The organism is Streptomyces sp. NPDC001002, assembly GCF_053599215.1.
The window spans coordinates 1-43194 of the sequence record NZ_JBSFLV010000080.1 but is presented as its reverse complement, the minus strand read 5'-3'; the positions used below and the strand labels follow the sequence as shown (position 1 = coordinate 43194).

Below are 43194 nucleotides of genomic sequence, written 5' to 3'. Positions count from 1 at the left end.
CGTCGCCCGCCAGCTGCTGCAACCCCAGTTCGCCGGCTCGGCGGAGGCCGATCTCCGCGCGTCGATGGGCAGTTGGTACGACATCGTCGGCCCCGCCCTCGGACTGTGCGCGCCCACCTACGGCGCCCCGCCCGACCCCCAGGGCCTGAGCGACGGCCTCGACTGGGTGCTCACCCACCTCGCCGTGCAGCGCGCCCCGATGGTCCTCGCCCTCGACGACGCCCACTGGGCCGACCCCGAATCCCTGCGCTGGCTCGCCTCGTTCGCGCCCCGGGCCGAGCAACTTCCGCTGCTGATCGTCGTCGCCTACCGGCCCGACGAACTCCCGGACCACGCCGAGTCGTTCAGGGGACTGCCCGGACGCGCGGGCGGACGCCCGCTCGACCTGGAGCCGCTCAGCGCCGCCGCCGTCGCCCGCCTGGTCCGCGAGGCACTCGGCGCGGGCGCCGACGACGCCTTCTGCCGCGAGTGCTGGGCCGTCACCGCGGGCAACCCCTTCGAGACCGTCGAACTCCTCGCCAAGGTCCGCGACCGCGACCTCACCCCGACCGGCACCGGCGCCCATCTGCTGCGCGACCTCGCCGACGCCGTCAAGGGCAGCGGCCTGATCGCCCGCATCGAGCGCCTGGGCACCTCCACCGTCCGCTTCGCCTGGGCGTGCGCCGTCCTCGGCACCGAGATCCATCCCGCCCTCGCCGCGGCCGTCGCCGGGCTCGGGCACGAGGAGGCGGCCGACGCCGCCGAGGCCCTGCGCGGCGCCCGCGTCCTGGCCGGCTCCGACACCCTGGAGTTCGTCCACCCGCTGATCGCCACCGCCGTCTACCGGGCCATTCCCCAGGGCGTCCGCGTCGCCCTGCACGGCCAGGCCGCCTGGTGCGTGGTCAACGCCGGCCTCGGCCCTTCGGCCGCCGCCCGCCACCTCCTGGAGACCCACCCCGACGGCGACACCTGGGTCGTGCACCAACTGCGTGCCGCCGCCGAGGAGACCCTCCTGGCCGGCGCCCCCGACGCGGCCCGCCGCTACCTGGCCCGCGCCCTGCGCGAACCCCCGCCCTTCGAGGACCGGGCCGCCGTCCTGTACGAACTGGGCTCCGCCTCTCTGCTCACCGAACCGGCCACCACGGTCAACCATCTGCGCGCCGCCCTGGAGGAGCCGATCGGCGACCCCGATCTGCGCCACAACATCGTCTACCGGCTCTCCCAGGTCCTCGCCCACAGCGACCGCCTCGCCGAGTCCTCCGACACCCTCGCCCGCGAGATCCGCCTCACCGGGGACGCCCGCGTCCGGCTGCGCATGCTCGCCGAGCAGTTCATGTGGGACGCCTTCCGCGCCGACGAACCCGACCACCCCTCCCGCTCCCGCCGCCTCACCAAGCTCGCGGACCGCCTCAAGGGGTACGACCTCACCGAGCGGTACATCATCGGGCTGCGCACCTGGGACGCGATCCTGCGCGGCGAGCCCGCCCACGTCGCCCTCCACCACGCCGAACGCGCCCTGGTCGGCGGACTGCGCTGGGCGGAACCGGACCGTGGTTTCGAGGTGCCCGTCCTGGTCGCCCTCGCCTTCATGTACGCCGACCGCCCCGGCCGTACCGAGGAACTCTTCGCCGCCGGCATCGCCGAGTACGAACAGCAGGGCTGGCGCGGCGCCCATCTCTCCTTCGCCTACACGCTGCTCGCCTACCTCCGCTACCGCCGCGGACGGCTCGCCGAGGCCGAGGACTTCGTCCGCGCCGGGCTCAGGATCGCCGAGCGCGTCGGCCCCGGCACCCCCGCCCACTGGTACGCCGTCGGCATCCTCATCGAGGTCCTCCTCGCCCGCGGCCAGGTCGCCGAGGCCACCGACACCGCCGAGCACTACTCCTTCGGACCGCCCTTCCCGGCCGCCGTCGTCTTCCCCGACTCCCAGACCGTGTACGGCGAACTCCTGCTCGCCCGCGGCCTGCACAAGGACGCGGCAGCCGAACTCGCCGCCGCAGGACGCCGGTTGGACCCTCGCGGCATCCGCAATCCCTCCTGGTGCCCCTGGCAGCTCCACCTCGCCCGTGCCGAGAGCCCGGACGCCCCCGAACGCGCCGTCGCCACCGCCCTCGAAGCGGTCCTGCGCGCCCGCCAGTTCGGCGCCCCGTCCGCCATCGGCCAGGCTCTGCGCGCCGCCGCCGAGGTCTCCTCAGGCTCGGCCCGCGTGAAGCACCTCGAAGAAGCCGTCACCCACCTGGAACGCTCACCGGCCGCCTACGAACTCGCCTGCGCGCTCGTCGACCTAGGCACCGAACTGCGCCGCACCGGCCGCCCCACCGAGGCCGCCGAACACCTCTACCGAGGCCTCGACGCGGCCGTCCAGTGCGGCGCCGACGGCCTGGTCGACGCGGCCCGCGCCGAACTCGTCGCCGCCGGACTGCGCCCCCGCCGCCTGCACAGCACCGAGACCGACACCCTCACCGCCCGCGAACGCGCGGCGGCCAACCTGGCCGCCCAGGGCCGTACCGACGCCGACATCGCGAGGGAACTGCGCGTGGACGAACCGACGGCGGTCCGTCTGCTGTCCGCGGTCTACCGGAAGATGGGCACGGAAGGCACCGGTCTCGCGGCGGCGCTGAAGCCGACCTGAGCCGCACGACCCCCGCTCAGCCCCTTACCATGGGCGCATGTCGTTCCTCCGCCGCCGCAGCGCCACTCCCGCCGGGCCCGAATTCGACGTACTCGCCATGGACCCGGGCGACTGGCCCGGCAATCTGGGCGCCGGTCTGCTGCCCGCGCCCGACGGCAGCTGCCAGGGCGTCTTCCTGCGCTACGACCTCTTCGGCGGCCGCGGCCCCGCGATGATCATCGGCAACCTGCCCGAGGGATCTCCGGCCCGTGACATCGCCGAGGGCGAGGTCCCCTTCGAGGTGGCCCAGCTGCTGGTGGCGCTGGAGAACGAGGAGGAGGTCACCGTCACAGGGGCCGAGGACATGCCCGTGATGCAGGGCGACAACCTGCTGATCGTGCGCCGGCTCAAGCTCTCCGAGAGCCGGATCTCCTGTGTGCAGTTCGACCGCAGCGACAACGTCCTGGTGACCATCGCCGCCTGGGACCGCCCCATCACGGACGACCTGTACGCCCTGCTGAAACCGCTCCCGGCGGAGCTGTTCCAGCAGGGCTGACCGGCTACTTCCGGGACGGCACCACATTCACGTCGGCCGCCCGCACGAACTCCACGCGGTGGCCGTACTGGATCTCGTAGTACAGGTCCTTGCCGACCACGACCTTGTGCGAGTCGGTCGCGAAGGTGACCGCGTAGTAGTACTCGCCCGGTACCTTGCCGCCGACCACGTACTTCTGGCCCGCCGGGATCGTGTACGGCAGCGGTGAGACCGCCTGCGCGGGGACGCCCGTCGGGTAGGCGGCCGTCTCCGGGTAGGCGCGGCCGTAGACCGGGACGCTCGCGAGACCGGGCTTCGGGGTCACCACCAGACCGCGCGCACCGACCGCGACCGGGTCCTTCTTCGGGTTCTTGAACCAGGCCTTCTGACCCAGGTACCAGATTGCCGTCCAGTCCCCGGCGCGCTCGGCGACGGCGTACTGCTGGCCGGTGGAGACCCGGGACGACAGGTCGTTCACGTCGATGGTCGGTGTCGTGCCCAGGCCGATGTCCTTGATCAGCGGGTAGGTCTCGCCGGGACCCGAGTACAGGCGGACCTCACCCGAGCCGTGGGACGCGCAGGGCTGGCCCTTGGTGACGCACCCCGTGTACGCGGGCTGGTTCGTGGCGTAGTCGGGGCGGATGGTGACCAGACCGGCCTTCTTGCCCGCGGTGGCCTTGAACGGGTGGTCCAGCAGGTCGAAGTAGTGGCGCCAGTCCCAGTAGGGGCCGGGGTCGGTGTGCATGCCGGGGATGGTCGACGTGGTCGGACCCGGCACGTTGTCGTGGCCGAGGATGTGCTGCCGGTCCAGCGGGATGCGGTACTTCGCGGCGAGGTACTTCACCAGACGGGCCGAGGAGCGGTACATCGCCTCCGTGTACCAGGCGTCCGGCGCGGCCAGGAAGCCCTCGTGCTCCAGACCGATCGACTTGGCGTTGATGTACCAGTTGCCCGCGTGCCAGGCAACGTCCTTGGCCTTCACATGCTGGGCGATGAGGCCGTCGGTGGAGCGCAGTGTGTAGTTCCAGGAGACGTAGGTGGGGTCCTGGACCAGATTCAGTACGCCGTCCCAGGCGCCCTCGGTGTCGTGGATGACGATGTACTTGATGCTCTGCGACGCGGGGCGGTTGCCCAGGTCGTGGTTGCCGTAGTCGTTGTCCCCGAACTCCTCGTACGGCGCCGGGATCCACTCGCAGGACACCGACTTCGGGCACTCGGTGCCGGCCGCGGAGAGCGTGCGCAGACCCGTCTGCTTCAACTGCGCGGTGTCGGGGGCGAGTCCGGGCTGGGCGGCCAGCGCGATCTGCTGGCCCGCGTCGGTGGTGCGCTCCTCGCCGGTGCGCAGCACGTCGTAGACGTCGTTCGCGTACGCGGCTGCCGTGGCGGTGTCGTCCGCGCCGGAGAAGCGGGCTACCGCGCCGTACCAGTCCGCCGGGTCGGCGCTGAGAGGCTCGCCCAGCTTCTGCTGAGCTGCCGCGAGCAGCGCGGCGCCGCCGGCCACGTTGGCCGCGGGGTCCGTACGCAGCTCGGCCTGGCTGAGACCGGTCAGTTCGGCGGCCTTGGTCAAGGTCTTGAGGCGGGCCGGGAGTTCGGAGTTCGCCGGCACCTTTGTGTCGGGGTGCAGGGCGGCGCGGGCGCTGTCGCCGCGGGCGTCCTCCGCGCCCTCGCTGTGGTGCGAGGCCGTGGCGAGCGCCGTACGGGCGTCGGTGAGGTGCATCGGGCCGTAGCCGCCGGTGACGCTCGGCGCCCCGGCGTGCGCGTCCCAGCGGGACTGCAGATAGGAGACGCCGAGCAGCACGCTCTGCGGCACGTGGTACTCGGCGGCGGCCGAGGCGAACGCCAGCTGCAGCCGGTCCGCCGAGGACCCGGCGCCGGCCGCGGGGGCCGCGCCGATCAGGGGCAGCAGCAGGGCCGCCGAGGCGAGGGCGCCCGCGGTCCTGCGGGCGCGTCTGTTGCCGGGCGTGGACGTGGAGTCGGGGGCGGAACGCAATGCAGCCTCCTGGGACGAACGAGCGTGGCGGGGCGTGCAGGGCCGGGCGGTGGCTCAGTGGTACCGGCTTGCAGACGATCCGTCAATCATGCCCAGGGCAACCAGAATTCCCACGTCAACACGAGGGAAAAGGAGTTTCTCGGCGGCGGCTCGCGGGCCTGCGACGCGTCAGTGGCGTATACCAATGGGCGCGCGAGCCGAGGCCGGGGCCGGCCGGGGACATACGAAAATCCGCGGTGCGCCGCCGCTGTGGGCGCACCGCGGAGCTTCGTCCCCGTCAGCGAGTGCCGACCGCCGCGCGCACGGCCCGGCGGGCCAGCTGGCAGTCGTCGTGCAGCCGCCTCAGCAGCAGCCGCTGTTCCTCGCCGGACGGCGCAGCACCCGGGTGGGCCGCTCCCGGTGCCGCCGGGGTCGAGTCGTGCATCGAACGCTGCACGGCCGTCTCGTAGGTACGGATCTCACGGGTCAGGACGAGCATCAGGTTCACCAGGAACGCGTCCCGGGAGGCCGGGCCCGCGGACTGCGCGAGCTGGCTGATCTGTCGGCGGGCCACCGGTGCGTCGCCGAGGACCGACCAGAGCGTCGCCAGGTCGTATCCGGGCAGGTACCAGCCCGCGTGCTCCCAGTCCACCAGCACTGGACCGGCCGGGGACAGGAGAATGTTCGACAGCAAAGCGTCGCCGTGGCAGAACTGGCCCATGCCCTGCCGGCCCGCCGAGTGCGCGATGCCGTGCAGCAGCTTCTGCAGATCGCCCATGTCGCGGTCGGTGAGCAGACCCAGCTCGTGGTACCGGGAGATCCGGGCCGCGTAGTCCAGCGGGGCGTCGAACGTGCCGGCCGGCGGCCGCCATGCGTTCAGTCGGCAGATCGCGCCGAACGCCGCCCGGATGTCCGCGCGGGGCGGGGCCTCGGCGGGGTGGCGCTGGAGCGCCGCCACCCGTCCCGGCATCCGCTCGATCACCAGCGTGCAGTTGTCCGGGTCCGCCGCGATCAGCCGTGGGACGCGCACCGGGGGGCGGTGCCGGACGAACGAGCGGTAGGCGGCTATTTCATGACGGATCCGCTCCGCCCAGGCAGGGGAGTGGTCCAGTAAACACTTGGCGACGGCCGTGCTGCGCCCGGTCGTGCCGACCAGGAGCACGGAGCGTCCGCTGCGGCGCAGCACCTGCACCGGAGCGAACTCCGGGCAGATCCGGTGCACCGACGCGAGCGCCGTGCGCAGCTGGGCGCCCTGAGGGCCGGACAAGTCGAGTCTCCCGCTGAGCGGTTGGGTGCCGAGCCCCGGAACACGCCGCGTCCGGCCCGCGCCGAGCGCGGTGGCCGCGGGACGCGCGGCGGGGTCGAGGTAGGGGCCACTGCCCGCCGGACGGGGGTGCAGCGACCGGGGTGGGGCGGACACGGAGGACGATGCTGCGTACATGGGCGAAACAGATCCCTTCGTGTGCCTGCGACGACGGTGCGCTGCCCGGCCCGGCCCCTCGGATGCACCCTGGGGAATGTCCCTCGGTGACCGGGTCGGGGTGGCGCGTTCCTACCTGACACCAGATGTGCAGTGGCACACCATCTGGCGCACCCTGGCGAACCCTGGCGAATAGTCGCCCGGCAACGTGCACCGGGCTATGTTCAACTCAGCCGAGAACCTGGGGGCTTGACGTGAGCGGACAACCCAACTCCCGCTTGTCGGACCTGTTCGGCCTGGCCGGCTGGTCCAAGGGTGAGCTCGCGAGGCTGGTCAACCGGCAGGCGGCGGCCATGGGCCACCCCCAGCTGTCGACCGACACTTCGCGAGTGCGGCGGTGGATCGACACGGGCGAGGTCCCGCGCGATCCGGTGCCGAGGGTGTTGGCGGCTCTGTTCACCGAGCGTCTCGGCCGTGTCGTGACCATCGAGGACCTCGGTCTGGTCCGGCACGGGCGTGCGGGGAGACGGCAGGACGGCGGGAGCGCTGAACATCCCGACGGTGTGCCGTGGGCGCCCGAGCGAACCGCCGCGGTCCTCACCGAATTCACGGGAATGGACCTCATGCTCAACCGACGCGGCTTGGTGGGCGCGGGCGCTGCGCTCGCCGCGGGATCCGCACTCACCAGTGCCATGTACGACTGGCTGCACTCCGATCCGGCCCTCGCGGCCGACGCTCCCCGTTTCGACGATCCCCTGCACGCCGACCCCGCTGGGTTCGACCGCTATGAGGCCGCCCCCATCGGGTCGCAGGAGATCGAGGAACTGGAGCGCTCGGTAGAGGTGTTCCGGGCCTGGGACGCGGCCCGCGGGGGCGGGCTGCAACGCAAGGCGGTGGTGGGCCAGCTCAACGAGGTGGGCGGCATGCTCGCCTACCGCCACCCCGACCATCTCCAGCGGCGCCTGTGGGGCGTCGCCGCCAACCTCGCCGTCCTCGCGGGCTGGATGTCGCACGACGTCGGCCTGGAACCCACGGCCCAGAAGTACTTCGTCATCGCCGCCCATGCCGCACGAGAGGGGGGTGACCGGCCCCGCGCCGGCGAGGCGCTCTCCCGAGCGGCCCGCCAGATGGTGCACCTGGGCCGGCCCGACGACGCGCTGGACCTGATGAACCTCGCCAAGTCCGGCTCCGGGGAAGAGGTGTTGCCCCGCACCAGGGCGATGCTCTACACCATCGAGGCCTGGGCACAGGCCTCCATGGGCAAGGGCCAGGCGATGCGCCGCACCCTTGGCCAGGCGGAGGACCTCTTCGTCTCCGACGGGGCGGACGTGCCGCCGCCCAGCTGGATGCAGATGTTCAAGGAGGAGGACCTGTACGGCATGCAGGCGCTGGCCTACCGCACACTGGCCGAGCACGATCCGAGCGCCGCCGTGCATGCCCAGCACTACGCGGAGAAGGCCCTGGCCCTGCGGGTCGACGGGCGGCAGCGCTCGAAGATCTTCGACTTCCTGTCGATGGCCTCCGCCTGCTTCATCGCCGACGACCCGGAACAGGCCGACCGCTACGCACGCCTCGCCCTGATGTCGATGGGATCCAACTCCTCCCACCGCACCTGGGACCGGCTGCGCCAGATGTACCGGCTCACCGCCGAGTACTCCAGCTACCCGAAGATCAGCGAGCTGCGGGAGGAGATCAAACTGGCGCTGCCGAAGCGGGCGAACGGAGGCAACAGCGCACGGGCATAGGGGGTTTGTGCGCTGGAACTGATCAAGTGGCTATGTGAGCCGGACGGTCACCACGTCACTGCCTACGACGTCACCTTGGCGACGAGCAGGCACGCGTCGTCCTCGCGCCCGGATCCGCCGAACTCCTCCACGACCAGCCGCACGCAGTCCTGTGCGGTGGGTGCCGCGTCGAAGCGCGGGGCCAGGTCGAGGAGCTGTCGTGCGGTCTCCGTGCGGTTTAGCCCGGGTACCAGCCCGTCGGTGTGCAGCAGGAGCAGGTCACCGACGGCGAGGGTCTCTTCGGCCTGCGCGTAGTGGGCCCCGGAGGTCGCGCCGAGCAGGACGCCGTCCGGTGCGTGCAGTGTGCGCCCCGTCCCGTTGCGGAACAGCAGCGGGGCGGGGTGTCCTGCCTGCGCCCAGGTGAGGGTGCGGGTCTCCGGGCGGTAGCGGCAGCAGACCGCGCTGCCCAGGGCCGGCTGGACGGTGGCGTCGAGTAACTGGTTGAGCAGGGAGAGGAGTTGGCCCGGTTCCGTGCCGGCCATCGCCATACCCCGCACGGCGCCCAGCAGCATCGCCATGCCCGAGGCCACGGCGACGCCGTGGCCGGTGAGGTCGCCGACGCTCAACAGGGTCTGTCCGTCGGACAGTTGAAGCGCGTCGTACCAGTCGCCGCCGATCAATGCGCTCGTCGAGGACGGCAGTTGGTGTGCCGCCAGGTCGAGGGTCTGGGGGCCCTGGTGCGCCAGGCGCGGGGAGCCGTGCCACGGCGGGAGCACGGCCTCCTGCAGTTCGACCGCGAGCCGCTGCTCGGTCCGCGCACGCTGCTCCTGGTCCTGGAGCGAGTCACGGGTCTCGCTCACCGCCCGCTGGCTGCGCCGCAGTTCACTGACGTCCCGCAGGACGGCCCACATCGAGACGGTGCTGCCGTCGCCGTCGAGGACGGGCTCGCCCATCATGTGCACGGTCCGCACCTCGCCGTCCGGGCGGACGACACGGAACTCCCCGTCGATGGGTTTGGCGTCGACGAGACAGCTCGTGACCATCGCCGTCAGCCCGGTCCGGTCCTCGTCGAGCACCACGGAGGGCAGTTCGTCGAGGGTCAACGGCGGGGCCTCGGGGGCGCGTCCGAGGATCTGATAGAGCTCGCCGGACCAACTCGCCTCGTCCGTCAGCAGGTTCCACTCGGCGCTGCCCACCCTGCTGAGGAGTGAGCCGCGCCGGGGAGCGGGCGGCACGGCCCGAATCTGGGGCGCCGCCTCGGCGGCGTACGGTGTCTGTGGAAGGCCGTCCCGCAGTTGCGCCAAGTGGGCGTCGAGGTCGTTGAGTTGGTGCAGCGCCAGGTCGTAGACCGCGCGCTCCCAGCGCTCCCGGGGCTCCGCCGCGTCGCTGCGCGCGTCCCGTCGTACGGCGTCAACCTCGCCCTTGAGCCGTCGTGTCTGCGATATCAGCGCGTCGACCGAACCGCTTCCCGGCGGATGGGCGGCTGGGTGATCCGCAGAGAGAGGGGACGACATGACGCACTCCGATGCGGGGACGGTACGGCCGGGGCTGACGGAGGGACGGTTACGACTGTCGCACAGCCCGCGACGCGCTGTAAGGGATTTGGCAACACACGATGCGGTGGTGCTTCTGGCATATGCCAGCGTCTTCACGGATAGGTGGTGCCGTGCGGCTGCGGTACGCCGTTCGACGGTCAAGTCGTAGGCGGGGTACGCGACTTGACGGGCTGCCGTGGATGTCGGGTGGACATTCAGGCGTGCGTTCGATGGTCTCTTGTTCTGGAGGATCTGACCAGGGGATCCGGTACGTCTGAGTCCGTTCGGGTCGTGTGATGCAGGTCACAGAAATTAGTAAGCGCTTCGACGTAATGCAAACGGCACCTTCGGGGTCGTAACAGCATGGACATCACTCTTGAGCAGCCCGCCCGCGGTCGACTGATCACTGCTGAAGAACAGGAGCTGCCCGTTCCCGCCACCTTCCGCTACAGCTCCACGGATCCCCTCGCCGTGCATGTCGAGTTCCCGCCGGACGTCTCGCTGGACGGCACCGGGGTCACCTGGACCTTCGGGCGCTCCCTCCTGGAGGAGGGGCTGCGCGGTCCGGCAGGCGGCGGGGACGTGCACATCTGGCCGTGCGGGCGAGCTCGTACGGTCCTGGAGTTCCACTCGCCCTTCGGCCTCGCCCTGCTCCAGTTCGACACGGATGCGCTGCAGCGCTTCCTGCTGCGGACGTACGCCGTGGTCGCGGCTGGCGAGGAGGACCTCGACGCGGCCGTGGACCGCGGGATCAGCGCCCTGTTCGGCAACGTCTGACTCGACACCGCCTGACTCGGCAACGGCGCATTCGGCAACGTCTCGTTCGGCGCTGCCCGAGCGGCTTTGACTTTTGTTCATCTCCGGCTCATCGCCCGGGTATGGACCCTGACGATCACCCCGTGCACCCTGACGCGCGGCGTGCCGCAGGGGCATGCCGGTGACGAGGGCGGGGCGAATGACACCGATCAGCCGAAGAGGCTTCGTGGGGCTCGGCGCCACCGTGGCGGCGGGCATGGCAGTGGGCGCCACGACCCGGACGGCGGCCGCGGCCCAGAGCGCGGCGACCGGCACGATCTCGGACGTGAAGCACGTGGTGATCCTGATGCAGGAGAACCGCAGCTTCGACCACTACTTCGGACGCCTCAAGGGCGTCCGCGGCTTCGACGACCGCAGCGGCATCACGCTCGGCGGCGGGTACCCGGTCTTCAACCAGCCGAACGGCTCCGGCCGCCAGTACCCCTGGAAGCTCAGCGCCACCCCGGCCGCGGGCGGCACGGACGGCGCGACCCTCGCCCAGTGCAACGGCGATCTGCCGCACTCCTGGTCCTCCCAGCACTCCGCCTGGAACAAGGGCCGGCTCGACAACTGGGTCTCCGGAGTGGGGAACGTACGGTCCCTCGGCTACCTGGACCGCTCCGACATCCCCTTCCACTACGCGCTCGCCGACGCCTACACGATCTGTGACGCCTACTTCTGCTCCACGCTCAGCGCGACCGGCCCCAACCGCACCTATCTGTGGAGCGGCAAGGTCGACTCCACCAGCTACGACGGAGGCGACGAGTCCGGCCTCACCTGGCAGAACTACGCCGAGGCGCTGCAGAGCGCGGGGGTGAGCTGGAAGGTCTACCAGAACGCGCAGGACAACTACGGCGACAACGCCTGCGCCTACTTCAAGAAGTTCGCCTCCGCCAAGGCGGGTGACCCCCTCTACGACCGCGGCATGTCCTCCGTCCCCAAGGTGACGGGCTCGACCCCCGACGACATCGCCGCCGCCATCAAGGCGGACGTCGTCGCCGGCACCCTCCCGCAGGTCTCCTGGGTGGTCCCCAACCAGGCCTTCTCCGAGCACCCGTACGCCCCGCCCGGCGACGGCGCCCACTTCGTGAACCTCGTCTACCAGGCCCTCGCCGCCGACCAGGACGTCCTCGACTCGACCGTCCTGTTCCTCAACTACGACGAGAACGACGGCTGTTTCGACCACGTCCCGCCCCCGGCCCCGCCCGCCGGCACCGCGGGGGAGTTCCTCAACGGTGTCCCGTACGGCTTCGGCTTCCGCGTCCCGATGATCGTCGTCTCGCCCTGGACGCGCGGCGGTTGGGTCTCCTCCGAGGTCTTCGAGCACACCTCGGTACTGCGCTTCCTGGAGACCTGGACGACCGCCCTGGGCAAGCCGGCCGCCTGCCCCAACATCAGCGCCTGGCGCCGCAAGGTCAGCGGCGACCTGACCGGCGTCTTCGACTTCGCCCACCCGGAGTACGGCTCCGTGGCGCTCCCCGCGACCAAGGTCATCGGCTACGACACCTGCGGCCCGCTGCCCAACCCGGTGCCCACGACCAACGCCCTGCCCGCCCAGGAGCCCGGCACCCGGCCCGCCCGCGCGCTGCCGTACCAGCCGAACGGCCATCTGGACCGCCTGGAGTTCGGCACCGGCGGCAAGGTCCTCGCCTGGTTCGCGATGGCCAACCAGGGCGGCGCGGCCAAGAGTGCCGCCCACCTCTCGATCCACCCCAACGCCTACCGCGACACCACCCCGTGGCAGTACACGGTCGACCCGGGCGGCACGGCCTCCGACTACTTCAACATCGGCTCGGGGTACGGCGACGGCAAGTACGACCTCACGATGGTCGGCCCCAACCGCTTCCTGCGCCGCTTCAAGGGCGACGCCACGAAGGCGGGCAAGTCGGCGGAGGTGAGCACCCGTTACGCCGTCGAGTCCGGCACCGGCAAGCTGGCCCTCTGGCTCCGGATGGCCAACTCGGGCACCGCACCGGTGAAGTTCACGATCACCGCCAACCAGTACCGGACGGACGGGCCGTGGACGTACACCGTCCCGGCGGGCGGAGCGACGGAGGACTACTTCAACGCCGTGGCCTACCAGAACGGCTGGTACGACTTCACGGTCACCGTCGACTCCGACACCACCTGGTCGCGCCGGTTCACCGGCCACCTGGAGTCGGGCGCGGCGAGCGTCAGCGGCTGAACTCGGCGCCGAGATCCAGGCGTCAGCGGCTGAACTAGGCGTAGAGGTCCGGGCGTTGGGCGAGGTCGACGGCCGTGCGGTCGCCGGTCTCCAGCGCCCGGACCCCGGCCTCGGCGACCACGGAGGCCGCGTAGCCGTCCCATGCGCTCGGACCGGTGACCTGTCCGCGCCGGGTGGCGTCCACCCAGGACTGCACCTCGCGGTCGTAGGCGGCGGCGAAGCGCACGAGGTAGTCCTGCGGGACCTCCTCGCCGGCCGTGCCACCGGTGGTGACCAGCATCGCGTGCTCGTCGCCGATGCGCGCGCTGCCCGCCTCGCAGACGGCCTCGCAGCGCACCTGGTAGCCGAAGCCGCAGTTGACGAACACCTCGACGTCGACCAGGGCGCCGCCCTCGGTCTCGAAGAGCACGAACTGCGGGTCCAGCAGCCCCTCGGGTGCACCGGCGGCCGAGCGGGGACGCAGCACGGTCACGGCGGTCAGCTCCTGGCCGAGCAGCCAACGGGCCGCGTCGATCTCGTGCGAGACGGAGCTGTTGATCAGCATCGCCGAGGTGAAGCCCGGCGGGGAGGAGACGTTGCGGTGGGTGCAGTGCAGCATCAGCGGACGCCCCAACCGCCCGTCGTCCAACAGGGACTTGAGACGCCGGTACTCGGCGTCGTAGCGCCGCATGAACCCGATCTGCGCCAGCCGTCGGCCCAGGCGCGCCTCGGCCTCCACCACGCGCAGCGCGCCGACGGAATCCGGGACCATGGGCTTCTCGCACAGCACCGGCAGCCCGCGGGCGAAGGCCGCCAGCAGCGCCTCCTCGTGCGCAGGGCCCGGCGAGGCGATCAGGACGGCCTCCACGCCAGGGGCGTCGAGCGCGGCCTCCGGGTCCGGGTGGACGAAGACCCCGTCGAGGCCGGCCACCGCCTCCTTCGCGGACGCGAGATCGGGATCGGCCACGGCGGCGACCCTGGCCCCGCTCACCACCCGGTCGAGGCGTCGGATGTGGTCGGCCCCCATGTGCCCGGCACCCAGTACCGCGACGCCCAACAGGTCACCCACGTGCGCACTTCCTCTCCGCCGACGATCTCGGCGTAGCGTACGCCGGGACCGTGGCGATGTGAGAGGTCGCGTCAGTAGCGCAGGACGCCCGCGATCCCGTGCACCTCGCCCAGGGTGCCGTCCGGGACGAAGCGGACGTCCGCGCCGGTCTCCAGGCACTGCTCGACGATCTCGTCCACGATGTCCTCGCGGGAGTCGAGGTCGTCGCTCTCGGCCGGGACCAGATGGCCGTCGACGACGTCCCGGACCGTCACCCGGTAGTTCTCCTCGACGGCGAGCAGCCGTACGCGGCCCTCCTGGGCGCTCTGCCAGATCTCGTCGACACCGGCCGCGAACGCCTTGTGACCGCGGGCAGACTCCAGCGCCCGGGTCACGGCGTCGGTGCCGCGGCGGGCCTCGGCGGCGACCAGTGGCTGTACCGCCTGCCACACCGCGTCGGGCGTGCCGTGCGCGAGCCCGCCGTGCGCCAGGTGCACGGCCTCCCTGGTGACCCCGCCGACCTCGTCGAGGAGCGACAGCGCCGCCTGTTCACCGGTCACGTACAGCGGGCGCGGCTGTCGGCGCAGGACCAGGCCCATGACACCGTCGGCCTCGCGCAGGAAGTGCTTGGTGTCCTCGTCGCGGAAGGTGCTCGGCATGTCGCCGATCCGCTGCTGGCGTTCGGCGTCGAAGTTCTCCGGGTTCCTGGTGAGCGGGAAACCGCCGGAGGTGTCCTCCGTGACGCGGTCGGCGCCGCCGCTCCAGAGAGTGACCCGGTCCGGAGAGACCGACAGCACCCAGAACGGGCGCTCCGCGGCCTGCGCGGAGACGAGGTTGCGGGTCAGGAAGGTGTCCGACAGCACCACGCGCTCCGGCACGGTCCGCGCGAGCGACCACACCTGGTGCTCACCCGGAGCGGCGAAGATCACCAGACCGTCCTCGGCGTGGGCCAGATCCACCTCCGCCAGGGCCTGGTCGAGCTGATGGACGACGTCGGTGCGCCGCTCCCGGGTCACCGCGGGATCGGCCTCCAACTGCTTCTTGGCCTCGGCCACCACATTGCGCAGCCGGACCGGATCCTGGGCGTTCTCGGGCTCTCGACGGTGCGTCGGCGTCAGCACCGACACGGCCGGATAGGGGCGCGGGCGCCGGAGCTCGGACAGGGCTGTGGGACTCAGGTCGTGCTCCATACGAGCACCATAGGGCCGTTTCGCCGGGAGGGCATTAGGGGCAAGCGCGACCGGCGAAAGAGACAAATCGCTGCTAGCATCCCGCGCCCCGGGGATCCAGTCCCGCACGTCATCGTGCTCAGGTGCTGTCGTCCTCGGGCCCGCACGAACTCCCGGTCGGCGGCAGGGAACCGTACAGCAGGAAGCGGTCCACCTTGGTGTGCACGCACTTCGAAGAGGCGTAACCGGTGTGCCCCTCGCCCTTGTTGTCGAGCACGACCGCCGAGGAGCCGAGCCGCCTCGCCGTCTCCGTGGTCCAGCGGTACGGCGTCGCCGGGTCGCCGCGGGTGCCGACCAGGAGCATCTTCGGGCCGTGGACGTCGCGCACCTTCTCGCGGATGTAGTCGGTGCCCTTGGGGCGGCCGTAGCACATCAGCACCTCGGTGAGCCGGTAGCGGCCGAACACCGGGGAGGCCTGCTCGTACTGCTCGCGCAGCCGGGCGAGGTCCTTGGTGATCCGGTCGGCGCTGGGACGATCCGGGTCGTCCGCGCAGTTGATCGCCATCAGCGCCGCCGGAAGATTGTCGAGCGGTACGTCGTCCGCGTCGACCAGGCCGTCGCCTGCGGTTGTCCGGTCGGGGGAGGAGACTTCGCCGATCGCCCGGTGGGGATAGGCGACTCCGCCGGTCGCGAAGGCCATCACCCCGCGGGTGTCGCCGTCCTCGACCAGCGAGGCGAGGGCGCGCTCCAGGGAGGGCCACATCTCCTCGCTGTAGAGGGCCTGGCCGATGGCGCCCACGAGATCCTGGCCGGTGAACCCCTCGCCGAAGTCGGTCGGCACCGGATCCTCGTCCAGCGACTCGACGAGTCGGACGACCTGCTCGCGGGCGTCGCGCGCGTCCTGGCCGAACGGACAGGCGATGTCCTTGACGCACCAGTTGACGAAATCCTCCAGAGCCGTCTGCTGCCCCTCGGCGCCGGCGATGCCCTGCTCGGCCATCGGCTCGGTCAGTGTGTCGACCCCGTCGAGCACCAACCGGCCGACCTTCTTGGGGAATTGGGCCGCGTACACCGCGCCGAGCCGGGTTCCGTACGAGAAACCCAGGTAGTTGAGCTTCTTGTCGCCGACCGCCTGGCGCATGACGTCCAGGTCGCGGGAGGCGTCGACCGTGCCGATGTGGCGCAGGACGGGCCCCGAGTTCTCGGCGCACTGGGCGGCGGCGGTGCGCAACTGCCGCAGTACGGCCTGCGGATCGCTCAGCCCGCCGTCCCCGTCCGAGCTCTCCGAGGGTTCGTCGGAACCGTCGCCGCAGCTGACCGGCGAGGACCTGCCCACCCCGCGCGGGTCGAAGCTCACCACGTCGTAGCCGTTGGTCAGACTCATGAACTCGTCCCCGCCGGCGGCGAGTTCGTTCACCCCCGCACCGCCCGGACCGCCGAAGTTCAACAGCACCGAGCCCCGCTTCTTGCCCGTCGCCCGATAGCGGGCCATCGCCAGATCGATCGTGCCGGCGGAGGGTTTGGCGTAGTCGAGCGGGACCGTGACCTTGCCGCACTGCAGGTCCTTGGGCGCGTCCATGTCGCACTTCTTCCAGGCGACCTTCTGCCGGTAGAAGCGTGAGAGGTCGGTTTGCGTGCCGTCGGCGGCCACCGCGGGCAGGCCGGCGGCCAGCAGGGCCAGGCCGACGACTCCGGTGAACGCGCAGCGCCGGACAACGGGCCGCGTGGACAGCTTGGCCAGCATCGATGCCTCCTGGGACGCCCACTGCGGACCGGGTGGAACGGCGTCCTCGATCACGATAGGCGGGCACCGCAGCCCCCGCCTCCGGACGAGCGGGGTGGTGCGAACTGCCCTACCCTGTGCGGCCTCGACCCGCATGAAGCCGTTTTACGGCTAGTTCGATAACCGTGCCGCTCGATGGGGTGAAAGGCCGATTAGCCATAACTCTGATGGTTCGCCCGCGTTTTATCCGGTGCGGGCAGCCGCCCGCCTCTCCGGCGCGGGACAGGTGCCCGCGCCCTTGTCTGGAAGGCAGGGACCCTATGCGAAGGGTTACCCGAAACGGTGTGATCGCCGTCGCCGCCGCCTCCGGCGCGATGGTCGTGACGGTTCCGGCGCACGCCGACTCGGCGGCGGACGGTGCCGCGACCGGCTCACCCGGGCTGATCTCCGGCAACACCATCCAGCTCCCGGTGCACGTCCCGGTGAACGTGTGCGGGAACACCGTGAACGTGGTCGGACTCCTCAACCCGGCCGCGGGCAACACATGCGCGAACGAGGGTGGGGGCAAGGCGGCGGGGCCTCGCTCCGGTGCCGACCGCTCCGGCGCACACCACAGGTCCACCGCGCCCGCGTCCACCGCCTCCGGCGGCAGCGTGGCTCAAGGCGGCGGAAAGGATTCGCCGGGCATCCTCTCCGGCAACGGCCTCCAGCTCCCGATCGACCTTCCCGTGAACGTCAGCGGCAACTCGGTGAGCGTGGTCGGCGTCGGCAACGCGTCCGTGGGCAACGAGTCCGTGAACACCTCCGGCGACCGTCCCCACCCCCCGACGCGCCCCACGCCCAGGCCGGCCACCCCGCCCAAGGCGCACCCCGGTCCGCAGGTCTCACCGCACACCCCGGAGCGGGTGGCGCCCGCGCTCGCCCACACCGGCGCAGACCAGACGCTCCCCGCCGCCGCGGCGAGCGCCGCACTGGTCATCGGCGGTGCGGCCCTGTACCGCCGCTTCCGCCCGAGCGCGACACGCTGACCGCGCCGACGCGGACGGCGGACGTACGGAAGGCCCCACCGGCAACCTCCCCTTCCGGTGGGGCCTCCGTTCATGAAGTCGTCGTTCGCCCCGAACTCGGCACTCCTGTAAGGGAGTTGGCGTCCCGAGTCACGAGCCGGACGGCAGCCGTCGCCGTACGACCGGGAAGGCGTACCCGCGACCCAGAACCACCGTCGTCAGCGCGGCCGCGATCAGCGCCAGTGACGTCCAGGGAAGCGCTCCGGGTCCCATGGCATCCAAGGCCAGGCCCCCGGTCAGGGACCCCGTCGCGATGCCCGCGTTGTAGACGGTCGCCTGCAACGAGGTCGCCACATCAGCGACCCGCGGGCCGGACGCGTCGACCAGTGCGGTCTGGATGAGCGTGGGCGCTCCGCCGAACGCGACGCCCCACAGCGCGACGGAGCCGAACAGCACCGCGTGGGTCCCGGCGAACAGACCGAGGCAGAGCATGGCGCCCGCGCACACCGCGAGTGCGGTCAGCAGGGTGGCGCGCAGGTGCCGGTCGACGAGGAGGCCGGTGAGCCAGATGCCGGCGACCGTGGCCGCGCCGAACACCAGCAGCACCGCGTCCGCACGGCCGAGACCGGCGTGCGCCGCGAACGGGGCGACGTACGTGTACATCACCTGGTGGCCCAGCAGCAGGAACAGCGTGACCGACAGGACGGCCGGCAGACCCGGCAGCACGGCCACCCGTGCGAGCGGTATGCGTGCCCCCGGCGGCTCGCCCGGGAAGCCCGGCACCCGCCACCGCACCCAGCCGATCAGCAGGACCGCGAGCCCGGCCAGCATCGCGAAGACCGTCCGCCAGCCCAGGACCCCGGCCAGCGCGGCTCCGGCGGGCACCCCCAGCGACAGCGCCAGGGTGATCCCGGCGAGCACGATCGCGATCGCCCGCCCGCGCCGCTCGGCCGGCACCATCCGTGCCGCGTACCCGACGAGCATCGCCCACAGCAGTCCGCCCACCGCCCCGGCGAGCAGCCGGGCCACGAAGGTGAAGGCGTACGAGGACGACAACGCGACCACCGCATTGCTCACCGCGAATCCCGCCAGGGCGCCGACCAGTACGCGTCGGCGCGGCAGTCCGCGCAGCAGTGCCGTGAGCGGGATCGCCGCCGCGAAGGAGGCCGCCGCGTACCCGGTGACCAGGAAGCCGACGCGCGCTTCGGAGACGCCGAGCGCGGGTGCCATCCGGGGGAGCAGCCCGGCGGGCAGGAGTTCGGTCATGACGGCGGTGAAGGCGGCCGTGGACAGGGCGAGCAGCCCCGGCCACGGCAGTGGGGCGGGCACGGACGTGCCGGTGCCCTTGGCCGTGGATGCGGTGGACATGGGACCATGGTCGAACCCTCACATCAGTGTGAAGGCAAGGACGACTTCCCGGAGGCGGCCATGAGGAACGGCGATCTGTGATGGGGGAGCGGTCGTGAAGATCGGCGAACTGTCCCGCCGTACCGGCGTCCCCACGCGGCTCCTGCGCTATTACGAGGAGCAGGACCTGCTCAGCCCGGACCGCACCGAGAACGGCTACCGCGACTACGGCGAGCCCGCCGTCCGGGACGTCCAGCAGATCCGCGGGCTGCTGGACTCCGGTCTGACCACGGAGATGATCCGGGCGATCCTGCCGTATCTGTCGGGGCCGGACGAGATCCTGCTGCCCGCGGACCGGCTGACCCCCGAGACCGCGGCCCTGCTCCAGGACCACGTCGACCGCATCCAGGCCCGCATCGACTGCCTGGCCCGCAACCGGGACCGGCTGCGGGCCTACCTCGCGGCGGTGCGGCCGGACCGGGACCAGAACTCCGTACCGGACCCGGACCAGAACTCCGTATCTGTGCAATCTTCGTAAAACTGTTGCCCCTTCGGCCGTCGGGTGTTGGAGTGAGCCCATGGATCATGTAGGTGTACTCGCCCTCTTCGACCGCAATATGCGCGAAGGCGCCCAGCCGGACGGGCCCGACGCGCGGGTCGAGCGGGTCGGCCGGGTGGTACGGCAGGTCGCCTCGGCGCGCGGGTGGAACGGCGTGGTCTGGTCCGACCTGGACGAGAGCACCGCGGACGAGGCGATCGCCGAGCAGGTCGCGTACTTCTCCGGGCTCGGGCACGAGTTCGAGTGGAAGCTGTACGGGCACGACCTGCCGGTGGACCTGGGGCAGCGGCTGGCCGCCGCCGGGTTCACGGCCGAGCCCGAGGAGACCCTGATGATCGCCGAGGTCAACGACATCGACCTCGACGCCGAACTGCCGGAGGGCATCCGGCTGCTTCCGGTCACCGACGCGGCGGGCGTCGAACTCGTCGGGGACGTGCACGAGAAGGCCTTCGGCACCGACGGCACCCGCATGCGCCACCAACTGCTCGCGCGGCTCACCTCCGAGCCGGACACGGTGACCGCCGTCGTGGCCCTCGCCGGGGACGAGCCGGTCAGCGCGGCGCGCATGGAGCTGGTGCCCGGCACCCGGTTCGCCGGTCTGTGGGGCGGCGGCACTATCGAGGCCTGGCGCGGACGCGGTGTCTACCGCGCCCTGGTCGCCCACCGCGCCCGCTCCGCCGTGGAGCGCGGCTACCGCTACCTCCAGGTCGACGCCTCCCACCAGAGCCGCCCGATCCTGGAGCGCCTCGGCTTCGAGCCGCTGACCACGACGACGCCGTACGTGTACACGCCGTAGCGATGTCACATCCGCGGTCGCTCGGTCCGTCGTACGGTCATGACGACCGAACAGAAGAAGACGACTGACCAGAGGACGCCGCAGAACCAGAACATCCTCCTCGCCGGCGCCAGTGGCGTCGTCGGCGGACACATCACCAAAGCCCTCACCGAAGCCGGTCACAAGGTCACCGGCCTCGGCCGGGGGCGGGTGAACGGCGTCCGGGCCGACCTCATGGACCGGGACGGACTGCTGCGGGCCGTCGACGGGCAGCACTTCGACACCGTGATCCACGCCGCGACCGCCCTGCGCAAGGCACCCATGCGCCACCGCGACATGTACGCCACCGATGCCCTGCGCGTCGAGGGCACCGCGCATCTCGTCGAGGCCGCGCGAGCCGTCGGTGCCACCCGCTTCGTCTCCGAGTCCATCGCCCTCGGCTACGGCTACGGGGACTTCGGCGACCGGGTGCTCACCGAGGACGACGACCCGTTCGCCCCGCTCGGCACCTCGCCGGAGCTGGAGAAGCACCTCAAGGGCATGCGCATCAAGGAGCAACTCACCTTCGGGACCACGAGGTTGGCCGGAGTGGCGCTGCGCTTCGGGCTGTTCTACGGGCCCGGCGGCACCGACGCGCTCCTGCCGATGCTGCGCAAGCGGCAGTTGCCCGCTCCCGCCGACCGTGGCCGTGTCCTGCCGTGGGTCGAACTCACCGACGCCGCACGGGCGGTGGTCGCCGCCGTGGAACGCGGGCGCGCGGGGCAGGCGTACAACATCGCGGACCGCACCCCGCTCGGGTTCCGGGCCCATCTGGTGTGCGTGGCCGAGGAGTTCGGCCTGCCGAAGCCGATGACCGTGCCGTTGTGGCTGACCGCGCCGATGTCGTACGCGCACGAGATGTTCGGGGCGAGCATGCGGGTGTCCACGGCCAAGGCGGAGCGGGAGCTGGGCTGGACGCCGGTGTACCCGGGCGCCCGCGACGGGCTCGCCGCCCTCGCCGCCGCGCGGTGAGAGCGCGTACGCATCAGGCGGGGCGTTCGTCGGAACGCCCCGCCCGTGTTCGTACAGGTCATGCGGGTCGGTGGCCGGTCGCTACCGGCCGTGTGGGTCAGCGGCGCACCCTGGTCCGGTCCAGCGCGGCGATGCCGACCGCGGCAAGGCCGATCTGGATGAGCCACTCGATCCAGTCCACGCCCTTGGTGTCGGCCACGCCGAACGCCGAGGCGAGCGCCGCACCGATCAGCGCGGCCACGATGCCGACGACGATCGTCAGCAGGATGCCGATGCGCTGCCGGCCCGGTACCACCAGCCGCCCCAGTACACCGATGACGATGCCGATCACGATGGCACTGATGATGCCCGAAATCTCCATCTCCGCCCCTCTTCGTCAAGTACCTCTGCATTAACCGAATGCCCGCATCGGGCAGGGACAGTCCGTTCCGTTTTTCAACCACCGGTCAACGTCCGGTCAACGTCGGGCCGGGTGTGCCGGATGACGCCTGTTCACCCCCACTCCTGCCATGTACGGTTCAACCGGCCGGTCGCGCAGGTGGCGTCCGGTCACGGCTCTACGCGCGCAGATGTGCTGTTTCTACGCGCGTAGTCACGGTCCCGCATCGCTCTCCCCCCATAGCCCCCAACTCCGCACGGAGGTAAGCAGGATGCTCGGACTCCCCAGGTCACGCCATAGACTCACCGCCGCTCTCGCGACGCTCGGTCTGCTCACCACGGGCGCCGCGATCCAGGCGACCGTCACCGCCGCCCCCGCTCACGCGGCGACCACGCACCGGATCCTGTTCGACGACGGCCACGCCGAAGAGGCCGGCAACGCCGACTGGATCATCTCCACCAGCAAGCCCGACCCGCTCTCCCAGGACTCCACCCCGTCCGCCGAGACGGACTGGACCGGCGCCCTGTCCTCGTGGGGCGTCGCCCTGCAGAAGACGGGCAGCTACAGTCTCAAGACCGCCACCAGCGCGCTGACGTACGGCGGTTCGTCCACGACCGACCTGTCGAACTTCGACACGCTGGTCCTGCCCGAGCCCAACACGCTGTTCACCACCGCCGAGAAGACGGCGATCATGAACTTCGTGAAGGCGGGCGGTGGCCTGTTCATGATCTCCGACCACACGGGCGCCGACCGCAACAACGACGGCGAGGACGCCGTCGAGATCTTCAACGACCTGATGACCAACAACAGTGTCGATTCGACCGACCCGTTCGGCTTCTCCGTCGACACCCTCGACATCAGCTCCGGCTACCCGGCCGCCATCAGCGACAGCACCGACCCGGTACTGCACGGCTCCTTCGGCACCGTCACCAAGAGCCTCATCGCCGACGGCACCACCGCCACGCTCAAGCCTGCCGACAACTCCTCGGTCAAGGGCCTGCTCTACCGCTCCGGTTACTCCGGCAACACCGGCGCCTTCTTCGCGACCAGCACCTTCGGCAGCGGCCGCGTCGCCTTCTGGGGCGACACCTCACCGGTCGACGACGGCACCGGCCAGTCCGGCAACACCCTCTACGACGGCTGGAACGACAGCGGCGCCACCAACGCGCCGCTCGCCCTCAACGCGACCGCCTGGCTCGCCGGTGAGGGCGACAGCGGTGGCGGCGACGACGGTGGCGGCGACGACGGTGGCGGCGACGGCACCTGCACCGCGGCCCAACTCCTCGGCAACCAGGGCTTCGAGTCCGGGGCCACCACCTGGACCGCAAGCAGCGGTGTCATCACCAACGACAGCGGAGAGGCCGCCCGCACCGGCTCCTACAAGGCCTGGCTCGACGGCTACGGATCGGCCCACACCGACACCCTGTCCCAGTCGGTGACGATCCCGTCCGGGTGCTCGGCCACCCTCAGCTTCTATCTGCACGTGGACACCGCGGAGACCACGACCAGCACCGCCTACGACAAACTGACGGTCACCGCCGGATCCACCACCTTGGCCACGTACTCCAACCTCAACGCGGCCTCCGGATACGTCCTGAAGAGCTTCGACGTCTCCTCCCTGGCCGGCACCACCGCCACCATCAAGTTCAGCGGCGTCGAGGGCTCCACCCTCCAGACGTCTTTCGTCATCGACGACACCGCGCTCAACGTCAGCTGACGACGACCGGTGGGGCCCGGCGGCGGCCGGACCCCACCGGTTCAGCGCGCCGGGACCGTCCGGTCCGCCGTGTTCCAGCCGGAGACCCGCACGTTCGGCGCCGACCCGTGCAGATCGGCCGTCCGGTAGGTGGCGGTCAGCGTCGTCGACTCGCCCGGCCACAGGCTCACTTCGTTGTCGGACCACCGCACCGGCAGCACGGGATTGCCCTGGGCGTCGACCAGATGGACGTCCGTGAGCAGTGAAGGCGTCTTCCCCGTGCCCGTGTTGCGGATCGTGACGGTCGTGGTCGACGTGCCGTCGGCTGACACCGTGGCTCCTTGGGCCGACACCGGAGCCTGAGCCATCGAGTTCAGCCCCTTGAGATCGGCGTAGCTCGTCGTCGGCGTGTAGTACCAGTCGGTGTTGTCCCAGTCGAGCGTGTCGGGCTTGGTGGAGAGCCAGTACACGTTCCGGCTCACCTCCTTGCCGGACGCGTCGGTCAGCGTCAGGCGCACCAGATACGTCGTCGACAGTCCGCTCACCGACGCGGGCAGGGTGAGCGGGGTGCTGTGCGCGCCGTCGCCGGCGACCGTCACTCCGGTCACGCTCTTGTCGTACTTCTGGGTGCCGTCGGTGTTGAACAGCGTTGCTCGCGCGGTGAGTTGGCCCACCGACGCGTGCCGGTTGTTCACCACGGTGACCGTGCGGTCGTCGTAGGAGTACTGGATGTGCAGCGGCTCGCCCGCCTTCTTCGCGCCGAAGTAGGCGCCGCCCTGGTCGAGGTAACGGTCCATCAGCTGCCAGTGCAGGGAGGTCCAGCCGCTGTTGAACATCCAGTACACGACACCGGTCGCGGGCTTGGAGGCGTCGGTGGCGTTGCGGCCGTACGCCTCGAACTGGGCGCGGACGTTCTCGTACTGGGCGAGCTGGGCCTTGCGGACGTAGTCGGCCAGGCCCGTCGGGGCGCCGTAGCGGCCGGTGAGGGCGTTGTCGTAGAGCTTGAGGGTGGCGAAGGTCGAGGACGGTGAGCGGTGGTACTGCTTGGCGTCCGGGTTCTTCCAGAGGGTGTCGAGCTCGGCCGGGGTCATCATGCGGCGCAGGGTGTCGAGGGTGGGGATGTCGGGGCCCGCGCTGGTCTCGGAGTTGAAGCCGGTGGCGCCGCCCTCGCGCTTGGCGTACCAGTAGTTCGGCGGGATCCAGTCATAGGGGCCGGTCATCTTCATGCCCGAACTGCCGCTCACCGGCGAGGACTTGGCGGAGGCCGCGGCGACGATCGGAGTCTTCCAGTCGGCGGCCTTGAGCGCGTCGAGGTAGGTCTTCTCGATGGTCGCGTCAGGCGCGAAGTCGCTGCCGATGAGGAACGAGATCACGCTCGGGTGGTCGCGCAGCCGGGCGGCCTCGGCGGCCATCGACGCCCCCGCGACCGGGTAGTCGGCGGCGGTCCACTTCTCGCCCCGCTCGTCGCCGTTGACCTGCCCCTCCCACTTGTCGCAGCACTCCCAGCCGGGGAGCGTGAGGATGCCGTAGCGGTCCGCCAAGTCGAAGAACTCGTCCGGTTCGATGTGCCCTTCGAGGCGGATGGTGTTGAGGCCCAGGTCGAGGGCGTACTTGAGGCGGTCCTCGACGTAGGTCCGGTCCCAGCGCAGGAACTCGTCCGGCGACCAACCGCCGCCCTTGATCAGCAGCTTGCGGCCGTTGATGCGGTACTGGCGGGCGCCGTCGGAGTTCAGGGGGGCCTGCACGTCACGGATGCCGAAGGTCTGGTGCGCGCTGTCGGAGGCGCTGCCGGCCACGGAGGCGGTGAGGGCGAGGTCGTAGAGCGGCTGGTCGCCCATGCCCGCGGGCCACCACACCTTCGGGGAGGTCAGGTGGAGGCCGGGGGTCTCGGAGGGCGTGAAGCTGACGGTCTTCGTCTCGTGCGCGGCCAGCGACACCGTCTTCTCGAAGGAGGCGGTGCCGATGCTGCCCGCGACCTTGGCCGTGACGGGCGCGTCCGAGTCGTTGCGGGCCTGCGCCTTGACCGTCAGGTCGGCGGTGGCGAGCGACGGGACCGCCAGAGTGGTCACCACGTGTGCGTCGCGCAGGGCGACCGGTCCGCCGCGGCGCACGACGACATCGCGGACGATGCCCATGTTCTCGTCGGGCGGCGGCTGGAGCCAGTCGATCCAGCCCATGGTGAGGTTCTTGTTCGGGTCGTTGGGCTGGATGCGGAAGGCGACCGTGTTGGTGCCGGAGCGGATCAGCGAGGTCACGTCCAGCTCGTGGTGGGTGTAGGCCCCGGTGACGTCCTTCGCCGTGGCGACCTGCTTGCCGTTGACGTACACGTCGGCCGCCGAGATCACCCCGCTGAAGTCCAGGTAGGTGCGCTCGGAGGTGTCGGCGACCATGAAGTCGGAGCGGTACCACCAGGGGACCTGGAAGTCGGCCTTCGGGATCTTCTGCTGGTTGGTCGAGTAGAACGGGTCGGCGTACAGGCCGTCTGCCAGCAGGGCGGCGAGGACGGTGGAGCGCGGGCCTGCCGAGTGCCAGCCGCTCGTGGGGTAGCCGGGGGAGGAGACCGCGGCCGCCGGGTCGCTCACCTTCGCCGTCGACTGGATCGCGTAGCCGGAGAGCGGGGTGGCGCTGCCGGCTCTGGCGGAGACGTGGGTGGTGCGGACGTGCGGGGCGCTCTCGTGCGGCTCGGTCCACGCACTCGTCGTGAGGGTGCCGAGCAGGGCGAGGGTGAGCGCGGTCGTGGCGAGCGGGCGGCGTCCGGCGGTGGGGCGACGGAACACGGGGGTCTCCAAGCCGTCATCGAGGCCTCGGCGGGGAGCGGGGCCTCATCGGGTTCAGGGCCGTCAGCAGTTCGAGGGTCGTCAGCAGCAGGGTGGACATCAAGTTAGGAAACTTTACTAACGCGGCTCAAGGTAGGGCGGCACATGGGCCCTGTCAATCACCGGAACCCTCCGGAGAGTTGGTCAGGACGCGGCCGACCGGCGCTCGAAGACCACGTCCCGCGCGGTCCCCAACGCCGTCGCCACCGCGCCCAGCAGGACCGCGTCCTCGCCCAGCCGGCTGGGTACCACCTTGGGCCGCAGCGGGGTGAGCGCCCGCAGCCGCTCCCGCACCGGACGCAGCAGCAGGTCGACGCTGTGGCCCACCCCGCCGCCCAGTACCACCAGGTCCGGGTCGAGCACCGCGGCCGCCGCCGCGACCGTGTGCGCGATCCGCTCGCCCTCCAGCTGAACCGCCTTCACCGCGGCCGGGTTTCCGTGCCGGGCCGCGTCGAACACGGCCTTGGCCGTCAGCTGCCCGCTCATCCCGAAGGTGCGTGCCGCCTCGACGACGGCCACCCCCGACACCGCGTCCTCCAGCGTCTCGGGCTTCTGCTGACCAGGCCACGGCAGGAACCCGATCTCACCGGCCAGCCCGTGCGCGCCGGTGAACAGCCTGCCGTCGGCCACCACGCCCATCCCGAGACCGGTGCCGATCAGGATGTACGCGAACAGCCGGCTGCCCGCGCCGACGCCGTAGGTGTACTCGCCGAGCGCGGCCAGGTTGGCGTCGTTGTGCACCTCCAGCGGGATGCCCAGCTCCTCGCCCATCCGGTCGATCAGACCGGCGCGGCCCCACCCCGGCAGATGCATCGCGTACCGCACCCGCCGCCGCTTCTCGTCGTACACGCCCGGCGTGCCCACCACCCCGTGCACCACCTCGGCCGGGTCCACGCCGGAACTCTCGACGACCTGGCGGGCGGCGCCGACCACCAGGTCGGCCATGGCGGCGGAGCCGCGGGCGCGGTTGCGGACGTCGGCGCGGGCGACGACAGCGCCGTCCAGGTCGGCCACGGCCACCCGCAGCCAGCTGCGGCCGACGTCGACCCCGAGCGCGTACCCGGCGGCCGGGTCGGGGGCGTACAGCACGGCCGTACGACCGCGCTCGGGCGCGTGCGTGCCGACCTCGTGCACCAGGCCCGCCGCCGCCAGCGAGGCCAGCGCGCTGGAGACGGTCGGCTTGGACAGGCCCGTGTCGCGGGCGAGTTGGGCGCGGGAGGCCGCACCCGCCGAGCGCAGCCGGTCGAGGAGCAGCCGCTCGTTGGTGCTGCGCAGGCGCTGCCGGTTCCACGGCTGTCCCTGCTGCTCTACGACGTCACTGGCGGGCATCGCACCATTCTCACGCATAGAGGGCTACCTCTTGACGCATCAAGTAAGGCTCCTTAACTTTATCGCCCAGTCAGCCCTGCCGGGCGGCCCGCGCCCATCTCCAGGAGTCCCCATGTCCGGTAGCCCGCCACCTTCGGGTGGCTTCGTCCGGCGCGTCGGCCTGTTCCAGGCGACCGCCATCAACATGAGCCAGATGTGCGGCATCGGGCCGTTCGTGACGATCCCGCTGATGGTGGCCGCGTTCGGCGGCCCGCAGGCGGTGATCGGCTTCGTCGCCGGTGCCGTCCTCGCGCTCGCCGACGGCCTCGTCTGGGCCGAGCTCGGCTCCTCGATGCCGGGCTCGGGCGGCAGTTACGTCTATCTCCGCCAGGCCTTCCAGTACCGCACGGGCCGGCTGATGCCGTTCCTGTTCGTGTGGACGGCGATGCTCTTCATCCCGCTGATCATGTCCACGGGCGTGGTCGGCTTCGTCCAGTACCTGGGCTATCTGGCACCGGACCTGGGGCAGACCGGTGGCGACCTGGTCGGCCTCGGCATCATCGCCCTCGTCGTGATCCTGCTCTGGCGCGGCATCGAGCACATCGCGCGCATCACCGCCGTGATGTGGGCGGTGATGATCACGTCGGTGCTGCTCGTCATCGTCGCGGCGGCCTCGGACTTCAGCCCGCACCTCGCCTTCACCTACCCGGCGCACGCCTTCGACCTGATGAGCGACCACTTCTGGCTGGGCTTCGCCGCGGGTCTGACCATCGGCATCTACGACTACCTGGGCTACAACACGACCGCCTACATGGGCGCCGAGATCAAGGACCCAGGCCGCAACCTGCCCCGGTCCATCCTCTTCTCGATCGTCGGCATCATGGCGATCTACCTGCTCCTGCAGATCGGCACCCTGGGCGTCATCGACTGGCACCGCATGACGAATCCGGACGACATCGCGTCCACGTCCGTCGCCTCGGCGGTCTTGGAGGAGACCTGGGGCAAGGGCGCCGCCGACACGGTGACGGTACTGATCCTGATCACGGCGTTCGCCTCCGTCTTCACCGGCCTACTGGGCGGCTCACGCGTGCCCTACGACGCGGCCCGCGACCGGGTCTTCTTCCGCCCCTATGCCAAGCTGCACCCCAAGCACCGCTTCCCGATGCTGGGCCTGGCCACCATGGGCGTGATCACCGCGATCGGCTTCCTGATCGGCCGCCACACCGACCTCGCGACCCTGATCCAACTCCTCACCACGGTCATGGTGATCGTCCAGGCGCTGGCACAGATCATCGCGCTCACGGTGCTCCGCCGACGACAACCGACCCTGCGCCGCCCCTACCGCATGTGGCTCTACCCTGTGCCGAGCATCATCGCGTTCATCGGCTGGTGCGTGATCTACGGCTACGCCGACCGCAACTCCCCGGGCCGCCACCCCATCGAATGGTCCCTGGCCTGGCTCGCCCTCGGCTGCGCCGCGTTCTTCCTCTGGGCGCGGTACGAGAAGGTCTGGCCGTTCGGCCCGAAGGAGATCACCGAGGAGTACGTCACCGAGGCGACCCCGGACGCGGAGCCCGCGGGTACCTGACGGCACCCGTCGCCACCTGTCGGCCCCTGCCTGCACGGTCGGCACGCTAAAATCCCTGCCACCTCAGAAAGCCTCCCCGGCACCGTCCGCCGGGGAGGCTTTCTGCGTGCCCACCCGCCACCTCGGCGACCGACGCCCCTTTTCCGCAAGGGAGTTCCATGCCCGCCGTATCCGTGCGCCCCGCCACCCTCGACGACCGTGCCGTCATCGAACGCCTCTGGCTGATGTTCCGGCACGACCTCTCCGGAATGCGCGGGGTCCTGCCCAACCCCGACGGCACCTTCCGCGCCGAACGCATCGACTCGGCCCTCACCGAACCGAGTTGGGCGCCCTACCTTTTTCTGCACGACGACCGCCCCGTCGGCTTCGCGTTCGTCCGCGGCCTGGACAGTGCGACACGCGTACTGAACAGCTTCTTCGTGGTGCGCGGTGCGCGGCGCTCGGGCATCGGACTGCAGGCCGTCCTGGAGATCGTGGCCCGGCATCCGGGCGCCTGGGAGATCGCCTTCCAGCACGACAACCCGCCCGCGGTGAGCTTCTGGCGCCGCGTCGCCACGGAGGTCGCGGGCGACGCCTGGCGCGAGGAGGCCAGGCCGGTGCCGGACCGGCCGGAGCTGCCGCCGGACCTGTGGATCTCGTTCCGCACGGAGGGGGAGACAGCCGGGGGAGAGACGGTGCTCAGCGGTGGCGCTGTGAACCGAGTTGTCAGGCTCGGGGCCGCTGTGCGCCGTACACCCTCCGACAGATCCGCCTACGTCCATGACGTACTCGCCCTGTTCGAGCGGCACGGCTGGCAGGGCGCGCCCCGCTACCTCGGCACGGACGATCAGGGCCGCGAGATCCTCGACCACATCGAGGGTCGGGCGGCCGTCACCCGGCACGAGCGGGACGCCGTCCGCACCGATGCCGGACTGACCGAAGTCGCCTGCCTGGTACGGGAGTTCCACGACCTGACGGCCGGTACGGAGTCGGCGGCGGGCGGCGAGGTCGTATGCCACAACGACCTCGCGCCCAAGAACACTGTCTACTCCGTCGACGGCGACCGATGGCGGCCCCTCGCCTTCATCGACTGGGACCTCGCGGCCCCCGGCGAACGCATCCACGACGTCGCCCACCTCTGCTGGCAGTACCTGGACCTCGGCCCGGGCGTGGCGGACGTGCCCGGGGCGGCGCGCCGGATCGGGCTGATCTGCGACGCGTACGGGCTCACCGGGCGGGACCGGCTGCTCGACACGATTCTGTGGTGGCAGGACCGGTGTTGGCGGGGGATCGAGGCGGGGGCGGATCGCGGCGAGCCGGCGATGGTGGGGCTGCGGGCGGAAGGGGTCGTGGCGGAGGTGCGGGGTGCCTATGAGTGGGTGGTCGCGCATCGGCGAGAGCTCGCGGTGTTCGTGGAGTGACGCGCGCTGACCTGCGTAGACATCTCTCCGCATTGACATGCAGGTGATTGCCTGCATAACGTTGAGTGTGCGATCGGAGAATGACTCAGGGATGGACAAGGTCTTCAAGGCGCTGGCCGACGAGACGCGTCGGCGGCTGCTCGACCGGCTGCACGAGCAGAACGGTCAGACGCTGGGTGAGCTCTGCGAGCACATCGACATGGCACGTCAGTCGGTCACCCAGCACCTGGCCGTCCTGGAGGCCGCCAACCTGGTCAGCGTGGTGCGGCGGGGTCGGGAGAAGCTGCACTACCTCAATCCGGTCCCGCTCCACGAGATCCAGGAGCGGTGGATCGACAAGTTCGAGCGCCCGCGCCTGAGCGTGCTGAGCGCAGTGAAACGACGAGCCGAGGAAGCCATGACCGACAAGCCCACATTCGTCTACGTCACCTACATCCGCAGCACGCCCGAGAAGGTCTGGGACGCGCTCACCGACGCGGACCTGACCGCCACCTACTGGGGTCACAGCAACGTCTCCGCCGACTGGCGCCCGGGCTCCCGCTGGGAACACGTACGCCTCGACGGCTCCGGCATCGCCGACGTGATCGGCTCCGTCGTCGAGAGCGAGCGGCCGACCCGTCTCGTCACCACCTGGGGTGCGCCGGAGAACGAAGGGCGGGAGGAGACGTTCTCGCGCGTGACCTTCGACATCCAGCCGCACGAGGACATCGTCCGGCTCACCGTCACCCACGAGGACCTGAACGATGAGGGCGACCTCGCCGACGTGTCGCTCGGCTGGCCCGCGGTGCTGTCCAACCTCAAGTCCCTCCTGGAGACCGGCAGCCCGCTCCCGCAGGAGCCGTGGCTGGTCCCGGGGCACTGAGAGGGACACTCGGGACGGGCGCGAACACGGAGGCGGTCGGTCCGCGCGGAATGCGGGCCGACCGCCCTCTCGTACCGTCCTTTCGGGCTACGCCTTCGGCGCGCTCCGCGCCGCCGCGACGGCGCACAGCAGGCCCAGGACCACGGCCAGCGCGCCGATGATGATGTTGTTCAGCACGACACCGGTGTCCGGGCTGTCGCCGACGATCCACGGCGAGACGATCATCCAGACGCCCAGCGCGCACATGGCCCAGCTCAGGCCGTACATCCGCGCCGGAGCAGCGGTGAACCCGAGCCCCAGCAGGCCGATCGCGATGCCCACGATCAGGTTGTGGGTCACGAGGGCGGGCTGGCTCGTCGTGTAGTGGAGTATCCAGGGGGATACGGCGCAGTAGAGGCCGAGCAGGAACACCGGGCCGTCCATCAGCGCCACATCGCGACCACCGAGCATGCGGGCGTACCGTGCCCGCATTTCGGAAACATCAGGGTGGCTGGTGATGTCACCTCTGGTGTGCGAGACGTTGGCCATGAGTCGTCTCCTTTGACTTGCAGGCCTGACCGCGGCTGACGCGGTCTGCGGACCAGTGCCGCGTACACCCATTCTGCGCTTATTTCACCTTTATGTGTAGTTTTCGACGGTACGGGCTTCACCGCCCCGTTCCCTCAGTCGAGACCGCGGGCCTGCTTGAAGCGGGCGAGGCCCTCCGCGAGGTCGACGACGGGGTCCGGGTAGTCGTCGATCGCGGCACGGTCGAGCCCGCGCAGCTTCCACGGCTCGTGCACCGACGACCCTTCCAGCGCGGCGAGTTCGGGCACCCAGCGCCTGACGTACGCCCCGTCGGGGTCGTAGCGCTTGGCCTGGGTCACCGGATTGAGGACCCGGTTGGGGCGGGAGTCCGTGCCGGTGCCGGCCATCCACTGCCAGTTGAGCTGGTTGTTCGCCACATCGCCGTCCACCAGCAGATCGAGGAAGTGACGGGCGCCCACGCGCCAGTCGACGTACAGCGTCTTGGTCAGGAAGCTTCCGGCCAGCAGCCGGCCGCGGTTGTGCATCCAGCCCTCGTGGCGCAGTTGGCGCATCGCCGCGTCGACCACCGGGTAGCCCGTACGGCCCTCCTTCCAGGCCTCGACGTCCGCGCGGGCCGACTGCTCGGTACGCCACGGGTCGCGCTTCGTGCGGTAGTCGGCGTGGGCTGCCGCCGGGCGGGCGGCCAGGACCTGGCGGTGGAAGTCCCGCCACGCGAGCTGCCGTACGAAGGCGTCCGCTCCCGGTCCGCCGACCCGCCGCGCCCGGTGGACGAGTTCCACGGGGGAAACCGTGCCGAAGTGCAGGTGCGGCGAGAGGCGGGAGGTGACGTCGCCCGCCAGGTCGTCGTGGCCGTCCTCGTACGTCGTGATTCCCGTCCGCAGCCAGGCCGCGACCCGCTTGCGTCCCTCCACCTCGCCGCCGGGGGCGAGCGCCGGTGACAGGTCCGACAGGTCGGCGCGGGAGGGCAGTGGCTCGGAGCCGACGCCGTCCGGGACGCGTACCTTGCGCGGGGCGGCCAGGGGAGTACGCGACTGCTGTCCCGACCAGTGGCGTAGGTACGGCGTGAACACCGCGAAGTGGTCCGAGGAGGCGGGTGTCACCGCGCCCGGCGCGACCACCGTCGTCGCCGTGTCGTGCACGCACAGCCGTCGACCCACCGCCTCCAGGGCGCGCCGCAGCCGTCCCTCGCGCAGCTGCGCGTACGCGCTGACGTCGGCCGCCATGTGCACCTCGTCGGCATCCGTCTCGGCGGCCACCTTGCACACCTCGTCGACGACGTCGCCGGAGCGGAGCACCAGCCGTCCGCCGCGCTCACGCAGGCCGGCGTCGAGATCGCGCAGACAGTCGGCGAGGAACGCCAGCCGGTTGGGCGCGGCGAATCCGGCGTCGGTCACGCCCCGGTCGCGCACGAAAAGGGGTACCACCTGACGGTCCTCGCCCGCGGCCCGCAGGGGTGGGTGGTCGTGCAGGCGCAGGTCGGAGGTGAACAGGACGACCGAGACGTTCATGGTGCGGACTCCGGAGGGGGAGGGGCGGCGGACGGTCTGGTGTGTCGGCGAGGGCGGGGGGACGGGTCTGGTGTGACGACAAAGGCGGCGGACGTCTACCCGCGAACGCGCGATTCCCTCGTGAGGGCGATGGACGCGGGGGCACTCCGTGCGCTGGGCGGACATGTTCGGACACATCGCGGGCAGGCGAACACTACGACGGTGGTCGTGACGATTCGAGGAACCGACGACGGAGGTGTCTTCCGCTATGAGCGCGAAGGTGTTGGAGCGGTTTTCCGCAGGGGGTCCGCGGGGGTCGTGGCCGGCGGAGGAGTACGCGGCCCAGCGCCGTGCCGCGGGGATACCCGCGACGGTCGTGATGGACCTCAAGTCGGACGCGTTCCTCGTGGTGGTTCCGGTCGGCGACGACGACTGACCGCACTGCCCGTGGGGACGGACCGGAGTCCGTCCCGCTCGGTCACCGCTCGCCGACGGCGTCCAACGACCCGCCCGTGGCCAGCCGCGCCCGCACCTCGACCCGGGGCTTGCCTGGCGCGGGCAGCGCGAGCGTCCGCCCGTCCTTCGTGGCCGACACCGCACCCGTCACGGACAGTTCGGTCACGGCACGACTGCCCGCCGCCACGACGAACCAGTGCCCGCGCGGTGACCGCCAGCCGGTCGCGGCGACGACATGCTGCCCGAACCGACTGCAGGCCGCGGTGGACCGGGCCCCGGCGACCGTACGGGCCGGTGCTGCCTGCGCGTCCCGGCTGGTGCGGAGCGTCACCGTCACATCGCCGGGTCCGCGCCACGAATCCGCACGCGCACAGGTCCATACGGCGTGACCGCCACCGTCGGGCAGCTCCTGCTCGGCGAAGTCCCAGGCGTTGACAGCCCGGACGCCGCTGCCGCGCAACGAGCCCAGCCCGCACGCCTGATGGGCCCACGCCAGCAGCGCCGCCGGACCGGTGGCCTCGCGGGGTTGCCGGGCGGGCGGAGTGCCGTGTCCGGGCAGCGGGGTGTAGGTGAGGTGGACCGGCGACAGGTCGCCCACTCCGGCGAGCAGGAACGCGTGACGCTCGGCGACGCGGTCGGAGGACCGCAGTTGCAGCACCGGCCGGGCGTCGCAGCCACGGCCGTCGGGCACGGTCGGGACCGGATCGGTGACCCCCTCCTTCGACACCGCCAGCGGACGGGCCAGGACGTCCGGCCGCAGCAGGTCACGGGTCTGCGCCTCGGCGACCCAGGGGGCCAGTAGATAGCGGACGGCGCCCTTGTCCTGCTCGCCGGGAGCGAGAGCCACGGCCGCCGCTGTGGTGACGTCGGCGTCGTCGGCGCGGGCGATGCTGAGCTCCGCGTGGTCTCCGGAGGAGCTCAACTCGTCGTAGCGGGCGAGGCGTTGACCGTCGTACAGCAGGACTACGGCACGGTCGTCGACGTCTCCCGCGTACAGCAGTTGAGGCTCGGACGTCGGTGGGATCGCGGTCGTGCCGGGGGCGAGGTGGACCTGGGTCGCTGATGTGGGCCGGGTCCACGCGGACAGGGCGCGGCCGAGCAGGTCCTCGTCGTGCACGCGGGAGCCGCGCGCGGGCCAGGCGGTGAAGTCCATGCGTGAGCTGTTGTCCCAGACCCCGGCCGGAGCGCGCACCAGGCCCGCCGGACCGAAGGCGCTGCCCGCGACGGACGCCGGCGCCTCCGCCTCGGACGTCGTGCCCCCGGACGTGGTCGCCACCAGGGTCACCCCCGTCACCGCGACGAGCGCCAGGGCGGCCAGTCCCAGCCGGGCCCGGCGCCTGCGGCGCAGCAGGTCGGTGGGGCTCGCCTGGAGGGCGCAGGCGTCGAATTCCAGCGAGGTCAGCAGTGCGGCGGCCCGGGTACCGACGCTCTCCTGGAGGGCCGCCGCGGTGCGCAGGGCGGCTTCCGGGTCCCGCGCCTCGGCGTCCGCCAGCAGCTGGTGCACGGTCTCGTCGTTCAGGCCGTGCACCGAGCGCAGCAGGAACGCGGCGCGCGCCGCCGCCGGGACGCCGGACAGCCGTTGCGCCAGGGCGAGTTCGTCCGCACCGCCCGACCGCGGGAACAGGCGCAGGCCCACCACCAGCGGGAGCCCGGGCAGCAGCGCTCCCGGGTAGGTGAACCGCGCGGGCCACAGCCGCGGACCTCGGCCGTACGACAGCGCGCCGCGCAGCACCTCGACGAGCAGCGAGCGCTCCACGGGGTCACCTCCGCGATTCTCCTCGCGCGGGGGCGGAACGGTGTGCCCGGGGAGCGCGCGTACGCCTGGCAGCGCCCGTTGCACCAAGGAGTGCGCCACGAGCACCCGGCGGTGCCGCCCGAGTGTCGGAGGCAGGACGAGATGCGCCAGGCGGACCAGCTCCCCGTACTGCTCGACGAGGAGGGACTCGACCTCCAGGAACGGTGGCCTGCTGCCTGTCGAGGGGCGCCGGCGCGAGCGAAGGTGCATGGGCGGGACGCTTTCGGAGAGGGGACGCGATGCTGTACCGCGCGGACATGTTGCTGTTCCGCTCCGACAAACGAGTGAATCCGCGACCGGTCACCGGCAGGCCGTGTCCTATCGCGCCCGGAACCGTTCCGTCCGCGCCCGGGACCGTCACCGGAACCGTTCCGTCCGCGCCCGAGCCCGTCAGACGCGGGCCGCGGCCAGCTCCCGCGACCGTCGTACGAACGCCTCGTGCAGATCCCCGGCCGCCTGCGGTACCGACTCCGCGCGGCGGCGGCGCAGCATCAGCAGGACCCGGGCCGTGGCGCCGGCGATGGGCCGGTACGTGATGGCGCTGAGCCGCTCCAGCGGATCGCCGACCACGCTGAAGTCCGGCAGAACCGTCACCCCCAGCCCCTCCGCGACCATGAGCTTGCCCATCTCGGCGCCGTCGGTCGAGTACGCGAAGGCCGGGTCCCGCCCGCCGAGCAGCCGGTGGACATAGCGGTGCATCACATAGCCGGACCGCATGCCGATCAACGGCTCGGTGAGCAGCTCCTCCACCGTGACGATCGGCCGGGACGCCAACGGGCTGTCCGGGCGCACGCACACCACCGGCAGCCCGGACAGCAGCTCGGTGGACTCGAAGTCGGTCGGCATGTCGTCGCCGTCGAGATGATTGACGAGGCCGAGATCGAACCCGCCCTCCGACAGCGCCCGGTGGATGTCCGTCTGCTGCGCGCCGACCACCTCGACCTGGGTGAGCGGATGCGAGGCGCGGAAGTCGCGTACGACGGGCAGCAGCAGCGGCACGGTCGCCGCGTTGACCGTGCCCACCCGCACCATGCGGCTGATCCGGTGCTGCTCGCCGGCCGCCACCCGCAGCCGGTCCACCGCGTCCAGCACGTCGACGATCTTCGGCAGCAGCTCCCGGCCCTCCGCGCTCATCGTCGCGCCCGAGCGTTTCCGCTCCAGAAGGTCGACACCCAGCTCGCGTTCGAGATTCCGTACGGTCTCGCTCAACGCGGGCTGAGAGAGGCGCAGTTCCTCCGCGGCCCGGCGCAATGAACCGAGCCGGGTCACGGCCGCTATGTATTCGAGTTGTTCGGTCCGCATGCCCGCAGAATGCGGTCGATTCACCGGCCCGTTCAAGGGTTTCCCTGTCACACCTTCGTGAAAATCAATGGTCCGCGATACGAGACCGGTCGGGTTTTCCTTGACGCCCGTCGCGGACGGCTGCCACGATCGACGGCATGATGATGCGACTGGACCTCACGCGGCGACGCCATGTCGACCTCGCGCGCGTCTCCAGCGCCTCCTGTTGTACCGCGGCCTGATCCCCGTCACCTCCGTCCTGTGATCCGCCGCTCTTCTTTCGCTCCCGCCTGATATTCCCGGAGTTCGCTCCGGCCGAATTCGGCGCGCCCGAAAACATTCCGCAACAGGAGTTCCGCATGCCCGCCGCGCCCCTGAAATTCGCCTACTGGGTCCCCAACGTCAGCGGGGGACTGGTCACCAGCAAGATCGAACAGCGCACCGACTGGGGATACGAGTACAACCGCGAACTCGCCGTCCTCGCCGAGAACAACGGCTTCGAGTACGCGCTCAGCCAGGTCCGCTACATGGCCAGCTACGGCGCCGAGTTCCAGCACGAGTCGACCAGCTTCAGCCTCGCCCTGCTGCTCGCCACCCAGCGCCTGAAGGTCATCGCCGCCGTCCATCCCGGCCTGTGGCACCCGGGCGTCCTCGCCAAACTCGGCGCCACCGCCGACCACTTGTCCAACGGCCGCTTCGCCGTCAACGTCGTCTCCGGCTGGTTCAAGGGCGAGTTCACCGCCCTCGGCGAGCCCTGGCTGGAGCACGACGAGCGCTACCGCCGCGCCGAGGAGTTCATCACCGCCCTGCGCCGGATCTGGACCGAGGACCACACCGAACTCGCCGGTGACTTCTACCGGTTGCGCGACTTCTCCCTCAAGCCCAAGCCCCTCAACACCGCCGAACGCCCGCACCCCGAGATCTTCCAGGGCGGCAACTCCACCGCCGCCCGCGCGATGGCCGGCCGGGTCTCCGACTGGTACTTCTCCAACGGCAAGGACTTCGACGGGGTGACCGAGCAGATCGCCGACGTCCGCGCGTCCGCGGCCCAAGTCGGGCGCACGACACCGAAGTTCGGCCTCAACGGCTTCCTCATCGCCCGCGACACCGAGGCCGAGGCCCGCGACACGCTCCGCGAGATCATCGCCAAGGCCGACACCGACGCCGTCGAGGGCTTCGGCGCGGCGGTCAAGCAGGCGGGACAGTCCACGGCCGACAAGAAGGGCATGTGGCAGGACTCCACCTTCGAGGACCTGATCCAGTACAACGACGGCTTCCGTACGGGGCTGATCGGCACCCCCGAGCAGATCGCCGAACGGATCGTCGCCTACAAGAAGCTCGGCGTCGACCTGCTCCTCCTCGGCTTCCTCCACTACCACGAGGAGGTCGAGTACTTCGGCAAGCGTGTGCTGCCGCTCGTACGGGAACTGGAGGCACAACTCCCGGACACGGAGCACGAGTTCGCCTCCGCCCGCTCCTGACGGCCCACCTCCCGACCGCTTCCCTCCGAGGCGCCCGCCGTTCGCGACCGCCCCGCCGCCCCGAAAGAGGACCCATGGCCACCGTCCTGTCCGTCTCCGGCAGCCCTTCCGCCTCCTCCCGCACCAACCGCCTCCTGCGCCACCTCGACCAGCGCCTGATCGCCCAGGGCCACGAGGTGATACCGCTCGACGTACGCACCATCCCCGCCGAGGCCCTGCTCGGCGCGGACTTCCGGCACCCCGCCATCGTCGAGGCCACCGAACTCTTCGAGCGCGCCGACGGAGTCGTCGTCGGCACCCCCGTCTACAAGGCGTCCTACTCCGGTGTCCTCAAGGCGCTCCTGGACCTGCTCCCGCAGTACGCGCTGGCCGGCAAGACCGTGCTGCCGCTCGCCACCGGCGGCTCCACGGCGCACGTCCTGGCCATCGACTACGCCCTGCGTCCGGTGCTCAGCTCCATGGGTGCGGCCCACATCGTGCAGGGCTGGTTCACCCTCGACAGGGACATCACCGTGCGCGAGGACGGCGCCCTGACCGTCGCGCCCACCGCAACCGAGGCCCTCACCCAGGTGGTCGACCAGTTCTCGACCGCGCTGGGTCGCACCCCGCTCCTCGCGGCGGCGAGCTGAGCGCCATGTCCGCCGCCCATGTCATCGCCGACGACGCGGAGGCCCTCGCCGTGGCGGCCGCCCTCGCCGTGGAGTTCCGCGCCGGAGCCTCCGCACGGGACACCGAACGCAGGCTGCCCCGTGCGGAGTTGGACCAGCTCTCCGCGTCCGGACTGCTCGCCGTCACCGTCCCCGCCGAGCACGGCGGGGCGGACGTCACCGCCCTCACCCTCGCGGAGATCTTCCGCCTGCTCGGCGCGGCCGACGGCAGCCTCGCCCAGATCCCGCAGAGCCACTTCGCGTACGTCAACGTGATCCGCCGTCAGGGCACCCCGCAGCAGCAGAAGTTCTTCTTCGCGGAACTGCTTGCGGGGCGCCGCTTCGGCAACGCGCAGTCGGAGGCCGGCACCAAGCACGTCCAGGACATCAGGGCCCGGCTCGTCCCGCAGCCGGACGGCTCGTACGTCCTGACCGGCGTCAAGCACTACTCGACCGGCGCCCTCTTCGCCGACTGGATCCCGGTGCTGGCCCGCGCGGAGGACGACAAGCTGCATGTGGCGTACGTGCCCCGGGACGCCCCCGGTGTCACGGTCGTCGACGACTGGGACGGCATGGGTCAGCGCACGACCGCCAGCGGTACCGTCCAGCTGGAAGACGTCCCGGTGCCCGCCGACCGGGTCCTGCCCCACCACCTCACCTTCGAGGGACCCCAACTCCACGGAGCCGTCGCACAGTTGCTGCACGCCGCCATCGATGCGGGCATCGCCGGGGGAGCGCTGGCCGAGGCGGCGGAGTTCGTCCGCACGAAGAGCAGGCCGTGGTTCGAGAGCGGCCTGGAGACGGCCGCCGAGGATCCGTTGCTGATCCAGCGCTTCGGTGAACTCGCCCTCCAGGTGCGGTCGGCGGAGGCGCTGCTGCGTGAGGCCGCCCGCGCGGTCGACGCGGCGCGCGCCGACCTGACCGACGACACCGCGGCCGAGGCGTCCATCGCGGTCGCCGCGGCCAAGGTCCAGGCTGCCCAGGCGGCGGTCGAGGTCGCCGGCGCCCTCTTCGAAGTGGCGGGCACCCGCTCCGCGCTCAACTCCCTGAACCTGCACCGCCATTGGCGCGACGCCCGCACCCACACCCTGCACGACCCGACCCGCTGGAAGATCCAGCACATCGGCCGGTACGTGCTCAACGGCACGCGGCCACCCCGCCACGGCCTCCTCTAGGGCCTGCACAAGAGCCCTGGCCCGACCCCACCGAACGGAGACCCCGTGTCCCTCACCTTCCACTGGTTCCTGCCCACCAACGGAGACAGCCGGCATGTCGTCGGCGGCGGCCACGGCACCCCGGCCACCGTCTCCGGCCGGGACCGGCCGCCGACGGTCGCCTATCTGAGCCAGATCGCCCGTGCCGCCGAGGACCTGGGCTTCGTCGGTGCGCTCACCCCGACCGGTGCCTGGTGCGAGGACGCGTGGCTGACCACCGCGATGGTCAGCCAGAACACCGAACGCCTGAAGTTCCTGGTCGCCTTCCGGCCCGGCTTCGTCTCGCCGACGCTCGCCGCGCAGATGGCGTCCACCTTCCAGCGGCAGAGCGGCGGACGGCTGCTGCTCAACGTCGTCACCGGCGGCGAGAGCCACGAGCAGCGTGCCTACGGCGACTTCCTCGACAAGGACGACCGTTACCGCCGTACCGGCGAATTCCTGGAGATCGTGCGGCAGTTGTGGGACGGCAAGACCGTCGACCTGAAGGGCGAGCACCTTCAGGTCGAGGACGCCAAGCTGGCCCGCGTGCCCGACCCGGTGCCTGAGGTGTACTTCGGTGGATCCTCGCCGATCGCCGGCGAGGTGGCCGCCAAGTACGTGGACGTGTACCTCACTTGGGGCGAGCCGCCCGCGCAGGTCGCCGAGAAGATCGCCTGGATCCGGGGGCTCGCGGCCAAGCAGGGCCGCACGCTGCGCTTCGGGATCCGGCTGCACGTCATCACCCGCGACACCTCCGAGGAAGCCTGGGCGGAGGCGGACCGGCTCCTCGCCGGCTTCGACCCCGAGACCGTGAAGTCCGTGCAGGCCGGGCTCGCGCGGAGCGAGTCCGAGGGGCAGCAGCGGATGCTCGCCTTGCACGGCGGCGGCAACCGGGACGGCTTGGAGATCCACCCCAACCTCTGGGCGGGCATCGGGCTGGTCCGCGGTGGCGCCGGTACCGCCCTGGTCGGCAGCCACGACGAGGTCGCCGAGCGGATCAAGGAGTACCACGCCCTGGGCATCGACGAGTTCGTGCTCTCCGGGTACCCGCACCTGGAGGAGGCGTACTGGTTCGGCGAGGGCGTGCTGCCGCGCCTCGCCGAACAGGGGCTGTGGCAGCACCCGTTCGGCAAGCAGTCCACGCCGTCGGCACAGGTGCCCTTCGCGAGCTAGGGCCCGCGACCCCGGGCGGATCCAAACGTTAGCCCTAGATCTCCGCCAGCGCGTCGAGGTGCGCCCGTCGCACCTCGGCCGTCTGCCCCTGTACCAGCAGGAACATGCCTTCCCTGGCGAGCCGTTGGGCCGGCTCGCGCAGGTCCATCGCCCGGCCGCCGCGGGCCACGACCGCCGCCGTGGTGGCCGCGCGCATGAGGTCGTACGAGCGTGTCTTGAGCGCCAGGCGTTCCTCGATGCGCTCGTGCGGGACGGGGTGCTCGGCCAACTCGTAGACCTGGCGCCGCACTTCGTCGAGCCGCCCGCGCAGCGCACCCGTGACCTCCTCCTCGCCGGCATCGGCCAGGAGATCGAGTGCCGCGTACGCCAACCCGAAGACGGCAGGGGAGGCGTTGGTGTTGCGGGGCAGGTCGACCAGCGCGAACTTCTCCTGCGGGGTGCGCAGCACCACCGCGTCGTCGGGCAGCCACAGCCCGTCCAACTCCAGGGAGACCGTGATGGACGCGGTGAGGGCCGCGAGGCGCATCGGGGCGGAGGCCGTGAGGCCCGGCTGTTCGCGCGCCTCGGTGAAGGCGAACACTACCTCGTCCGTGTCTGTCACACCCGCGACCAGCATCACGTCGTTCAGCCCCCAGCCCGTGAACCAGGGCACCGTCCCGTCGAAGCGCCAGCCACCCCGCTCCGGCGTGACCCGCACCGGGACCTTCGGGAAGGCCCGGACGTGCGCGAAGGCGATGCCGGCCAGCAGCTCGCCGGTCGCCAGCGGGCGCAGCAGCCGCTCCCGGACCGGGAGGGCTGACTTCGCGAGCATCCGTACCGGCGTGTGGTGCTGGGTCTGCACGAACCAGGTGGAACAGCACGCGCCGGCCAGGATCTCCGCGATCTCCCGCGCCACGGAGTCAGGGGCGCCCGCACCGCCGTACTCCCTCGGCGCGCTCACCCCGAGCAGTCCCGACCGCCTGATGGCCTCGATGTGGCTCGCGGGCACGGTCCTCTGGTCGACCTCGGCCGCGTGCGGGGCGAGGAGGTCGTCCGCGAGAGACCTGGCCACGGAGATTAGCGGATGGGTTTCGACGGTCATGGAAAAGATTCTCCCGATCTCGTCGCGCGAGGTGTCGATCCGGTGCTGTGTCGTTCGTGTAGGAGGTGAGAGAAGGACCCGACACCACGAAACGACACGTCACCACGGAGGACGTCATGCCGCACTACCTGCTCAGCGTGATCACACCGACCGAGGGAACGCCGCCCGATCCCGAGGCCATGGCGGAGATCGTCCGCAACCTCGACACCTTCCACGCGGAACTGCGTGACGCCGGCGCCTGGGTCTTCGCCGGCGGCCTGCACGGCCCCGAGACGGCCACCGTGCTGCGGCCCAAGGACGGCGACGTCCTGATCACCGACGGGCCCTACGCCGAGGGCAAGGAGTACCTGGGAGGCATCTGCCTGATCAAGGCGCCCGATCTGGACGCGGCCCTGGAATGGGGTCGGAAGGCGACCTGGGCCACCACCCTGCCCATCGAGGTCCGCCCGTTCATGCACCAGGCCGACGACTGATGCCCCAGCCCGTCGACGTCGCGGCCGTGTTCCGTGCGGAGTACGGCCGTGCCGTCGCCGTCCTCGTCCGCTTCCTCGGCGACATCGACCTCGCCGAGGAAGCGGTGAAGCGATGAACCCCGCGGAGCAGTTGCGCGGCCTCGGCGCCGACGTGCACACCGTCGCCTTCGACGCGCTCG

The 43194-nt window shown here is 71.1% G+C and carries 35 protein-coding genes and 1 pseudogene; 21 read left to right on the top strand and 15 right to left on the bottom strand.

Going from position 1 to position 43194, the window contains the following annotated elements:
• Together ACWDR3_RS30580 and ACWDR3_RS30575 are read left to right on the top strand one after the other, a co-directional pair.
• Positions 1 to 2611 (top strand): ATP-binding protein (locus tag ACWDR3_RS30580; RefSeq protein ID WP_450355810.1); only part of this gene is annotated, 2611 nt, incomplete at its 5' end.
• A 37-nt stretch (positions 2612 to 2648) separates the two neighbouring features.
• Entirely contained in the window at positions 2649 to 3146 is a 498-nt protein-coding gene (locus ACWDR3_RS30575; RefSeq protein WP_450355809.1) for a hypothetical protein, read from the top strand.
• Between the two features lie 4 nt (positions 3147 to 3150).
• On the opposite strand, the gene ACWDR3_RS30570 is transcribed toward ACWDR3_RS30575, so the two are convergent.
• Both ACWDR3_RS30570 and ACWDR3_RS30565 read right to left on the bottom strand, forming a co-directional pair.
• Positions 3151 to 5115 carry an N-acetylmuramoyl-L-alanine amidase gene (locus ACWDR3_RS30570; RefSeq protein ID WP_450355808.1) on the bottom strand — a complete coding sequence of 655 codons (1965 nt, stop codon included), beginning with the start codon at positions 5113 to 5115 and terminating at the stop codon, positions 3151 to 3153.
• A 277-nt stretch (positions 5116 to 5392) separates the two neighbouring features.
• Complete coding sequence (locus ACWDR3_RS30565) at positions 5393 to 6535, bottom strand: aminoglycoside phosphotransferase family protein (protein ID WP_450355807.1); 1143 nt, start codon at positions 6533 to 6535, stop codon at positions 5393 to 5395.
• 233 nt (positions 6536 to 6768) lie between these two features.
• On the opposite strand from ACWDR3_RS30565, the gene ACWDR3_RS30560 reads away from it, so the two are divergent.
• A complete protein-coding gene (locus tag ACWDR3_RS30560) occupies positions 6769 to 8259 on the top strand; it encodes a DNA-binding protein NsdB (RefSeq protein ID WP_450355806.1) in 1491 nt (496 codons plus the stop codon).
• A gap of 62 nt (positions 8260 to 8321) precedes the next feature.
• On the opposite strand, the gene ACWDR3_RS30555 is transcribed toward ACWDR3_RS30560, so the two are convergent.
• Positions 8322 to 9752, bottom strand: a complete 1431-nt coding sequence (locus tag ACWDR3_RS30555) for a PP2C family protein-serine/threonine phosphatase (RefSeq protein ID WP_450355805.1) — start codon at positions 9750 to 9752, stop codon at positions 8322 to 8324.
• Between the two features lie 384 nt (positions 9753 to 10136).
• Between ACWDR3_RS30555 and ACWDR3_RS30550 the strand changes: the two genes are divergently transcribed.
• On the top strand, positions 10137 to 10550 hold the full coding sequence (locus ACWDR3_RS30550; protein WP_124001286.1) for an SsgA family sporulation/cell division regulator: 414 nt from the start codon (positions 10137 to 10139) through the stop codon (positions 10548 to 10550).
• Between the two features lie 178 nt (positions 10551 to 10728).
• On the top strand, positions 10729 to 12753 hold the full coding sequence (locus ACWDR3_RS30545) for a phosphocholine-specific phospholipase C (protein ID WP_450355804.1): 2025 nt from the start codon (positions 10729 to 10731) through the stop codon (positions 12751 to 12753).
• Positions 12754 to 12787: 34 nt separating this feature from the next.
• On the opposite strand, the gene ACWDR3_RS30540 is transcribed toward ACWDR3_RS30545, so the two are convergent.
• From ACWDR3_RS30540 to ACWDR3_RS30530, 3 genes are all read right to left on the bottom strand, one after another.
• Positions 12788 to 13801, bottom strand: coding sequence for a Gfo/Idh/MocA family protein (locus ACWDR3_RS30540; RefSeq protein WP_450355803.1), 1014 nt, complete (start codon positions 13799 to 13801; stop codon positions 12788 to 12790).
• Positions 13802 to 13872: 71 nt separating this feature from the next.
• Positions 13873 to 14970, bottom strand: coding sequence for a baeRF3 domain-containing protein (locus ACWDR3_RS30535; RefSeq protein WP_450355802.1), 1098 nt, complete (start codon positions 14968 to 14970; stop codon positions 13873 to 13875).
• A 118-nt stretch (positions 14971 to 15088) separates the two neighbouring features.
• Complete coding sequence (locus tag ACWDR3_RS30530; RefSeq protein ID WP_450355801.1) at positions 15089 to 16693, bottom strand: alpha/beta hydrolase; 1605 nt, start codon at positions 16691 to 16693, stop codon at positions 15089 to 15091.
• Positions 16694 to 16992: 299 nt separating this feature from the next.
• On the opposite strand from ACWDR3_RS30530, the gene ACWDR3_RS30525 reads away from it, so the two are divergent.
• A complete protein-coding gene (locus ACWDR3_RS30525) occupies positions 16993 to 17700 on the top strand; it encodes a chaplin (RefSeq protein ID WP_450355800.1) in 708 nt (235 codons plus the stop codon).
• Positions 17701 to 17829: 129 nt separating this feature from the next.
• On the opposite strand, the gene ACWDR3_RS30520 is transcribed toward ACWDR3_RS30525, so the two are convergent.
• Positions 17830 to 19047 (bottom strand): MFS transporter, encoded by a 1218-nt coding sequence (locus ACWDR3_RS30520; protein ID WP_450355799.1) that lies wholly within the window; start codon positions 19045 to 19047, stop codon positions 17830 to 17832.
• Positions 19048 to 19141: 94 nt separating this feature from the next.
• On the opposite strand from ACWDR3_RS30520, the gene ACWDR3_RS30515 reads away from it, so the two are divergent.
• The 3 genes from ACWDR3_RS30515 to ACWDR3_RS30505 are packed head-to-tail and all read left to right on the top strand — an operon-like array spanning position 19142 to position 21371.
• Positions 19142 to 19564: a MerR family transcriptional regulator gene (locus tag ACWDR3_RS30515; RefSeq protein WP_450355798.1), complete on the top strand. Its 423-nt coding sequence runs from the start codon at positions 19142 to 19144 to the stop codon at positions 19562 to 19564.
• A gap of 40 nt (positions 19565 to 19604) precedes the next feature.
• Positions 19605 to 20381, top strand: a complete 777-nt coding sequence (locus tag ACWDR3_RS30510; RefSeq protein ID WP_450355797.1) for a GNAT family N-acetyltransferase — start codon at positions 19605 to 19607, stop codon at positions 20379 to 20381.
• A 39-nt stretch (positions 20382 to 20420) separates the two neighbouring features.
• Entirely contained in the window at positions 20421 to 21371 is a 951-nt protein-coding gene (locus tag ACWDR3_RS30505; protein ID WP_450355796.1) for an NAD-dependent epimerase/dehydratase family protein, read from the top strand.
• Between the two features lie 97 nt (positions 21372 to 21468).
• Here ACWDR3_RS30505 and ACWDR3_RS30500 read toward each other — a convergent pair whose 3' ends face one another.
• Positions 21469 to 21732 carry a GlsB/YeaQ/YmgE family stress response membrane protein gene (locus ACWDR3_RS30500; RefSeq protein WP_450355795.1) on the bottom strand — a complete coding sequence of 88 codons (264 nt, stop codon included), beginning with the start codon at positions 21730 to 21732 and terminating at the stop codon, positions 21469 to 21471.
• Positions 21733 to 22021: 289 nt separating this feature from the next.
• Here ACWDR3_RS30500 and ACWDR3_RS30495 point away from each other — a divergent pair, with 289 nt between their 5' ends.
• Positions 22022 to 23467 (top strand): hydrolase, encoded by a 1446-nt coding sequence (locus ACWDR3_RS30495; protein WP_450355794.1) that lies wholly within the window; start codon positions 22022 to 22024, stop codon positions 23465 to 23467.
• A gap of 41 nt (positions 23468 to 23508) precedes the next feature.
• Here ACWDR3_RS30495 and ACWDR3_RS30490 read toward each other — a convergent pair whose 3' ends face one another.
• Both ACWDR3_RS30490 and ACWDR3_RS30485 read right to left on the bottom strand, forming a co-directional pair.
• Entirely contained in the window at positions 23509 to 26223 is a 2715-nt protein-coding gene (locus ACWDR3_RS30490; protein WP_450355793.1) for a glycoside hydrolase family 2 protein, read from the bottom strand.
• A 183-nt stretch (positions 26224 to 26406) separates the two neighbouring features.
• Positions 26407 to 27591, bottom strand: a complete 1185-nt coding sequence (locus ACWDR3_RS30485) for an ROK family protein (protein WP_450355792.1) — start codon at positions 27589 to 27591, stop codon at positions 26407 to 26409.
• A gap of 112 nt (positions 27592 to 27703) precedes the next feature.
• Between ACWDR3_RS30485 and ACWDR3_RS30480 the strand changes: the two genes are divergently transcribed.
• The 4 genes and pseudogenes from ACWDR3_RS30480 to ACWDR3_RS30465 all read left to right on the top strand — a co-directional run bounded on the left by ACWDR3_RS30480 (position 27704) and on the right by ACWDR3_RS30465 (position 31420).
• A complete protein-coding gene (locus ACWDR3_RS30480) occupies positions 27704 to 29158 on the top strand; it encodes an APC family permease (protein ID WP_450355791.1) in 1455 nt (484 codons plus the stop codon).
• 158 nt (positions 29159 to 29316) lie between these two features.
• Positions 29317 to 29811, top strand: a pseudogene (locus ACWDR3_RS30475) (GNAT family N-acetyltransferase); the annotation flags it as partial.
• A 21-nt stretch (positions 29812 to 29832) separates the two neighbouring features.
• Positions 29833 to 30558, top strand: coding sequence for a phosphotransferase (locus tag ACWDR3_RS30470; protein WP_450355811.1), 726 nt, complete (start codon positions 29833 to 29835; stop codon positions 30556 to 30558).
• 91 nt (positions 30559 to 30649) lie between these two features.
• Positions 30650 to 31420: an ArsR/SmtB family transcription factor gene (locus ACWDR3_RS30465; RefSeq protein WP_450355790.1), complete on the top strand. Its 771-nt coding sequence runs from the start codon at positions 30650 to 30652 to the stop codon at positions 31418 to 31420.
• Between the two features lie 87 nt (positions 31421 to 31507).
• Here ACWDR3_RS30465 and ACWDR3_RS30460 read toward each other — a convergent pair whose 3' ends face one another.
• Together ACWDR3_RS30460 and ACWDR3_RS30455 are read right to left on the bottom strand one after the other, a co-directional pair.
• A complete protein-coding gene (locus ACWDR3_RS30460) occupies positions 31508 to 31948 on the bottom strand; it encodes an SPW repeat protein (protein ID WP_450355789.1) in 441 nt (146 codons plus the stop codon).
• 134 nt (positions 31949 to 32082) lie between these two features.
• Positions 32083 to 33456, bottom strand: a complete 1374-nt coding sequence (locus tag ACWDR3_RS30455) for a cryptochrome/photolyase family protein (protein WP_450355788.1) — start codon at positions 33454 to 33456, stop codon at positions 32083 to 32085.
• A gap of 247 nt (positions 33457 to 33703) precedes the next feature.
• Here ACWDR3_RS30455 and ACWDR3_RS30450 point away from each other — a divergent pair, with 247 nt between their 5' ends.
• The gene (locus tag ACWDR3_RS30450; protein ID WP_402354779.1) at positions 33704 to 33871 is read left to right on the top strand and encodes a hypothetical protein; all 168 of its coding nucleotides are present in this window, start codon (positions 33704 to 33706) and stop codon (positions 33869 to 33871) included.
• Positions 33872 to 33913: 42 nt separating this feature from the next.
• On the opposite strand, the gene ACWDR3_RS30445 is transcribed toward ACWDR3_RS30450, so the two are convergent.
• Positions 33914 to 35896: a hypothetical protein gene (locus ACWDR3_RS30445; RefSeq protein ID WP_450355787.1), complete on the bottom strand. Its 1983-nt coding sequence runs from the start codon at positions 35894 to 35896 to the stop codon at positions 33914 to 33916.
• A gap of 180 nt (positions 35897 to 36076) precedes the next feature.
• Complete coding sequence (locus ACWDR3_RS30440; RefSeq protein ID WP_450355786.1) at positions 36077 to 36988, bottom strand: LysR family transcriptional regulator; 912 nt, start codon at positions 36986 to 36988, stop codon at positions 36077 to 36079.
• A gap of 137 nt (positions 36989 to 37125) precedes the next feature.
• Between ACWDR3_RS30440 and ACWDR3_RS30435 the strand changes: the two genes are divergently transcribed.
• From ACWDR3_RS30435 to ACWDR3_RS30415, 5 genes are all read left to right on the top strand, one after another.
• Positions 37126 to 37209: a putative leader peptide gene (locus ACWDR3_RS30435; protein ID WP_351305882.1), complete on the top strand. Its 84-nt coding sequence runs from the start codon at positions 37126 to 37128 to the stop codon at positions 37207 to 37209.
• A gap of 117 nt (positions 37210 to 37326) precedes the next feature.
• The gene (gene sfnG, locus ACWDR3_RS30430) at positions 37327 to 38448 is read left to right on the top strand and encodes a dimethylsulfone monooxygenase SfnG (RefSeq protein WP_450355785.1); all 1122 of its coding nucleotides are present in this window, start codon (positions 37327 to 37329) and stop codon (positions 38446 to 38448) included.
• 74 nt (positions 38449 to 38522) lie between these two features.
• Positions 38523 to 39077, top strand: coding sequence for an NADPH-dependent FMN reductase (gene ssuE, locus ACWDR3_RS30425; RefSeq protein ID WP_450355784.1), 555 nt, complete (start codon positions 38523 to 38525; stop codon positions 39075 to 39077).
• 5 nt (positions 39078 to 39082) lie between these two features.
• Positions 39083 to 40270, top strand: coding sequence for an SfnB family sulfur acquisition oxidoreductase (locus tag ACWDR3_RS30420; protein ID WP_450355783.1), 1188 nt, complete (start codon positions 39083 to 39085; stop codon positions 40268 to 40270).
• A 45-nt stretch (positions 40271 to 40315) separates the two neighbouring features.
• Complete coding sequence (locus ACWDR3_RS30415; protein ID WP_450355782.1) at positions 40316 to 41461, top strand: LLM class flavin-dependent oxidoreductase; 1146 nt, start codon at positions 40316 to 40318, stop codon at positions 41459 to 41461.
• Between the two features lie 34 nt (positions 41462 to 41495).
• On the opposite strand, the gene ACWDR3_RS30410 is transcribed toward ACWDR3_RS30415, so the two are convergent.
• Positions 41496 to 42542 carry an acyl-CoA dehydrogenase family protein gene (locus ACWDR3_RS30410; protein WP_450355781.1) on the bottom strand — a complete coding sequence of 349 codons (1047 nt, stop codon included), beginning with the start codon at positions 42540 to 42542 and terminating at the stop codon, positions 41496 to 41498.
• 116 nt (positions 42543 to 42658) lie between these two features.
• On the opposite strand from ACWDR3_RS30410, the gene ACWDR3_RS30405 reads away from it, so the two are divergent.
• On the top strand, positions 42659 to 43015 hold the full coding sequence (locus ACWDR3_RS30405; protein WP_450355780.1) for a YciI family protein: 357 nt from the start codon (positions 42659 to 42661) through the stop codon (positions 43013 to 43015).
• Positions 43016 to 43194 lie beyond the last annotated feature (179 nt).

Excerpts from the sequence above, each read along its gene's own strand:
- ACWDR3_RS30575 (WP_450355809.1), top strand. The coding sequence starts at position 2,649 with ATGTCGTTCCTCCGCCGCCGCAGCGCCACTCCCGCCGGGCCCGAATTC.
- ACWDR3_RS30565 (WP_450355807.1), bottom strand. The coding sequence starts at position 6,535 with ATGTACGCAGCATCGTCCTCCGTGTCCGCCCCACCCCGGTCGCTGCAC.
- ACWDR3_RS30555 (WP_450355805.1), bottom strand. The coding sequence starts at position 9,752 with ATGTCGTCCCCTCTCTCTGCGGATCACCCAGCCGCCCATCCGCCGGGA.
- ACWDR3_RS30550 (WP_124001286.1), top strand. The coding sequence starts at position 10,137 with ATGGACATCACTCTTGAGCAGCCCGCCCGCGGTCGACTGATCACTGCT.
- ACWDR3_RS30545 (WP_450355804.1), top strand. The coding sequence starts at position 10,729 with ATGACACCGATCAGCCGAAGAGGCTTCGTGGGGCTCGGCGCCACCGTG.
- ACWDR3_RS30535 (WP_450355802.1), bottom strand. The coding sequence starts at position 14,970 with ATGGAGCACGACCTGAGTCCCACAGCCCTGTCCGAGCTCCGGCGCCCG.
- ACWDR3_RS30530 (WP_450355801.1), bottom strand. The coding sequence starts at position 16,693 with ATGCTGGCCAAGCTGTCCACGCGGCCCGTTGTCCGGCGCTGCGCGTTC.
- ACWDR3_RS30525 (WP_450355800.1), top strand. The coding sequence starts at position 16,993 with ATGCGAAGGGTTACCCGAAACGGTGTGATCGCCGTCGCCGCCGCCTCC.
- ACWDR3_RS30520 (WP_450355799.1), bottom strand. The coding sequence starts at position 19,047 with ATGTCCACCGCATCCACGGCCAAGGGCACCGGCACGTCCGTGCCCGCC.
- ACWDR3_RS30510 (WP_450355797.1), top strand. The coding sequence starts at position 19,605 with ATGGATCATGTAGGTGTACTCGCCCTCTTCGACCGCAATATGCGCGAA.
- ACWDR3_RS30505 (WP_450355796.1), top strand. The coding sequence starts at position 20,421 with ATGACGACCGAACAGAAGAAGACGACTGACCAGAGGACGCCGCAGAAC.
- ACWDR3_RS30500 (WP_450355795.1), bottom strand. The coding sequence starts at position 21,732 with ATGGAGATTTCGGGCATCATCAGTGCCATCGTGATCGGCATCGTCATC.
- ACWDR3_RS30495 (WP_450355794.1), top strand. The coding sequence starts at position 22,022 with ATGCTCGGACTCCCCAGGTCACGCCATAGACTCACCGCCGCTCTCGCG.
- ACWDR3_RS30485 (WP_450355792.1), bottom strand. The coding sequence starts at position 27,591 with ATGCCCGCCAGTGACGTCGTAGAGCAGCAGGGACAGCCGTGGAACCGG.
- ACWDR3_RS30480 (WP_450355791.1), top strand. The coding sequence starts at position 27,704 with ATGTCCGGTAGCCCGCCACCTTCGGGTGGCTTCGTCCGGCGCGTCGGC.
- ACWDR3_RS30465 (WP_450355790.1), top strand. The coding sequence starts at position 30,650 with ATGGACAAGGTCTTCAAGGCGCTGGCCGACGAGACGCGTCGGCGGCTG.
- ACWDR3_RS30460 (WP_450355789.1), bottom strand. The coding sequence starts at position 31,948 with ATGGCCAACGTCTCGCACACCAGAGGTGACATCACCAGCCACCCTGAT.
- ACWDR3_RS30455 (WP_450355788.1), bottom strand. The coding sequence starts at position 33,456 with ATGAACGTCTCGGTCGTCCTGTTCACCTCCGACCTGCGCCTGCACGAC.
- ACWDR3_RS30450 (WP_402354779.1), top strand. The coding sequence starts at position 33,704 with ATGAGCGCGAAGGTGTTGGAGCGGTTTTCCGCAGGGGGTCCGCGGGGG.
- ACWDR3_RS30445 (WP_450355787.1), bottom strand. The coding sequence starts at position 35,896 with ATGCACCTTCGCTCGCGCCGGCGCCCCTCGACAGGCAGCAGGCCACCG.
- ACWDR3_RS30440 (WP_450355786.1), bottom strand. The coding sequence starts at position 36,988 with ATGCGGACCGAACAACTCGAATACATAGCGGCCGTGACCCGGCTCGGT.
- ACWDR3_RS30435 (WP_351305882.1), top strand. The coding sequence starts at position 37,126 with ATGATGATGCGACTGGACCTCACGCGGCGACGCCATGTCGACCTCGCG.
- sfnG (WP_450355785.1), top strand. The coding sequence starts at position 37,327 with ATGCCCGCCGCGCCCCTGAAATTCGCCTACTGGGTCCCCAACGTCAGC.
- ssuE (WP_450355784.1), top strand. The coding sequence starts at position 38,523 with ATGGCCACCGTCCTGTCCGTCTCCGGCAGCCCTTCCGCCTCCTCCCGC.
- ACWDR3_RS30420 (WP_450355783.1), top strand. The coding sequence starts at position 39,083 with ATGTCCGCCGCCCATGTCATCGCCGACGACGCGGAGGCCCTCGCCGTG.
- ACWDR3_RS30410 (WP_450355781.1), bottom strand. The coding sequence starts at position 42,542 with ATGACCGTCGAAACCCATCCGCTAATCTCCGTGGCCAGGTCTCTCGCG.
- ACWDR3_RS30405 (WP_450355780.1), top strand. The coding sequence starts at position 42,659 with ATGCCGCACTACCTGCTCAGCGTGATCACACCGACCGAGGGAACGCCG.